At 54.2% G+C, this 57,242-nt stretch carries 57 protein-coding genes (1 of these 57 running past the window's edge); 22 read left to right on the top strand and 35 right to left on the bottom strand.

All coding sequences use genetic code 11. The annotated features are described in order from the left end of the window. Together serA and rpiA are read right to left on the bottom strand one after the other, a co-directional pair. Nucleotides 1–557, bottom strand: the beginning of a protein-coding gene (gene serA / locus VSR74_RS11870; protein WP_347794927.1) for a phosphoglycerate dehydrogenase. Its footprint begins 676 nt before the window's first position; the window shows 557 of its 1,233 coding nt (coding positions 1–557); the start codon lies at nt 555–557; its stop codon lies off the left edge, out of view. Between the two features lie 262 nt (nt 558–819). After that, nucleotides 820–1,479, bottom strand: coding sequence for a ribose-5-phosphate isomerase RpiA (gene rpiA, locus VSR74_RS11865; protein ID WP_347794926.1), 660 nt, complete (start codon nt 1,477–1,479; stop codon nt 820–822). A gap of 148 nt (nt 1,480–1,627) precedes the next feature. Between rpiA and argP the strand changes: the two genes are divergently transcribed. After that, a complete protein-coding gene (argP, locus tag VSR74_RS11860) occupies nt 1,628–2,521 on the top strand; it encodes a DNA-binding transcriptional regulator ArgP (RefSeq protein ID WP_347794925.1) in 894 nt (297 codons plus the stop codon). A gap of 44 nt (nt 2,522–2,565) precedes the next feature. Here the strand turns inward: argP and VSR74_RS11855 are convergent, their stop codons facing one another. The 8 genes from VSR74_RS11855 to VSR74_RS11820 form a co-directional block, all read right to left on the bottom strand. Beyond that, nucleotides 2,566–3,306 (bottom strand): oxidative stress defense protein, encoded by a 741-nt coding sequence (locus VSR74_RS11855; protein WP_347794924.1) that lies wholly within the window; start codon nt 3,304–3,306, stop codon nt 2,566–2,568. Between the two features lie 91 nt (nt 3,307–3,397). Continuing rightward, complete coding sequence (gene argO / locus VSR74_RS11850) at nt 3,398–4,033, bottom strand: arginine exporter ArgO (RefSeq protein ID WP_347794923.1); 636 nt, start codon at nt 4,031–4,033, stop codon at nt 3,398–3,400. 135 nt (nt 4,034–4,168) lie between these two features. Beyond that, a complete protein-coding gene (locus VSR74_RS11845) occupies nt 4,169–5,026 on the bottom strand; it encodes a small-conductance mechanosensitive channel MscS (RefSeq protein WP_347794922.1) in 858 nt (285 codons plus the stop codon). A 122-nt stretch (nt 5,027–5,148) separates the two neighbouring features. Then, entirely contained in the window at nt 5,149–6,081 is a 933-nt protein-coding gene (gene allS, locus VSR74_RS11840) for an HTH-type transcriptional activator AllS (RefSeq protein WP_347794921.1), read from the bottom strand. Next, entirely contained in the window at nt 6,038–6,877 is an 840-nt protein-coding gene (locus tag VSR74_RS11835; RefSeq protein ID WP_347794920.1) for an oxamate carbamoyltransferase subunit AllH family protein, read from the bottom strand. The genes allS and VSR74_RS11835 overlap by 44 nt, the downstream gene beginning before the upstream one ends. A gap of 40 nt (nt 6,878–6,917) precedes the next feature. Beyond that, entirely contained in the window at nt 6,918–8,180 is a 1,263-nt protein-coding gene (locus tag VSR74_RS11830; protein ID WP_347794919.1) for a YlbE family protein, read from the bottom strand. Between the two features lie 15 nt (nt 8,181–8,195). Continuing rightward, nucleotides 8,196–9,857, bottom strand: a complete 1,662-nt coding sequence (locus VSR74_RS11825) for an acyl-CoA synthetase FdrA (RefSeq protein WP_347794918.1) — start codon at nt 9,855–9,857, stop codon at nt 8,196–8,198. Between the two features lie 12 nt (nt 9,858–9,869). Next, nucleotides 9,870–11,093 (bottom strand): MFS transporter, encoded by a 1,224-nt coding sequence (locus tag VSR74_RS11820; RefSeq protein WP_347794917.1) that lies wholly within the window; start codon nt 11,091–11,093, stop codon nt 9,870–9,872. 322 nt (nt 11,094–11,415) lie between these two features. Between VSR74_RS11820 and VSR74_RS11815 the strand changes: the two genes are divergently transcribed. After that, nucleotides 11,416–12,318 carry a carbamate kinase gene (locus VSR74_RS11815; RefSeq protein WP_347794916.1) on the top strand — a complete coding sequence of 301 codons (903 nt, stop codon included), beginning with the start codon at nt 11,416–11,418 and terminating at the stop codon, nt 12,316–12,318. 63 nt (nt 12,319–12,381) lie between these two features. Here VSR74_RS11815 and fbaA read toward each other — a convergent pair whose 3' ends face one another. The 3 genes from fbaA to epd form a co-directional block, all read right to left on the bottom strand. After that, the gene (gene fbaA, locus VSR74_RS11810; RefSeq protein ID WP_149463278.1) at nt 12,382–13,461 is read right to left on the bottom strand and encodes a class II fructose-bisphosphate aldolase; all 1,080 of its coding nucleotides are present in this window, start codon (nt 13,459–13,461) and stop codon (nt 12,382–12,384) included. Nucleotides 13,462–13,558: 97 nt separating this feature from the next. Then, on the bottom strand, nt 13,559–14,722 hold the full coding sequence (gene pgk / locus VSR74_RS11805) for a phosphoglycerate kinase (protein ID WP_347794915.1): 1,164 nt from the start codon (nt 14,720–14,722) through the stop codon (nt 13,559–13,561). A 48-nt stretch (nt 14,723–14,770) separates the two neighbouring features. Then, nucleotides 14,771–15,790, bottom strand: coding sequence for an erythrose-4-phosphate dehydrogenase (gene epd, locus VSR74_RS11800; RefSeq protein ID WP_347794914.1), 1,020 nt, complete (start codon nt 15,788–15,790; stop codon nt 14,771–14,773). A gap of 834 nt (nt 15,791–16,624) precedes the next feature. Here epd and VSR74_RS11795 point away from each other — a divergent pair. After that, complete coding sequence (locus VSR74_RS11795) at nt 16,625–17,500, top strand: prohibitin family protein (protein WP_411914254.1); 876 nt, start codon at nt 16,625–16,627, stop codon at nt 17,498–17,500. A gap of 160 nt (nt 17,501–17,660) precedes the next feature. Here the strand turns inward: VSR74_RS11795 and tkt are convergent, their stop codons facing one another. Further along, a complete protein-coding gene (gene tkt, locus VSR74_RS11790) occupies nt 17,661–19,652 on the bottom strand; it encodes a transketolase (protein WP_347794913.1) in 1,992 nt (663 codons plus the stop codon). A gap of 281 nt (nt 19,653–19,933) precedes the next feature. On the opposite strand from tkt, the gene loiP reads away from it, so the two are divergent. Further along, nucleotides 19,934–20,692, top strand: coding sequence for a metalloprotease LoiP (gene loiP, locus VSR74_RS11785; RefSeq protein WP_347794912.1), 759 nt, complete (start codon nt 19,934–19,936; stop codon nt 20,690–20,692). 451 nt (nt 20,693–21,143) lie between these two features. Continuing rightward, nucleotides 21,144–22,412: an OprD family outer membrane porin gene (locus tag VSR74_RS11780; RefSeq protein ID WP_347794911.1), complete on the top strand. Its 1,269-nt coding sequence runs from the start codon at nt 21,144–21,146 to the stop codon at nt 22,410–22,412. A 113-nt stretch (nt 22,413–22,525) separates the two neighbouring features. Here VSR74_RS11780 and VSR74_RS11775 read toward each other — a convergent pair whose 3' ends face one another. From VSR74_RS11775 to VSR74_RS23315, 18 genes are all read right to left on the bottom strand, one after another. Continuing rightward, complete coding sequence (locus tag VSR74_RS11775) at nt 22,526–24,166, bottom strand: thiamine pyrophosphate-binding protein (protein ID WP_347794910.1); 1,641 nt, start codon at nt 24,164–24,166, stop codon at nt 22,526–22,528. Nucleotides 24,167–24,181: 15 nt separating this feature from the next. Further along, complete coding sequence (locus VSR74_RS11770) at nt 24,182–25,651, bottom strand: aldehyde dehydrogenase (RefSeq protein ID WP_347794909.1); 1,470 nt, start codon at nt 25,649–25,651, stop codon at nt 24,182–24,184. 9 nt (nt 25,652–25,660) lie between these two features. Continuing rightward, nucleotides 25,661–26,431, bottom strand: a complete 771-nt coding sequence (locus VSR74_RS11765; protein WP_347794908.1) for an aspartate dehydrogenase — start codon at nt 26,429–26,431, stop codon at nt 25,661–25,663. 9 nt (nt 26,432–26,440) lie between these two features. Continuing rightward, on the bottom strand, nt 26,441–27,235 hold the full coding sequence (locus VSR74_RS11760) for an SDR family oxidoreductase (RefSeq protein ID WP_347794907.1): 795 nt from the start codon (nt 27,233–27,235) through the stop codon (nt 26,441–26,443). Continuing rightward, nucleotides 27,219–27,989, bottom strand: coding sequence for an alpha/beta fold hydrolase (locus VSR74_RS11755; RefSeq protein WP_347794906.1), 771 nt, complete (start codon nt 27,987–27,989; stop codon nt 27,219–27,221). The genes VSR74_RS11760 and VSR74_RS11755 overlap by 17 nt, the downstream gene beginning before the upstream one ends. A gap of 9 nt (nt 27,990–27,998) precedes the next feature. Continuing rightward, a complete protein-coding gene (locus tag VSR74_RS11750; protein ID WP_347794905.1) occupies nt 27,999–28,529 on the bottom strand; it encodes a cupin domain-containing protein in 531 nt (176 codons plus the stop codon). Between the two features lie 10 nt (nt 28,530–28,539). Continuing rightward, nucleotides 28,540–29,796 carry an MFS transporter gene (locus VSR74_RS11745; protein WP_347794904.1) on the bottom strand — a complete coding sequence of 419 codons (1,257 nt, stop codon included), beginning with the start codon at nt 29,794–29,796 and terminating at the stop codon, nt 28,540–28,542. Between the two features lie 26 nt (nt 29,797–29,822). Then, nucleotides 29,823–31,019, bottom strand: a complete 1,197-nt coding sequence (locus VSR74_RS11740; protein ID WP_347794903.1) for an NAD(P)/FAD-dependent oxidoreductase — start codon at nt 31,017–31,019, stop codon at nt 29,823–29,825. Continuing rightward, complete coding sequence (locus tag VSR74_RS11735; RefSeq protein ID WP_347794902.1) at nt 31,016–31,942, bottom strand: VOC family protein; 927 nt, start codon at nt 31,940–31,942, stop codon at nt 31,016–31,018. The genes VSR74_RS11740 and VSR74_RS11735 overlap by 4 nt, the downstream gene beginning before the upstream one ends. A gap of 87 nt (nt 31,943–32,029) precedes the next feature. After that, nucleotides 32,030–32,818, bottom strand: coding sequence for an IclR family transcriptional regulator (locus VSR74_RS11730; protein WP_347794901.1), 789 nt, complete (start codon nt 32,816–32,818; stop codon nt 32,030–32,032). A 16-nt stretch (nt 32,819–32,834) separates the two neighbouring features. After that, nucleotides 32,835–33,584 carry an SDR family oxidoreductase gene (locus VSR74_RS11725; RefSeq protein WP_347794900.1) on the bottom strand — a complete coding sequence of 250 codons (750 nt, stop codon included), beginning with the start codon at nt 33,582–33,584 and terminating at the stop codon, nt 32,835–32,837. Then, entirely contained in the window at nt 33,584–34,606 is a 1,023-nt protein-coding gene (locus tag VSR74_RS11720) for an aromatic ring-hydroxylating dioxygenase subunit alpha (RefSeq protein WP_347794899.1), read from the bottom strand. Before VSR74_RS11720 ends, VSR74_RS11725 begins: the two co-directional genes overlap by 1 nt. Nucleotides 34,607–34,613: 7 nt before the next feature. After that, nucleotides 34,614–34,922 (bottom strand): recombinase-like helix-turn-helix domain-containing protein, encoded by a 309-nt coding sequence (locus tag VSR74_RS11715; protein ID WP_347794898.1) that lies wholly within the window; start codon nt 34,920–34,922, stop codon nt 34,614–34,616. Then, complete coding sequence (locus VSR74_RS11710; RefSeq protein WP_015963079.1) at nt 34,919–35,242, bottom strand: Rieske (2Fe-2S) protein; 324 nt, start codon at nt 35,240–35,242, stop codon at nt 34,919–34,921. The genes VSR74_RS11715 and VSR74_RS11710 overlap by 4 nt, the downstream gene beginning before the upstream one ends. Nucleotides 35,243–35,897: 655 nt before the next feature. Next, on the bottom strand, nt 35,898–36,818 hold the full coding sequence (gene speB, locus VSR74_RS11705; RefSeq protein ID WP_015963077.1) for an agmatinase: 921 nt from the start codon (nt 36,816–36,818) through the stop codon (nt 35,898–35,900). A gap of 204 nt (nt 36,819–37,022) precedes the next feature. Next, entirely contained in the window at nt 37,023–38,999 is a 1,977-nt protein-coding gene (gene speA / locus VSR74_RS11700; RefSeq protein ID WP_347794897.1) for a biosynthetic arginine decarboxylase, read from the bottom strand. A gap of 8 nt (nt 39,000–39,007) precedes the next feature. Next, nucleotides 39,008–39,139 carry an acid stress response protein YqgB gene (gene yqgB, locus VSR74_RS11695; protein ID WP_347795239.1) on the bottom strand — a complete coding sequence of 44 codons (132 nt, stop codon included), beginning with the start codon at nt 39,137–39,139 and terminating at the stop codon, nt 39,008–39,010. An 85-nt stretch (nt 39,140–39,224) separates the two neighbouring features. Further along, a complete protein-coding gene (locus VSR74_RS23315; protein WP_459349923.1) occupies nt 39,225–39,374 on the bottom strand; it encodes a hypothetical protein in 150 nt (49 codons plus the stop codon). Between the two features lie 403 nt (nt 39,375–39,777). Between VSR74_RS23315 and metK the strand changes: the two genes are divergently transcribed. The 8 genes from metK to ruvX all read left to right on the top strand — a co-directional run bounded on the left by metK (nt 39,778) and on the right by ruvX (nt 47,012). Beyond that, entirely contained in the window at nt 39,778–40,932 is a 1,155-nt protein-coding gene (metK, locus tag VSR74_RS11690; RefSeq protein WP_276223804.1) for a methionine adenosyltransferase, read from the top strand. A gap of 358 nt (nt 40,933–41,290) precedes the next feature. Further along, a complete protein-coding gene (gene galP, locus VSR74_RS11685; protein WP_347794896.1) occupies nt 41,291–42,685 on the top strand; it encodes a galactose/proton symporter in 1,395 nt (464 codons plus the stop codon). 79 nt (nt 42,686–42,764) lie between these two features. Further along, nucleotides 42,765–43,265, top strand: a complete 501-nt coding sequence (locus VSR74_RS11680) for a SprT family zinc-dependent metalloprotease (protein ID WP_347794895.1) — start codon at nt 42,765–42,767, stop codon at nt 43,263–43,265. A gap of 94 nt (nt 43,266–43,359) precedes the next feature. Next, nucleotides 43,360–44,067, top strand: a complete 708-nt coding sequence (gene endA, locus VSR74_RS11675) for a deoxyribonuclease I (RefSeq protein ID WP_347794894.1) — start codon at nt 43,360–43,362, stop codon at nt 44,065–44,067. A 122-nt stretch (nt 44,068–44,189) separates the two neighbouring features. Next, a complete protein-coding gene (gene rsmE / locus VSR74_RS11670; RefSeq protein ID WP_347795238.1) occupies nt 44,190–44,921 on the top strand; it encodes a 16S rRNA (uracil(1498)-N(3))-methyltransferase in 732 nt (243 codons plus the stop codon). Nucleotides 44,922–44,944: 23 nt separating this feature from the next. After that, complete coding sequence (gene gshB, locus VSR74_RS11665; protein ID WP_347794893.1) at nt 44,945–45,892, top strand: glutathione synthase; 948 nt, start codon at nt 44,945–44,947, stop codon at nt 45,890–45,892. A gap of 134 nt (nt 45,893–46,026) precedes the next feature. Beyond that, the gene (locus VSR74_RS11660) at nt 46,027–46,590 is read left to right on the top strand and encodes a YqgE/AlgH family protein (protein WP_347794892.1); all 564 of its coding nucleotides are present in this window, start codon (nt 46,027–46,029) and stop codon (nt 46,588–46,590) included. Further along, nucleotides 46,590–47,012 carry a Holliday junction resolvase RuvX gene (ruvX, locus tag VSR74_RS11655; RefSeq protein WP_347794891.1) on the top strand — a complete coding sequence of 141 codons (423 nt, stop codon included), beginning with the start codon at nt 46,590–46,592 and terminating at the stop codon, nt 47,010–47,012. The genes VSR74_RS11660 and ruvX overlap by 1 nt, the downstream gene beginning before the upstream one ends. An 87-nt stretch (nt 47,013–47,099) precedes the next feature. Here ruvX and VSR74_RS11650 read toward each other — a convergent pair whose 3' ends face one another. Further along, entirely contained in the window at nt 47,100–47,753 is a 654-nt protein-coding gene (locus tag VSR74_RS11650; RefSeq protein WP_347794890.1) for a LuxR C-terminal-related transcriptional regulator, read from the bottom strand. Nucleotides 47,754–48,238: 485 nt separating this feature from the next. Next, a complete protein-coding gene (locus VSR74_RS11645) occupies nt 48,239–49,219 on the bottom strand; it encodes a type IV pilus twitching motility protein PilT (protein ID WP_347794889.1) in 981 nt (326 codons plus the stop codon). A 17-nt stretch (nt 49,220–49,236) separates the two neighbouring features. Between VSR74_RS11645 and VSR74_RS11640 the strand changes: the two genes are divergently transcribed. The 8 genes from VSR74_RS11640 (at nt 49,237) to VSR74_RS11605 (ending at nt 55,637) form a co-directional block, all read left to right on the top strand. Further along, entirely contained in the window at nt 49,237–49,950 is a 714-nt protein-coding gene (locus VSR74_RS11640) for a YggS family pyridoxal phosphate-dependent enzyme (RefSeq protein ID WP_347794888.1), read from the top strand. An 8-nt stretch (nt 49,951–49,958) separates the two neighbouring features. Then, nucleotides 49,959–50,525 (top strand): YggT family protein, encoded by a 567-nt coding sequence (locus tag VSR74_RS11635; RefSeq protein WP_347794887.1) that lies wholly within the window; start codon nt 49,959–49,961, stop codon nt 50,523–50,525. Beyond that, nucleotides 50,522–50,812 (top strand): DUF167 family protein YggU, encoded by a 291-nt coding sequence (yggU, locus tag VSR74_RS11630; protein WP_347794886.1) that lies wholly within the window; start codon nt 50,522–50,524, stop codon nt 50,810–50,812. The genes VSR74_RS11635 and yggU overlap by 4 nt, the downstream gene beginning before the upstream one ends. Nucleotides 50,813–50,820: 8 nt before the next feature. Further along, a complete protein-coding gene (locus VSR74_RS11625; RefSeq protein ID WP_347794885.1) occupies nt 50,821–51,414 on the top strand; it encodes an XTP/dITP diphosphatase in 594 nt (197 codons plus the stop codon). Beyond that, nucleotides 51,407–52,543, top strand: a complete 1,137-nt coding sequence (gene hemW, locus VSR74_RS11620) for a radical SAM family heme chaperone HemW (RefSeq protein WP_347794884.1) — start codon at nt 51,407–51,409, stop codon at nt 52,541–52,543. Before VSR74_RS11625 ends, hemW begins: the two co-directional genes overlap by 8 nt. 253 nt (nt 52,544–52,796) lie before the next feature. Then, the gene (locus VSR74_RS11615) at nt 52,797–53,783 is read left to right on the top strand and encodes a TRAP transporter substrate-binding protein (protein WP_347794883.1); all 987 of its coding nucleotides are present in this window, start codon (nt 52,797–52,799) and stop codon (nt 53,781–53,783) included. Between the two features lie 49 nt (nt 53,784–53,832). Beyond that, nucleotides 53,833–54,336, top strand: a complete 504-nt coding sequence (locus VSR74_RS11610) for a TRAP transporter small permease (protein ID WP_347794882.1) — start codon at nt 53,833–53,835, stop codon at nt 54,334–54,336. Beyond that, a complete protein-coding gene (locus VSR74_RS11605) occupies nt 54,336–55,637 on the top strand; it encodes a TRAP transporter large permease (RefSeq protein ID WP_347794881.1) in 1,302 nt (433 codons plus the stop codon). The genes VSR74_RS11610 and VSR74_RS11605 overlap by 1 nt, the downstream gene beginning before the upstream one ends. Nucleotides 55,638–55,679: 42 nt before the next feature. Here the strand turns inward: VSR74_RS11605 and VSR74_RS11600 are convergent, their stop codons facing one another. Further along, complete coding sequence (locus tag VSR74_RS11600) at nt 55,680–56,684, bottom strand: DUF1202 family protein (protein ID WP_347794880.1); 1,005 nt, start codon at nt 56,682–56,684, stop codon at nt 55,680–55,682. A 150-nt stretch (nt 56,685–56,834) separates the two neighbouring features. On the opposite strand from VSR74_RS11600, the gene VSR74_RS11595 reads away from it, so the two are divergent. Then, a complete protein-coding gene (locus tag VSR74_RS11595; protein WP_347794879.1) occupies nt 56,835–57,197 on the top strand; it encodes an endonuclease domain-containing protein in 363 nt (120 codons plus the stop codon). The last annotated feature ends 45 nt before the right edge of the window (nt 57,198–57,242 follow it).

Below are 57,242 nucleotides of genomic sequence, written 5' to 3'. Positions count from 1 at the left end.
AATTTGTTTTCAATGTCATAGAAGAATACGTGCATCCCCAGCGATTCCGCCAGAATACCGAGCTGAGTACCGATATGGCCATAACCGATAATGCCCAGTTTTTTACCGCGCGCTTCAAACGAGCCCACCGCCAGTTTATTCCACACGCCGCGGTGTGCTTTAGCATTCGCCTCCGGCACGCCGCGCAGCAACAGCAGCAGTTCGCCAATCACCAACTCAGCCACGGAACGGGTGTTCGAGAACGGTGCGTTAAAAACCGGTACGCCGCGTTTAGCTGCCGCGTTGAGATCGACCTGATTGGTGCCGATGCAGAAACAGCCCACTGCCACCAGTTTTTCCGCCGCCGCGAAAATCTCTTCGGTCAGATGAGTGCGGGAGCGCAGGCCGATGAAATGGGCATCACGGATGGACTCTTTCAGTTGTTCGCTGTCCAGAGCGCCTTTGTGAAACTCAATGTTGGTGTAACCTGCCGCACGAAGACTATCCAGCGCCTTCTGATGTACGCCTTCTACCAGCAGAAATTTAATTTTCTCTTTTTCCAGTGATACCTTAGCCATTTCCCCGCCCTGTCTTTGTTTTACTGATGTTGTGATGAACGAAAGTTCACCTAAGCAACATATCAAAAAAAACTATCACGGCAATCTAAACGTTTGCGTGTGACTCATGCAGAAAATTCACGCAGGAGGAAATGTCAGCATAAAATGCTGTGCATAAGAAATAAGCTGGGATGTTAATAAAGTGGTTTTGAGAAATGTGACACAAGTCACCAAAATCAGCCGAGTAAAAAAAATTGGGGGAAATGGGCTTCCCCCGGTCAGATCATTTCACGATGGTTTTAACACCATCAGCCGTACCGATGAGTGCCACATCAGCACCGCGATTGGCGAATAATCCCACGGTCACGACGCCTGGAATCGCGTTGATCGCGTTTTCCAGCGCGATAGCGTCGAGGATTTCCAGGCCATGCACATCCAGGATGACGTTACCGTTATCGGTGATCACGCCCTGACGGTACTCCGGGCGACCGCCCAGCTTAACCAGTTGACGTGCCACGCAGCTACGCGCCATTGGGATCACTTCTACCGGCAGCGGGAAGTTCCCCAGGATATCAACCTGTTTAGAGGCATCCGCGATGCAGATGAACTTGTCCGCCACAGAGGCAATAATCTTTTCACGCGTTAACGCCGCACCGCCGCCTTTGATCATCTGCATATGACCGTTGATCTCATCGGCGCCATCAACGTAGATACCCAGACGGTCGACTTCATTGAGGTCAAAAACGGTGATCCCGAGGCTTTTCAGTTTCTCGGTGGAAGCATCAGAGCTGGATACCGCTCCTTCAATCTGCCCTTTCATGGTGCCCAGCGCGTCGATAAAATGCGCGGCTGTAGAGCCCGTACCCACACCGACGATAGTGCCCGGTTGTACATATTGAAGCGCCGCCCAGCCTACTGCTTTTTTCAGTTCATCCTGCGTCATGATTATTGCCCATGCTGTAATGATATTTGGCGCATTATAGAACATCTGAACGCATTGTCGCATTGCGCCAGGCACCAATTTCGTCTGTAACTACCCGCAATTTATGTCATAGTGCGAGATAACGATTTTAGAGGAGCACCTCAACGTAATGAAACGTCCTGACTACAGAACATTACAGGCGCTGGATGCGGTTATTCGGGAACGCGGTTTTGAGCGCGCGGCGCAAAAACTATGCATTACCCAATCAGCCGTATCGCAGAGAATCAAACAACTGGAAAACATGTTCGGGCAACCGTTGCTGGTGCGAACCGTTCCGCCACGCCCTACAGAGCAGGGGCAAAAACTGCTGGCGCTGCTGCGTCAGGTAGAACTACTGGAAGATGAGTGGCTGGGCGATGAGCAGACAGGTTCCACGCCGCTGCTGCTGTCGCTGGCTGTCAACGCCGACAGCCTTGCAACCTGGCTGCTGCCGGCGCTTGCCGACGTGCTGGTCAACTCTCCGATTCGCCTCAATTTGCAGGTTGAGGATGAAACCCGAACCCAGGAGCGTCTGCGCCGGGGCGAAGTTGTGGGGGCGGTGAGTATCCAGCCGCAAGCGTTGCCAAGCTGCCTGGTCGATCAACTGGGCGCGCTGGACTACCTTTTCGTCGGTTCAAAAGCCTTTGCTGAGCGCTACTTTCCCAATGGCGTAACGCGCTCGGCGCTGTTAAAAGCGCCAGCCGTTGCATTCGACCATCTGGACGATATGCATCAGGCTTTCCTGCAACAAAACTTCGACCTGCCGCCGGGGAGCGTGCCATGTCATATCGTGAACTCGTCGGAAGCCTTCGTGCAACTGGCGCGTCAGGGCACAACCTGTTGCATGATCCCGCATTTGCAGATTGAAAAGGAGTTAGCGTCTGGCGAGCTGATAGATTTGACGCCAGGGCTGTTTCAGCGTCGGATGCTGTACTGGCACCGCTTCGCGCCGGAAAGCCGCATGATGCGTAATGTAACGGACGCGCTGCTGGAGTATGGGCGTCGGGTATTAAGACAGGATTAATGGTGAAACGCCGGATGACGTGAAGCCATCCGGCAAAGCTATCATTACTGCGCTTTCGCGGGCGCTGCAGTCTGTGACTGAGCCGGTTGTAGCTCAAACACGACATCGACCTGATCGCCAAACTGAATCGTCGGCTGCTCATAGGTCTCTTGTGCAGATACAGGCGCGGCATCCGCCTTCATCATGCGCACCATCGGGCTTGGCTGATAATTCGACACATGGTAACGCACGCTATAAACCGGCCCCAGTTTGCTGTTAAATCCTGCCGCCAGCTCTTTCGCCTGATGAATAGCGTCATCAATCGCCGCTTTACGCGCTTTATCTTTGTAGGCATCCGGCTGAGCCACGCCCAGCGACACAGAACGAATTTCATTCAGGCCTGCTTTCAACGCGCCATCCAGCAGGGAATTAAGTTTATCCAGTTGGCGCAGGGTGACTTCAACAGTACGTACCGCGCGATAACCTTTCAGAATGCTTTTACCATTTTGATAGTCATAATCGGGCTGAGTACGCAGGTTAGCCGAGCTGATATCCTTTTTCGCTACACCATTTTGCTCAAGGAAGGAGAGGTACTGCGCCACGCGCTGATCCGCCTGTTTCTTGGCTGTTGCCGCATCTTTAGCCGCGATGTTAACTTCAATCGCCAGGGTGGCAATATCCGGGGTTGCATCGACGCTGGCCGTACCGGAGGTGACAATATGCGGGCCATTTGGTAACTCATTTGCCTGTACAGACATGGCGCTCAGCCCCATCAATGCTGTCAGCGCTATCACTTTAAACTTCACTGTCGTCTCTCCATGTTACGTTATCACCCGAAAATACAAGTTCTCGCATCCAAGCTTAGCGCCTCATCTGCGAAAGTCCATCGGAGAACACTTAGTTGAACAAGGCGTAAACATGTCCAATTCCCTCTTTCGCCAACTGGAAAGCTATAAACCACATCACCGCACCAACCAGGATATTGATAATACGTTGCGCTTTAGCGGTGCGCAGGCGCGGCGCCAGCCATGCCGCCAGCAGCGCCAGGCCGAAGAACCAGAGGAAGGAAGCGCTGACGGTGCCGAGCGCAAACCAACGCTTAGGCTCTACATCGAGCTGCCCACCGAGGCTCCCCAGCACCACAAAGGTATCGAGATAAACGTGGGGGTTCAGCCAGGTGACGGCAAGCATAGTGGCAATGATTTTCCAACGCCCCTGTTTAAGCACTTCAGCGCTGGCAAGCTCCAGATTGCTGCTCATCGCCGTCTTCAGCGCGCCAAATCCGTACCACAATAAAAAGGCCACGCCGCCCCAGGTGACTAACGCCAGTAACCACGGCGACTGCATCAGCAATGCGCTGCCGCCAAAAATCCCGGCGCAAATCAGTAGCAAATCGCTGACGGCGCAAAGTAGCGCAATCATGATGTGGTACTGACGGCGGATCCCCTGATTCATGACGAACGCGTTCTGCGGGCCGAGCGGAAGGATCATGGCTGCGCCAAGCGCAAGACCTTGAAAATAATAAGATATCATGAGTTTTATCCTGAGCGATGTCTGTTTAGCGCAGACTATAGCGCGGGATAATCATTAGCGGAAATGGATAATATTAATAGCTTATTAGAATGTCTAATAATGGCGGAGCACGGCTCCGCCATCAGGCAGGATAAATTACTCCGCGTCTTCTTTTACGCGTTTAAAATTGACGTCCATTTGCGGATACGGGAAGCTGATACCCGCCGCGTCAAACTCACGCTTAATGCGCTCCAGTACATCCCAGTATACGCTTTGCAGATCGCCGCTGTTGCTCCAGACGCGCACCACAAAGTTAATCGATGACGCCCCCAGTTCATTCAAACGCACGGTCATTTCGCGATCTTTCAGAATACGCTCGTCAGACTGGATAATAGTGCTCAGAATCGATTTCACCTGATCGATATCGGAGTCATACGCCACGCCAATAATAAATTCATTGCGGCGCACCGGTTCGCGGGAGTAGTTAATGATGTTACCGGCGATGATTTTTCCGTTCGGCACCACGACAATCTTGCCATCAACGGAACGCAGCGTGGTGGAGAAAATCTGCACCTGTAATACCGTCCCGGCGATCCCGCCCAGATCAACATATTCGCCTACGCGGAACGGGCGGAACATCACCAACAGCACCCCGGCGGCCAGGTTAGAGAGCGACCCCTGCAATGCGAGACCTACGGCCAGAACGGCACCACCCAGTACCGCGATCACCGATGCGGTTTGCACCCCCACTCGCCCCAGCGCGGCAATCAAAGTAAAGGCGATAATGCCATAGCGCACCAGCGCGGACAGGAAGTCAGCAACAGTAGCGTCGATATGACGCGCGACCATCAGACGGTTCACGGTATTGGACACCAGTCTCGCAACGATCATCCCGATGATGATGATAGCGATAGCCGCTACGATGTTAACGGCATAACTCAGTAACAGCTCCTGATTACGAACCAGCCAGGTGCCAGCACCATTAATGCTGTCAACCACGTTTAAATCTTCCATTCAATCTCCCCGAACATAAAAAAGTGTGAGTATGCTCTCACGAAAAATGACCATTTAAAGGTAAACAAAAAGCGCCAAATATGCCATTTTTCAATATGATTCGGGATATTTCCGGGGCTGAATCAGTTTCCGGCCAGGCGATCGACCATACGCAAAAAGCCGCTTACCAGCGCATTCTTCTGCTTAAAAACCTCCGCAATTTCGCTCACGACTTTGCCGCTACCGGCATTTTTCCAGGCGATAGATAGCGGTGAAGGCTGACGAGGATTAACGACATCACGCGCGACCAGCGCGCCAGACTCGACGTAAGGGCGGCACAAGCGCTCAGGCAGAAAACCTACGCCAAGGCCACTTAAATGACAGGCAAGCTTAGTGCCGAGATCCGGCACCTTAATCTCTTTCTGCCCGCTCAACAGCCATGCAACGCGTCGGGTTAGCGTCCGCGACGTATCCTCGATATTGATAGCCGGATAACGACGCAGCACATCATCAGAAAGCATCCCGGCGGGGTGTTTCGCCAGCGGGTGACTTTGCGCCACCACGAACTGCCAACTGATATCTCCGAGCGGCAATAAAGAGATATTATTGGAAAGCGATTCCGAACCGGTAACGCCAATCGCCAGTTGAAAATCGTCATACAACAGAGAGTCCCACACGCCCATATAAACCTGACGGGAAATCTGAAATCGGGTGAAAGGGAATTGTTGATGCAGCCAGGTTAGCAGGTCAGCCGTGGTTTGTGGTTGATAAAGCAGGTTATTGATAACGATATTTACCTGTCGCTCTACGCCTGCGTTAATTTGCTGTAGCTCATCCGGCATCGCATCCAGCCAGTTAAGCCACTGACGGCAGTGCTCCAGAAGATGCTGCCCGGCGCGGGTCAGGCTCACAGAGCGCGTGGTTCGTAAGAAGAGCTGTGTCCCCACCTGCTCTTCCAGCGTTTTAATACGGTAGCTTATCGCAGCAGGCGTCTTATGCAGCGAACTGGCCGCGCGGGAAAAACTTTCCGTCTCAGCAACCCGAATAAATGTACGTATCGTTTCCTGATCGAGCATGCGTTCTCCTTGATAACATTACTCGCAACCACTGCTGCGCAAGTGCTACCCCCAACAGCATATCAGCCCCGGAAGTATGTCCTATTGAAAGCACACGCCGAATTGCCTGACGAGGGTCGCGGTCAGACTGCAAACAGCGCATCAGTTGCAAAACGGGGGTCGAAAACTCCCCTTCGATGGCGCTATTCAGGTAACTACAGCTTACCGAAGTTGTCAGTAAAACGAGCCTATCTTTTGCCGGCAAAAAAGGACATGACCGAAGATTTCGGGAAAAACCGGCTGAGGTTAGCACCGCCATAACCCCCGTAAGAATATCATCACCGCTGGGCGTCAACCCCGGCCCCCGGCCAATAAGCCAGCTCCAGTCAGGTTCTTGTCCCGCAAACCAATTATCAAGTTCCGTAAACAGACGGTGATAAACCGGCAACGCCGTAAGAGGATGACTTAAAGGCAGACCTAATCCACTTTGTCGGGAACAGCCGCTGAGGCTAAGGGGAGCGAGCGCCCCGGGGAACAACTTCAGGCAAAGTGGACGGCGAGCCTTGAGCCTTCCGCCAGGCCACCATAACTGCTCGCCGCGTTTGACAAGAAACGGCGCGCAAGCCATCTGGCTAAAATCACGTCTGCTGAGCAAAATGCCCGTCGGCCCCATACCTTTACCGTAGCGAAAAAGCGTCAGCAGCGCGCCATCCGCCCGGCAATAATTCACCGCCTGCGAAAAGCGGCTATGTAGCCGCCACTCGCCGTCTGCCAGCCGGGATAACCCGGCGTGCGCAAGCGCAGTTACTCTTTTCATCTGCAGCACTCCGGGGCGGCGATGCCGCCCCTTTTAATACTCAGGCGGTGATGTGATGCAGTTCGGCCAGCGCTTCCAGCGCTTTCTCAAAACAGAGCAGCGGCGCACGCACGGTACCGGCGCCGACCTGGCCGATTCCGGCATCGCGATGCGCAATACCGGTATTAATCAGCGGCGTAATGCCCGTTTCCACCACCCGACGGATATCCAGCCCCAGACAGGCGCCTTTAAAATCCCACGAAGGGATCTGGAACAGAGGATTGTGATCGAGATAGATCTCAGCCATCTCTTCCGAAGTTTCCAGCGCCGCGCCCATTCCACCCGCGCCAACAAAGCGGGTGACTCCCGGTGCCGCGATCATCGCCGCGCCGCCAATACCGAGTGTTTCAGTGATAGCACTGTCACCAATATCAGGGTTAGCATCTGCCTGACTGTATCCGGTGAAGAAAAGGCCCTGCGGCGTGTTTACCGGCGCGGTGAACCAGCGATCGCCCGTGCCGCTGACGCGAATACCGAACTCGCGGCCATTGCGCGTCATCGCCGTGACGACGGAGCCTGCTTTGATCACTGCCGCCGCGTCCATTACCACCTTGCTGTAAGCCATCGCCAGGTTCAGGAAGAACTGATCGGTGACGCTGAGGAATTGTAATACCTCAATCACTTCCGCTTTGGGACGATCCAGCCCGGCGATCACCGGAGATAACGTGCGCAGCAGCAGTGAAGAGGCGGCAATATTACGCTGATGGAACTCATCCCCCATGGTGATGGCCTGCGCCATCAGGGCGGTGAGATCCACGCCGTTTTCGATTTTGCCAAGCGCATCCTGCAGGACAGGCGCCAGCGTATCGCGCATCCAGCACAGACGTTGCTGAACATCATCACCGTAGGCGCCAAAACGCATCACCTTGCCGATCCCTTCATTCAGATTGCAGCAAGCGTGATTACCGTGAACCACGTCTTTCACCACCAGAACCGGCATGTTTGCGGAAGTGATCCCTCCCATTGGGCCGACCGCGCCCACATGATGACAAGGGATAAACTCGACTTCACCCTGACTAAGCAGGCGCACAGCCTCTTCTTCCGTAGCGGCCCACCCTTCAAACAACGATGCCCCAATACAGGCACCGCGCATCGGCCCGGTCATCGCCTCCCACGCGATTGGCGGCCCGGCATGAAGCAGCTTACGGCCTGAGGCCAGAGTGATGACCACCTCTTTAGCGGGGCGAACGGCCACCCAGTGCGGACGGGCAGCTTTGATGCGCTCAATAATAGCTTCGTTAGCCTGTGCAATTGATGAATACATTTCCGTACCTCTAACTTAATGTAACTGTTTGAGAAGACTGGCAAGATGCGCGTTGCCGCCGGCAACAGGCGCCCATTGATAATGCACGACAGGCGTGCCGCTGCTTTGCAGATCCAACGCGAAGCTGCGTAAACCGGCATTGATAACCTGGACGCCGTCCAGCAACGCGTAGTGGTTCCCTGCCGGATGGCTTTCCTGATGATGAGTCAGGCTAATCGCGAGCAGAATCGCCTCTTCCAGCGTCTCAACAACGGCAACGCCAGCCTCCCGGAGTTTTTCGCTTTGCGCGGCGCGCCCCTGCGGATCGCCATCGGTTCCTGTCAGGGTGGCGATAGTCACCAGCGGCGCGGTTCTGCGTGCGCGTACCTGTCCCAGCGCCTCGACCACTGCGCCCGCAGGATCTTCACAGGCGCCGTAGCCAAGCACGACGTCCAGCAGCAGCACGCCAACCTCCTGCAGGGCGGCCAGTTTTTCGATTTCAATACTGCGGGTGGTGGGATCAATCATTGGATGAGGCCTGCCAAGGGTGTAGCTGTCGTCCCCCAGGTCAACAATGCGATGCCCGCCAGCGTCCAGCATCACGCCTTGCGCATGGTTTTCACTCACCGGCACGTTTAGCCCCCCGGAGAGCAGCATTGCGGCTTCCGCAGCCAGCGTTCCCCCGGCATAAAGCCCGTAAATACCTTTGCCCGCCACTTGCGGCTGGATCTGCCGTTGCTGCGCCACTCGCATCAACAGTACCGCCAGGCGCGCGGCTTCAGACAACGAGTTCGCCAGCCAGACGTTTCCTTCCCGTTTCTGTTCCGGCTTACTGCCAAGAAAGAGCGCCACGACGGGTTTCCCAACTTTTTGCATCGCGGCGATGATCCGCGTGCAAACCTGTGGAGACGGTGGTTTGGAAACGAAGGCAATCACCTGAGTCGCCTCATCCGATGCCAGCATCTCAAGCGCAGTTAAGGCGCTAATTCCGCCGACCTCGGCGCTTAAGTCGCGCCCACCTAAACCAATCGCATGGCGAATACCCTGCTGATGCAGGGCGATCTGCGAAGTAATCTCCTGAATCCCCGTACCTGATGCGCCAATCACCCCGATGCCCCCTTCCGGCAGCACGTTAGCGAACGCCAGCGGGCTGCCGGCAATCATCGCGGTGCCGCAGTCTGGCCCCATAACGATAAGCCCGCGTTCGCGCGCCAGCGTTTTCAGTTCCACCTCTTGCGCCAGCGGGACGTTATCGGAAAACATCATCACGTTTTTGCCGGCCAGCAAGCCCTCTTTGGCCACCGATGCCGCATACTCCCCCGCCACTGAGACCAGTAACAGATTGGCTTGCGGCAGTTTCTGACACGCGCTTTCCCAACGGCGCGCTTTCAACAACTGTTGTGAGCTTCCTGATGCGTTGGTAATGGCGCTAAGTTCTTTTTCCAGTTGCTCGCGGATTAAATCCATAATCGCCGGTTGTTCTGTTTCAGTTCGCACGGCTACGCAAATGTCGTTGGGGGTAGCATCCGCGAAATCGTCGTGCCAGAAACCCGTAGATTGCAGCATCGATTTATTCGCGGGGGTGCCCATCATTACCGACACCTGATCCACTTCCGGGCGTTCGCTCAATTTGCGGGAAATAATCATCAGGCTGACGGAGTCCTGAAAACTTCCCTTTTTAATAAAGGCGTAAATCATTACCGCTACCTCTTATGTACGTTTTTCTTTTAAAAACAACATGGCGACCAGACCGACAGCTAATAAAACGGCTGAAACATAAAAGCTGGAGGCCAGGCTTCCGGTCATATCTCGTGCCGCACCGGCAATAATCGGCGCAAGAATAGATGAACTCATTCCGATGAAATTAAATAAACCAAAGGCAGTACTGTAATTATTTTCATCCACGCTATCTGCCACCAGCGCTACCAACACTGGGTCAAGTGCCAGTTTGCCCACCAGGCCATAAACACACAGCGCAACAATGACGCCGGTCATATTCGGCATCCAGACGATGGACAGCATGCTAAGGATCGCAACCGGCACCAAAAACATGATTAATGGTTTACGTTTACCTAATTTATCTGACAAGCTGGAAAATAACAGTGCGCCAGGAATGGAGATCCATGCCACCAGCGATGAAATAAAGCCGGTTTCACTTCCGGCAATACCGCGCTCACTTTGTAAATAGTATGGAAGCCAGGTTAATATGACGAAGAAACCAAACAGACTACAGAACACCATGATATAGGTAAGAATTAAATTACGGTTCTTCAGCAGATCGCTAAATTTCCCTTTTTTAATCGGCTTACCGTCAACGTCTGCGGTGCGTTTCTTCTCTTTGACAAAGAACCAAATAGCCACGCCGACCAGAACGGATGGCACCGCCATCGCATAGAACGGCATCCGCCATGAATGGCCCTGATCGTAGACCAGCCAGCTTGAGGTCATCAGGCCAAGCGCAATACCAAACGCCATACCGCTGTTGATAATAGCGCTACCCAGCGAGCGAAATTTTTTCGGAATCTGCTCGGAGGACAAACCATATTGTGGGCCGTAATAGGTTCCTTCGCCTGCCCCCGTGACCACGCGGGCAAACAGTAATGTGTACCAGCTTTTTGCCCAGCCCGTTACCGCAGTAAAGACGCCGAACAAAATAAATCCGGGTACCAGAACCTTTTTCTTACCAATTTTATCACCGAGGATCCCCGCCGGTACCTGTAATAAAGCATAAGAAAAATAGAATACTGAATTAAGAATACCTAATTGTGTACCTGTTAAGCCAAACTCTTTTTCCAGCTCGCCCATAACCGGATTAAGAACAGTACGGTCGGCATACATAAAAATCCAGCCCAGCCAGAACAGGAATACGGTGACCCACCAGGCTGGTATTCCTTTTCTTTTTGTGACGTCAGTCACTTCACATGAATCAGACATAAGTGAACTCCCGGTAATCGTTACCGCTGAATGCCTCTGTCAGGAGGCTTGATGTTTAAACTGACCTAACCATATCGGGGTTAACCTACTTTTCATTTGAGCAAAGTCACACTAAAACCATTGTTATAAATTCCTGGTAACTCACCGCGTAATTATTAAAAAAAGTCTAATAATCACTTTTAAATTTCGTTATATAAAAACAGTTAAAATAACGATAATTGACAAGTTATTTTTCGCGATATTTAAATCATTATCGCCATCACAGTGACCAGAAATAGAAAAACTATATTGAGCACGACATCATCTATTTTGTGAGGCAATAATGAAGAAGAAACTGGTCATTGCCCTTGGCGGTAATGCGTTATTACAGCGTGGCGAGATCCTGAGCGCCGGGAATCAACAGAAAAGCATTCGACTCTTTTCCCAAATGGTGGCGCAACTGGCAAATGATTATCAACTGGTGATCGTCCACGGTAACGGCCCGCAGGTTGGACTGCTGGCCTTACAGAATGCCGCCTACCGGGATGCGCCTGCCTGGCCGCTGGATATACTGGTCGCTGAGAGTCAGGGGATGATTGGCTTTGCGATTGCGCAGGAGCTCACGGCCAACAGCAGCGCCCCGGTCACCACGCTGATGACACGCGTGGAAGTCGACCCCAATGACGATGCTTTTGCATCGCCAGGCAAATACATCGGGCCTGTTTATCCTCCGGAGCAGCAGGCCGAATTGCAGGCGCAATATGGCTGGCAGATGAAGGCTGACGGCCAATATATCCGCCGTGTGGTCGCCTCCCCTACCCCTTTGAAAATTATCGATAGCGAGGCGATCCGCACGTTAATGGATGATGGGCATCTGGTGATTTGCTGCGGGGGCGGGGGTATTCCGGTCATTGCAAAAGAGGGGGGTTATCAGGGTACCGAAGCCGTGATTGATAAAGATTTGACGGCAGCCGTACTGGCCCAGGCCATCAGCGCCGATCATCTGCTCATTCTGACCGATGCCGATGCGGTGTATGAAAATTGGGGTACGCCACAGGCGCGCGCTTTACGTCACGTTACCCCTGCAGAACTGGCACCGTTCGCTGCGCCGGATGGCGCGATGGGGCCAAAGGCTGCGGCAGTCATTCAGTTTGTCAAACAAACCGGGAATAGCGCATTTATTGGCGCGCTGAAAGATGCGCCGCAGATCCTTTCAGGGGAAAAAGGAACCTGTATCTCGCGCTAATCTCAAAACAAGCAGACAAAAAAGGCTTCCCGAAGGAAGCCTTTTATCAAACAGAGTATCAAATTACAGAACGTCTACCGCGTTCAGCTCTTTGAAAGCCTGCTCCAGACGAGCACTCATGCTGGTCTGGCCTGCGCGCAGCCATACGCGCGGATCGTAGTATTTCTTGTTCGGCTGGTCTTCGCCTTTCGGGTTACCCAACTGACCCTGCAGGTAAGCTTCGTTGGTTTTGTAGTAGTTCAGAATACCTTCCCAGGTCGCCCATTGGGTATCGGTATCGATGTTCATTTTTACTACGCCGTAGCTTACGGAGTCTTTGATTTCCTGAGCAGAAGAACCGGAACCGCCGTGGAAGACGAAGTTCAGGCTGTTGTGCGGCAGGTTATGTTTCTTAGAAACATAGTCCTGAGAATCACGCAGGATGGTCGGAGTCAGAACCACGTTACCTGGTTTGTACACGCCGTGTACGTTACCGAAGGAAGCGGCGATGGTGAAACGCGGGCTGATTTTGCTCAGTTCAGTGTACGCGTAATCAACGTCTTCCGGCTGGGTGTACAGTGCAGAAGCGTCCATGTGGCTGTTGTCCACGCCGTCTTCTTCACCACCGGTGCAACCCAGTTCGATTTCCAGGGTCATGCCCATTTTGGACATACGCGCCAGGTATTTGGAGCAGATTTCGATGTTTTCGTGCAGGGATTCTTCAGACAGGTCAATCATGTGAGAAGAGAACAGCGGTTTGCCAGTTGCAGCGAAGTGTTTCTCACCCGCGTCCAGCAGGCCGTCGATCCACGGCAGCAGTTTTTTAGCACAGTGGTCAGTGTGCAGGATAACCGGAACACCGTAGTGTTCAGCCATCTGGTGTACGTGATGCGCGCCAGAGATAGCACCCATGATTGCAGCGCCCTGAGGAACGTCAGTTTTCACGCCTTTACCCGCGATGAACGCAGCGCCGCCGTTGGAGAACTGAACGATAACCGGTGCTTTAACTTTAGCAGCGGTTTCCAGAACGGCGTTGATAGAGTCGGTACCGACGCAGTTTACTGCTGGCAGTGCAAAGTTATTTTCTTTTGCTACCTGGAACACTTTCTGAACGTCATCACCAGTGATAACACCAGGTTTTACGAAATCAAAAATTTTAGACATGTTTACGAGTCCTATCTGTATCTTCGGCCGTTAGAAAAAGAAGCGCGAGCTGTGTTGCGCGCTGAAAAACAGGCGGGTTTCCCCGCCTGCTCAAACATTACTTCTTAGCGCGCTCTTCGAGCATTGCAACTGCTGGCAGCACTTTGCCTTCCACAAATTCGAGGAATGCGCCGCCGCCAGTGGAGATGTAGGAGATTTTGTCAGAAATACCGAACAGGTCGATTGCTGCCAGAGTATCGCCGCCGCCTGCGATGGAGAACGCTTCGCTGTCGGCGATAGCGTTAGCCACGATTTCAGTACCTTTACGGAAGTTCGGGAACTCAAACACGCCAACCGGGCCATTCCACAGGATGGTTTTCGCGTTTTTCAGGATTTCAGCCAGTTTCTCTGCAGAAGCGTCGCCCAGATCCAGAATCTGCTCGTCATCTTTGATGTCGTTAACAGATTTCAGGGTAGCGGTCGCAGTTTCAGAAAATTCAGTCGCCACGCGAACATCCGTCGGAACCGGGATGTCGCAGGTGGTCAGCAGGCGTTTAGCTTCGTCAACCAGGTCAGCTTCATACAGGGATTTACCCACGTTGTGGCCTTGAGCGGCAACGAAGGTGTTGGCGATACCACCGCCAACGATCAGTTGGTCAGCGATTTTTGACAGAGAGTCCAGAACGGTCAGCTTGGTAGAAACTTTAGAACCACCAACGATAGCCACCATCGGACGAGCCGGTTCTTTCAGCGCTTTACCCAGCGCGTCCAGTTCAGCCGCCAGCAGCGGGCCTGCGCACGCAACGTCAGCAAATTTGCCGATGCCGTGAGTAGAAGCCTGTGCACGGTGAGCGGTACCGAATGCGTCCATTACAAATACGTCGCACAGAGCGGCATATTTTTTGGACAGCGCTTCGTCGTCTTTTTTCTCGCCTTTGTTGAAGCGAACGTTTTCCAGAACAACCAGTTCACCTGCAGCGACTTCAACGCCGTCCAGGTAATCTTTAACCAGGCGTACCGGGTTGGACAGTTTGTCTTTCAGGTAATTAACAACCGGCAGCAGAGAGAATTCTTCGTTGTACTCGCCTTCGGTCGGACGACCCAGGTGGGAGGTTACCATCACTTTCGCGCCTTGTTTCAGGGCCAGTTCGATGGTCGGCAGGGAAGCACGGATACGCGCGTCGCTGGTTACTTTCCCTTCTTTAACTGGTACGTTCAGATCCGCACGGATAAAAACACGTTTACCAGCAAGATCCAGATCGGTCATCTTAATTACAGACATGGTGAATCCTCTCGTTGATTCATAAAGTTTTGCAGACGCATTCGCGCCCTACCTGAAACCTTGTGCGGCCATCGCTAACGTGGTGTCGAGCATTCGGTTAGCAAAGCCCCATTCGTTATCGCACCAGACCAGCGTTTTGATCAGATGCGCACCGCTGACCCGCGTTTGCGTACCATCGACAATGGCACTGTGCGGATCGTGGTTAAAATCTATTGAGACCAACGGTAATTCCGTATAGTCAACTATACCATGAAATGCACCCCGTGCTGCTTTTTGCAGCAACTGGTTGACTTCATTAGCATTTACCGAGTTACTCACCGTCACGCTGAGGTCAATTGCCGTGACGTTAATCGTCGGTACGCGCACGGCAATGGCCTCAAAACGGTCATTAAACTGCGGAAAAATACGCGTAATCCCGGCGGCAAGTTTCGTATCCACCGGAATAATAGACTGACTTGCGGCGCGAGTACGGCGCAAGTCCGGGTGATACGCGTCAATGACCTGTTGATCGTGCATGGCCGAGTGAATTGTCGTCACCGTTCCCGATTCAATGCCCCAGGCATCATCCAATAATTTGATAATGGGGATTATGCAATTCGTGGTACAGGAGGCATTGGAGACAATGCGGTGTTCAGGGCGTAACGCGTCGTGGTTAACACCATAAACGACCGTTGCGTCGAGGTCGTTGCTGCCAGGATGTGAAAAGAGCACCTTCTTTGCGCCAGCGGCGATATGCGCGTCACCGTCTGCACGGCTGCCATAAACGCCGGTACAATCAAGCACCACATCAACGGACAGTTCGCGCCAGGGCAGCGCGTTAATCTCGCGCTCGTGCAGAAGACGAATGCTGTCGTCGCCGACAAACAACTGCTCCCGTTCCTGGCGAACATCCCAGGCAAAACGTCCATGGCTGGTGTCATATTTCAATAAATGCGCGATGCCTGCGGCATCCGCCAGTTCATTGATTGCCACCACGGTGATTTCCGCACGGCGTCCGGATTCATACAAAGCACGAACCACGTTACGCCCAATGCGACCGAAGCCATTAATCGCTACGCGTAGGGTCATAGGTCTCCTGCAAGGTCATCCCAAAGCAAAGTGGCTGACAGAGTAATGCAGCAATTCATTCCGGGAAACCTTACCTGCCACAAACAGTGACTGATTGGTCAATTGTCGAGCACTTCATCAACTGAAACGCTTCAGCCAGAATAAGCGAAACACGGAATAAAAGGAATGATTGTCCAGACAAACGCGCCAGGAATCTGACGTACATCACATTTCTACAGGAATAATTTGCAGCGTTATGCCAGAACGTGTCGGGCGATGGAATAAAGACCGGGTACGGATTCAGACTATCGCTGAATGAGTGATTAGGCGAAATGAAGGGTAAAATTTGCTCGTCGAGGCGTAAGCCATCGACAGGTGCAACGGCGCGGGGACTTTTTCCGTGCGGCTCCTTGCACTGGAAAAAGAAAACCCCCGTCGTTGCGGTATAAAACAGGCAAACTACGGGGGTGATCCATGACTCTGAACAGGTTTAGGATAGCCGCTGACGCTTGCCGCTTCAAGCAGGATTTGCGGTATGGATATTCTGAAATTCGCCGTACTGATGGTTGTACTTCATTTAATTGTATCTTCAATGATACATCACTATTTACAACCCTCTTTGGTTAATCGCGTTATAGATACGCAGAGCGAAGGAGGAATGCCACACCGCTATTCTTAAATTTGAAACTGGCTAACGTTGCCCCTTGATTAGCCCCGCTTCAGCGGGGCTTTTCTAAAATATCCACATTTACCGCAGGCCGTTCTTCCCTTTATAAATTCTGAAAGCACGCTGGCGGACTTTAACCCTCACACTTCTTATGCCATCGTCCGTTTTTTTACTCACGGATGAAAGTCATGAAAGCGCCCACGCTAAAAATACCTGTTCAGCCCCAAAAGATTGTATTCATCACCTTTTCGGGACTCCTTATTATTTTCCTGATGCTCCTCTCCTGGTACACCGTCAACGAAGGTGAGCGAGGTATTCTCTTGCGTTATGGAAAAATTGTGAAAGTTGCCGAGCCGGGTCTTGGATTTAAAATCCCGTTTATCGAAAGCGTGGAAAAGATTTCCACTCGCAATCAGGCGGTGGTTTATCAGGGGCTTCAGGCTTACAGTCGCGATCAACAGCCCGCGCAAATGACCGTATCCGTCAGCTTCCATATTCCGCCTTCAGAAGCCGGAGCGGTCTACACCACCTACAACACCATTGACGCGCTTAAAGACAGGCTGATTGTCCGCCAGCTTCCTACACAACTGGAAAACGTATTTGGCCAGTACACCGCCATCAGCGCAGTACAGGATCGTACTAAGCTGGTGCAGGATCTGCAAAACGCGATGCGTAAAGCCGTTATTGGCCCGGTAGTTATCGACGGGGTACAAATTGAAAATATCGACTTTTCCGATGCCTATGAAAAATCGATTGAAGACAGGATGAAGGCTGAGGTCGCCATTGCAACCCGTAAACAAAATCTGGAGACCGAAAAAATCCAGGCGCAGATTGCCATCACCCAGGCGCAGGCAGAAGCCGAAAGTAAACTGGCCGCAGCCAAAGCCGAAGCTGAGACCATTCGTTTGAAAGGTGCGGCAGAAGCAGAAGCCATTCGTCTGCGCGGCGAAGCGCTGCGCGATAACCCGAATCTCATCGCGTTGACGACCGCTGAACGCTGGAACGGTAAACTACCGGATACCATGATCCCCGGGGGAACAGTGCCGTTTATTTCGACGAAGTAAATATCCACCTTCATAGAAGGCGGCATTGATTACGCCCTGGAAGGGCGTACCAAAACCCTTAAAAAGAAGTCTCTGCCAGTCCTGTGAGATTTAAATCCAAAGACAATTGGCAATAAAAAAGGGCCGCTTTCGCGGCCCTTCTCACAAAGCATCTTACCGATTACAGCAGCGCTTTTGCTTTCGCAACCACGTTATCAACAGTGAAGCCAAACTCTTCAAACAGCAGCTCAGCCGGCGCAGACTCACCAAAGGTGGTCATACCGACGATTGCGCCGTTCAGGCCAACGTATTTGAACCAGTAGTCAGCGATACCCGCTTCTACCGCAACACGCGCAGAAACCGCTTTCGGCAGCACGGATTCACGGTAAGCCGCATCCTGTTTGTCGAACGCGTCGGTAGACGGCATGGAAACCACGCGCGCTTTCACGCCTTCAGCAGTCAGTTTTTCGTATGCCGCCACGGCCAGTTCAACTTCAGAACCGGTCGCGATGAAGATCAGTTCCGGCTGGCCGGCACAATCTTTCAGCACATAGCCACCGCGAGCGATGTTTGCCAGTTGCTCAGGAGTACGTTCCTGCTGCGCCAGGTTCTGACGGGAGAGGATCAGCGCGGTCGGGCCGTCCTGACGCTCAACACCGTATTTCCACGCAACGGCGGATTCAACCTGGTCACACGGACGCCATGTGGACATATTCGGGGTCACGCGCAGAGAAGCCACCTGCTCAACCGGCTGGTGAGTCGGGCCATCTTCGCCCAGACCGATGGAGTCGTGGGTGTAGACCATCACCTGACGCTGTTTCATCAGCGCAGCCATACGCACCGCGTTACGCGCGTATTCTACGAACATCAGGAAGGTGGAGGTGTACGGCAGGAAGCCACCGTGCAGGGAGATACCGTTAGCAATCGCGGTCATACCAAATTCACGTACACCGTAATGGATGTAGTTACCGGCGGTATCTTCGTTGATAGCTTTAGAACCAGACCACAGAGTCAGGTTAGACGGTGCCAGGTCAGCGGAGCCGCCCAGGAACTCTGGCAACAGCGGGCCAAAAGCTTCAATCGCGTTCTGAGACGCTTTACGGCTGGCGATCTTCGCCGGGTTAGCCTGCAGCTTCGCGATGAACTCTTTCGCTTTCGCGTCGAAGTCAGACGGCATTTCACCTTTCATACGGCGAGTAAATTCAGCAGCTTCCTGCGGGAAGGCTTTCGCGTAAGCAGCGAATTTCTCATTCCAGGCTGATTCTTTCGCCTGGCCTGCTTCTTTCGCATCCCACTGAGCATAAATTTCAGACGGGATTTCGAACGGAGGGTATTTCCAGCCCAGTTTTTCACGAGTCAGCGCGATTTCAGCGTCGCCCAGCGGCGCACCGTGGGAGTCGTGAGTACCGGCTTTGTTCGGGGAACCGAAACCGATGATGGTTTTGCACATCAGCAGGGACGGTTTGTCAGTCACTGCGCGCGCTTCTTCTACTGCGCGTTTGATGGAATCAGCATCGTGACCATCAACGCCACGCACCACGTGCCAGCCGTAGGCTTCGAAACGCTTAGCGGTATCGTCGGTGAACCAGCCTTCAACGTGGCCATCAATAGAGATGCCGTTATCGTCGTAGAACGCAACCAGTTTGCCCAGTTTCAGGGTGCCAGCAAGAGAACATACCTCGTGAGAGATACCTTCCATCATGCAGCCGTCGCCCATGAACGCATAGGTGAAGTGGTCAACGATGTCGTGGCCCGGACGGTTGAACTGCGCCGCCAGCGTTTTTTCTGCAATAGCCATACCGACTGCGTTGGCAATACCCTGACCCAGCGGGCCAGTAGTGGTTTCTACACCAGCGGTGTAACCCACTTCCGGGTGTCCCGGCGTTTTGGAGTGCAGTTGACGGAAGTTCTGCAGTTCAGACATCGGCAGATCATAACCGGTGAGGTGCAGCAGGCTATAAATCAGCATGGAGCCGTGGCCGTTAGACAGCACGAAGCGGTCACGGTCAGCCCAGGAAGGGTTCTGCGGGTTGTGGTTCATGAAATCACGCCACAGGACTTCGGCAATGTCAGCCATACCCATCGGGGCACCCGGGTGACCGGATTTGGCTTTCTGTACTGCGTCCATGCTCAGCGCACGAATAGCATTAGCAAGCTCTTTACGTGAGGACATTTTGACTCCAGTTCGGACTGTTGAAGGCTATGCCCCTTAACGACTTGACGACCGCGCGTTATGGGCTACGCCAGAAAAAAGTGCCAACAATGTAACCCAAGCGACAAGTCATGTACATGGAGCATCCTTTTGCCGCTTCAGAAATCTCCGGAACAGGGCACACTCTGTGCAAACCTCTCGCTCATCTTTAAGGATTTTCTTTATACTTAGGTTCTCTCCGGCTCCGTTGTTCTGGGGCACTTTTAAGAATTTATTTAGATAAACGAGTTCGGAATAAAACAATGAAAACACGTGCAATTGTGCTGGCTCTGGGTGCTTCACTGCTGCTGAGCGGCTGTCAGAATATGGATTCAAACGGCATGTTAAGCTCAGGCGCTGGCGCATTTCAGGCCTTTTCTCTGAGCGATGAACAGGTACAGGCGCTGAGTGATCAGGCCTGTAAGGACATGGACGCAAAAGCCACTATTGCGCCCGCGAATAGCGAGTACATGACGCGTCTTAACAAAATTGCCAGCGCGCTGGGCAATGACATTAACGGGCAGCCCGTTAACTACAAGGTCTATGTAGCAAAAGACGTTAACGCGTTCGCGATGGCAAATGGCTGTATCCGCGTTTACAGCGGCCTGATGGACATGATGAACGACAATGAAGTTGAAGCGGTGATTGGTCACGAAATGGGCCACGTCGCATTAGGCCACGTCAAAAAAGGGATGCAGGTGGCGATTGGCACCAATGCGCTGCGCGCTGCGGCCGCCTCCGCAGGCGGTATTGTCGGCAGCCTCTCCCAGTCTCAGTTGGGGGATTTAGGCGAGAAACTGGTTAATTCTCAGTTCACCCAGCGCCAGGAAGCGGAAGCCGACGACTACTCTTACGACTTGTTGCGTAAGCGCGGCATCAACCCAACCGGGCTTGCCACCAGCTTCGAGAAACTGGCCAAACTGGAAGAGGGTCGCCAGAGCTCCATGTTTGACGACCACCCGGCGTCACAGGAACGTGCGGCGCATATTCGCCAGCGTCTTGCTGCAGACGGGATTAAGTAACTTCCCTCCCGGTTTTCTCCCTCTCCCCGTGGGAGAGGGCCGGGGTGAGGGCATCAGCGCGCACCGCCCCTCCCCTTTAACCTCATTATGAATAATTGTGCAAAGCTAATACGATTATTTTATTCATCAGAAAATAGCATCATTCGCCAATTTAATAGCACGAATTGCTAACATAAGTTGAACTTCGCTCTATTAATAATTTCAAAATATCGCATTTCAAAAGATATTTATTTTGTCATTTACAAACTTCCTGTTCATTCTCTCCTTGAGAATAAACCAATGCCACATAATCCATAGTCTACCCCCTGTAAGCCTTGGCTGACGTGGCCTGACATACCCGGCAATAGTCGCGAAACATTTACACACATAATGATTGCAATCGCTATTCATTCAGGAGAATATCGCGAAGAACACAATACTTTTAATATAGACAGACAGAGACGTTCCCGCCGTGAAAAATAAATTATCATTAATTGCATTAGGCCTGATCGCCGCTACACCAGCATTTGCCAGTCAACAATCTGAGAGCCAGGGTTTTGTTGATGACAGCCATTTAGATGTATTTTTGCGCAATGCATATATCAACCGTGACTACCAGGATGGCCTGAAAGATAAAGCCGAATGGGGTCAGGGAATTATCGCGACCTTCGAATCCGGCTTTACCCAGGGCGTGGTTGGCTTCGGTGTTGACGGTATCGCGCAGTACGGCGTGCGCCTGGACGGCGGCCGCGGCCGCAGCGGCGCAGGCGGGATCGACTTCTTCGCCCAGGACAACGATGGCCGCGCGAAATCAGACCTCGCGAAGTTTGGCGCAACGGTAAAAGCGCGTTTCTCGAATACCGTTCTGAGCTACGGTACCCAGCGCCCGGCGCTGCCAATCCTGACAGCGGATGATTCACGTCTGTTGTACGAAACTTACACCGGTACCCTGTTGACCTCAAAAGAGATCGACGGCCTGGAAGTGAATGCGGGTTACTTCACCGACGAACAGCGCAAGAGTGACGACAGCCACAACTCCGGCCTCGAAAGTATCTCCTTCGGCGGCGCGAGCTACCAGTTTAACGACCAGTTCAGCGGCGCAGTTTACGCCTCTCACATCGAAGATGTCATGAATAAACAGTACCTGGGCCTGAACTACAAACAGCCGTTCAGCACCGGGCAGCAGTTGATTCTTGATTTCAATGGCTACAATTCTCGTCTGACCCCGGGCTATGCCGAATCGCTGGATACCGGCCGTAGCAACAGCATCTGGAGCCTGGCCGCCAGCTATATCTGGGATATTCATACCTTTAAAGTGGCTTATCAGCAGAGCAGCGGCAGCACCGGTTATAACTATGGCGGCTACCGTAATCAGGGCGGTGTGGGCGATGGCGGCAACACCATCTGGCTGGCGAACTCCTACTGGTCAGATTTTAACGGTGAAGACGAACGTTCATGGCAGGCATCTTATGGCCTGGACTTCGCGGGTCTCGGCCTGCCGGGTCTGAGCTGGACTACCGCTTACGTGCGTGGCGATAACATTAAAACTTCGCAGACCAGCAATGGTAAAGAACACGAATGGTTCAACCAGGTGCAATACCAGGTTCAGGACGGCGTGGCAAAAGACCTGAAATTCAAAGTACGTTACTCCGTACTGCGCGTCTCTAATAACGCCAGCGAGTACAACGTGAGCGGGAACGAAGTTCGCGTGTACGTTGAGTATCCGTTCAACGTATTCTGATATCCCCCTCACCCTGCCCTCTCCCAAGGGAGAGGGTGAAACCCGTCGCACAATGTCACATCTTGTGTTGTCGGTTCCCTCCCCTTTTGGGAGAGGGTGAGGGAGCCTGCACCTCAATACAACGTCTTCTGCGGCGGCCCGGCAAAACGCAGCGCGCCAATTTCACCCATTCTCACTTCCACTACCGATGGCCCGGGCATCGCCAGCGCTTCCGTCATCGCCGCCTGGAAATCTTCCGCACGACTTACCGTCCATGCCTGCAAACCTATCGCCTGCGCCAGTGCGGTGAAGTCCGGCGTATGCAGTTCGTTATAGTACTGGCGACCGCCGAAATATTTATCCTGAATACCGCGCATTACGCCGTACCCCCCATCGTTCATGATGAGTAATGTGACGTTGGCTTTCTCCTGCGCAAGCGTCGCCAGCTCGCCCAGATTCAGGCTCAGGCCGCCATCTCCCACCAGCCCCACCACTTTATGCTGCGGGTTGGCAATAGCGGCGCCAATCGCCATTGGCAGGCCCATACCAATCGCTCCGGCGAGGGAGTGAATGTTTTTCAGCGGCTGATGTGCGCGGAATAATCGACTGCCCCAGAGACTACCGGAAACGGTAATGTCCCGTACCAGAATGCCGTCATCCGGCAGCGCGTGTTCAATCGCATCGTTCAAACCGGCATACGCGCCGCACTGCTCGCGAAGCGCCTGTTCCGCCGCAACCACCGCCTGCTGCACCTGCTCATCCCAGGCGCTGTTGCCCCATTCACGCCCCTGCGCTTTCGCGGCCAGCGCGCTGAGCAACGTCGAACAGTCGGCGATAATGGTTTGATCCATCAGGTAATTACGGCTCGCCGCCGCCGGGTCGATATCAACCTGCACCCGCGGTTCCGGTAGCGTCAACGTCCAGGAGCGGGTTTCATTACTGCGCAGGCGCGACCCCGCCACCAGGGTGAAATCGCAGCGCGCCATAATCGCTTCCACAGAAGGCGAGTTATGGAATGCGCGCAGGCTGGCGCGATGGTTATCCGCCAGCACGCCACGGGCGTGCGTACTGGAAATGACCGTCACACCGGCATCCGCCAGTTTTTTGACCGCAGCCGCACTCTCTAACGCGCCGCCGCCTAACCATAATAGCGGCTGTTTCGCCTGCTTAAGCTGCGCCCACAGCGCATCGACGATTGCGGCATCCATAGCGGCAGGCGTCGCCGGACGCACTGCCGCCGTCACCAGCGAGGCCGGGATTTTCGCCCCCTGAATATCGATAGGGATCTCCACAGACACCGGGCCACACGGCGGTGTCTGCGCCTCCTGAATCGCTTTATTCAGGATCGCCATCGCCTGGTTGGCGTTGCTGATACGGTATGCACGCTTTGAGCTGGCTTTCAGGAAGGTCAATTGATCGCGGGTTTCGTGGATAAATCCGGTATCGGCGTCCAGCCAGGCTTTTTCCACCTGCCCCGTCAAATGCAGCAGCGGCGTGCAGGCGTTCATCGCTTCGACCAGCGCGCCAACGGCGTTGCCCGCCCCCGCCCCGGTACTGGTCAGCGCCACGCCCAGGCCGGAAAAGCGCCCGTGCGCATCGGCCATAGTCACTGAGCCTGCTTCGCCACGCGCCGGGACAAAGCGTATATTGCCACGCTGCCCGACGGCATCCGCTATCGGCAGGTTGTGGATCGAGATAACACCATAGATGGCCTCAACCTGGTACTGTTCCAGCGTTCTGGCGATGGCTTCGCCGACGGTAATCATTTCACTCATAACTCACCCTTTCTTTTAGTCGCACCAGCGGTTGACGCTATTGCCCGTCGCCAGATAAATGCTCTTTTGTTGCATCCAGGCTTTCAGCCCCTGAATGCCCTTTTCGCGGCCCAGACCGCTCTCTTTAAAGCCCCCGAACGGGGTCGAAATAGAGAAAACTTTGTAGGTGTTAATCCACACGGTGCCCACTTCCAGCCGCTCGCTCAGGCGCAGCGCTCGTCCGGTATCGCGCGTCCAGATGCCCGCCGCCAGCCCGTATACTGATGAATTGGCCTCGGCAATCAGCGCGTCTTCATCAGCAAAGGGCATCGCCACCAGCACCGGGCCAAAAATCTCTTCCTGGCAGACACGCGCCTGGTTGTTCAGCCCGTCGATAATCGTCGGCTGGAAATAGCTACCGTTCGCCAGCGTCGGGTCAGCAGGTATTTCGCCGCCGCACAACACCCGCCCGCCCTCTTGCTGCGCCAGCGCAACGTAATCCATCACGCTTTTGCGGTGTTTATCATTAATCAGCGGCCCGATATGCGTGCCTTCCTGGTGCGGATGGCCCACGCGCAGCGCGCGGGTCAGTTCCAGTAATCGCGCCATCAGCGGTTGATAGACAGCCTGATGGATAAACAGACGCGAACCGGCAATACACGCCTGCCCGGCGGAGCTGAAAATGCCATAACAAATGCCGCGCGCCGCCTGCTCGATATCGGCGTCCTCCAGCACGATGGTCGGCGATTTACCGCCCAGTTCGAGCGAGGCCGGGATCAGTTTTTCTGCGGCGACGTGCGCCAGATGCCGCCCGGTGGTCGTTCCGCCCGTGAAAGATATTTTGCGGATCAACGGATGACGCGCTAATGCGTCGCCAATCACCGAACCTTTACCCGGCAATACGCTCAGCAGCCCGGCGGGTAATCCCGCCTGTTCAAAGATCTGCGCCAGCTCCAGCGCCATCAACGGCGTGGCTTCCGCCGGTTTGAGGATGACCGCATTACCCGCGGCAATCGCCGGGGCGACTTTCTGCATTTCGCTGGCGATCGGCGAGTTCCATGGTGTAATCGCCGCCACCACGCCCAGCGGTTCATAACGACTGAGTGTCAGCACATCCGCCATACGCGGCGTCGGCAGTTCTCCTTCCAGTAGCTCGCAGGCGGCGGCGAAGTAACGTGCGGTGCCCGCGGCGCTCAGCACCAGACCGCGCGCTTCCGCCAGCGGTTTGCCGTTATCACGGCTCTGCATCTTCGCCAGTTCATCGCAGCGTAATTCGATAATATCAGCGACCTTATGCAGCACTTTCGCGCGCTGATGAGGCAGTGCGTTGCGCCACGCCGGGTCACGCCAGGCGCGCTCAGCGCACTTCACCGCGTCGTTCAGGTCATCAATGCTGGCGGCATTGATGGTGGCATTCAGCGAGCCATCAGCCGGGAAGGTGCTCGTCATCGCCTCGCCGTTACCGCGCCGCCAGACACCGCCGACAAAAATAGAGCGTTCTTGCATATCAGCCTCTTAGCACTGAGCCAGTTCACGGCAGGCGCGCACCGCGCTCAGTGCCGCCAGAGTGGAAGTTTTGGGATTGCTGGCGAGCGGCAGTCCGCTGAGTTCGAGGTGAAATTCGCCAAACAGCCCTTCAACGTGCAGGGTATGCGTGTTGCGCTTCGTTGCCGGATCAACCATCAACTGCACGCGGGTGTCATCCATCCCCACACCGCCCAGCGCCACGGTGGCTGCCACATTGGCGTTCGCCGGAAAGAGGCGAGCCGCTTCGCGTGCGCTACCCTCAAAAAAGATTTGCGCTTCCTTCACCGCGCCAAGGTCGATCAACTGCTCGGCATAGCTGCCGCGCCAGCTCGCCGGGCTTTTGCGCGACTGATAGGTGACGCGCTGCAAGCCGCCCTCCTTCGCCGCCGACAACCCGTCGATGCCCGCCACCGCCCCTGCCAGCAGCGTCAATTTTCCGCCCGCGTTAAGCAGACGCGTTTCCAGTTCGCTATCCGCCAGCGCGCCGGTTGAGACAACCGCCAGATGCCAGCCACGGCGGAGTACCGCTTCACCATACTGCGCCACCGCCTGCTGGCTGGCGCACTCCAGAACCAGATCCGGAACGCCTTCGCAAGCCAGCGGATCAACCAGCGGGGTCACGTCACCGTGAAAACGCGCCAGGATCGCCTGATGGTGGGATTCACGCGCCACGATCCAACCGATCGCCACATTGGCCGGCAAACGCTCGATCACCGCCTGCGCCATCGCGCCGTAGCCAATTAACATCACCTTTTTCATAAGCTCTCCTCAGAGATGACGACAGAACCCGCCGGAAACATCCAGCGCCGCCCCGGTGGTGAACGAGGCCAGCGGCGAGGCAAGAAACAGCAGCGCCTGCGCAGGCTCCTGCGGTTTGCCAAGCCGCCCCATCGGGATGCCGCGTTTACGGGCGATATCGCCAGCCCATTCAGGCCAGCTCTGGCTTTTATCGCTGCGCTGTTCATATCGGCGCTGCCACTGGCCGGACTCCACCATGCCCAACAGAATTGAATTGACTCGAATGCCTTTCGCCACCAGATCTTTCGACAGAGTAAGCGTCATATTAAGCAGCGCGGCGCGCGCGGCGGAGGTGGCAATCATGTGCTCTTCAGGCTGTAGCGCCAGCAGCGAGTTCACGCAGGTGATCGAGGCGATATCCGACGCTTCAAGCTGGCTTAAAAACGCCTGCACCGGGTTGATCACGCCAAACAGCTTTAGCTCCGCTTCATGCAACCACGCGCTGCGCGGGGTATCGGCAAAGTGGGCGACAAACCCCTGCCCGGCGTTATTGATCAGCATGTCGACATTGCCGAGACTCGCCTTGACGGCCGCGGCGAATGCCTGCACATCCTCTTCTTTCAGCACATCGCAGCAGGCGGAGAAAATCTCCCCCTGCGGAAATTCATTGAGTAATGCGGCATGCGCGCTGGCGAGCCTGTCCGGATCGCGCCCGCAAAACGCCACCTTTGCGCCTTCACCCAGTAACAGGCGTAAGGTTTCGAAACCAATTCCCGAAGATCCTCCGGTGACTACCGCTACACGCCCTTCAATTTGTGCATTCATCGCGCACCTCTTCCATTGCCTGCAAAAGCCATTGATTAAATGTTGTATCGTTATCGAGATAGCTGGCATGCCCGGCATGGGGAACGGTGATATAAGGCATGCCGTAGCGCGCCGCCAGCGCCTGCGCGGCTTCCGGTGGCGTGATGGCGTCCTGTTCACCACAGCAAACGCTAAACGCGCCGTCATAGTGTTCCAGCCAGCGATGGATATCGTCATGTGCCAGCATCCATGCCGCCGCCAGATACCCTTCCGGGCGCAGGCGGCGCATACCTGATGCCACCGTCGCCACATCCTCCTGGCGCGCCGCCGGGTGTAGCAGCGCAGCCGCACGGGTTTGCGCGAGGATCTCACCGCCCATGGCAATCTGTTGTTCACGGCTGCGCCATACCTGCTCGCGCTTCTCCGCCGGCGCATTGCCATACCCCTGCGCCGGATCGGCCAGCAGAAGCAGTGCAACACGTTCGGGATAACGCGCGGCAAACGCGCTGGCGACCATCGCCCCCAACGAGTGCCCCACCACGACCGCTTGCCAGACGCCCGCGCGGTCGAGCAACAGCGCCAGCGCGTCGGCATAATCGCCCGCGTTCGCCTGCGCGACTGCCAGCATCGGGCTTTCGCCATAGCCCGGCATATCCCAGGCCAGCACGCGGCAACCCGGTAGCGCCATCTGCTTATGCCAGGAGGCGGCGCCGGAACTGATGCCGTGCAACAGCATTACCGGTACACCATGGCCCTGTTCACGAAAACCCGTCATGAGCGCCCCTTAGTTGCGTTTAACTTTCGACAGCGGATGGTCGGCCGGATAGGTTGGGATCTCCGGTTTTTTGGTGCCAAGCATCACGCACATCAGCGCCTCTTCTTCGCCGTGGTTAAACAGACCGCGATAAATCCCCGCCGGAACGGAAATCAGGTCACGCTCGCGCAACACCGTCTCGGTGTAGTTATCACCATCCTGGATCATCAGCGTGATTTGCCCTTTCAGCATGAAGAAAACCTCTTCCACGTCATCGTGCAGATGCAGCGGGCCTTCGCATTTCGACGGCAGTACCATTGTCGAGAAGGTGAAATGCTCCGCGGCGACGGTATTGGTATCGCTGGCGACGCCGGTCGCCCCGGTGCCGATGTAACGCATCTGGGCGCGACGGTATTTCGGATCGAAATCGGCCTGGAACTTCAGCGCATTCCAGTCGTACTTACGCCCTTCAAAGCGGGCAATACGCGACTCCACCCACTCTTCCATGGTCAGGTTTTCTGGCTTGATGCCGTTTTTCGCGCTTACGGTTGAATCAGACATGAGACACTCCTCAGTAACGTTTAAGCAGCGGCAGTAACAGGACGCAACCGACGGTCGCCATCACTACCAGAAAGATCAGCCCGGAATCCATGCTATGGGTGAAGGCGATTAGCGCCCCCATCACCGCCGGGGATAACGCCCCGGCAAAGTTTCCAAGCCCGTTAAAAATCCCGCCTGCCGTGGCGCTGACCCGGGGATGGGTCGCTTTTGCCAGCAGCGCAAAGATGTTCGGCGCACCAACCCCCCACATAAAGGTGCTAAAGCTCATGGCGGCAATGATGGTTAGCGGCGTATCCAGGTGCAGCACCGCCGTCAGGCCAACCGCCGCCCCCGCCATCGAGATAAAACAGGCGGCGGCGCGTTTATCAACGCGGTCAGAAAGCCATGCGCCAATCACTTCACCCAGCAACATGGCGATGAACGGCATCGAAGAGAGCCAGCCCGCATGTTCCAGGTGAATGCCTTTACCTTTAATCAGGTAGCCCGGCAGCCAGCCGTTTATGCCCCACAGATAGGTGAGAAAAGCGATGTTGAAGACGCAAATCATCCAGAAATGGGCGCTGACAAACAGTTCCTGTCGCGCGGCGCGTCGCTCCTGCTGCGACTGCTGCGTGGGCTCCTGCTTCGCCTTCAGTTGTACGCCGCGCAGGCCAATGCGCACCAGAATCAGCACCGGGACGGTTAACAGCGCCATGGCAAAGAAGGTGCTCTGCCAGCCGAAGGTATTAAGCAACCAGATGGAAAGCGGGAAACCAATCGCCGCGCCTACAGGTGTCCCCAGCAGCCAGAGCATGGTGGCGCGCGCCTGTAAATGCTGCGGGAAGGTGTGGCGCACGATGGCGAAGGCCAGCGGGAAGAGCGGCCCTTCCGCGACGCCGAGCAGAATGCGCAGCGTCACCATCAGCGTGTAGTTGTGGGTAAAGCTCATCGCCACCATTAGTACGCACCACACCACCATCATTCCGGTGAGCAGACGCAACGGTGCAATCTTGTCGCCCAGCCCGCTCAGCAGTACGGAAGAGAACCCGTAGCTCAGCAGAAATGCGCTCATCAGAATGCCAAGACGCGTGGTATCAAAATCAATGCCCATCGCCTGCTGGAAATGGCCGTCGGAAAAGAGGGCTGCGATGCTGATTTTGTCGAAAAACGCCAGCAGGACGCAGGCCAGCAGCGACAGCGGAATAGCCCAGCGAACCGTGTTTTCGGGCGTGCAGACGCCCTCACCGCGCGCCTCAACGGGCGCGGTGTTGTTCTCTAATGTGCTCATGTTCCCCCCTGAGGGTTACGTCGCGGTTAGCGTAGTGACATCAGTGAAAATGCGGGATCGCCCAATGGCTCGGCGTTCAGATCGCGCCCGCTTGCCATCCAGCGTTTCGCAAGCTTAACGGTGCGCGGATCGTTAAACGCCACCAGTTGATTCAGCGTGCCGTTCGCGTTGAGCGAGAAAAAGAGCGATCCTTTCTCTTCACGCCGCACCACCGTTCGGCTACCCGGCTGCGGGATGCCGAGGATCTGAATGTTATGCTGGTATTGATCCGACCATAGCCAGGGCACGTCGTCGTAACCCGGCGCGGCGGGATCAAGCATCGCTTTTGCCGTCGCCACCGCCTGATTTTGCGCAAACGCCCAGGACTGTACGCAAAGGCCATAAGCCGCATGCTGTGCCACATCACCGACAGCGAAAATGGCCGGATCGGACGTGCGTCCCTGCGCATCGACCACGATGCCGCGCTCGGTTTTCAGCCCGGCATCGCGCCCCAGCTCCAGGTTGAGATCGACGCCGATCCCCACCACGACCGCATCGAAGATCTCCCGGCGACCTTCGCAGTGGATCACCGCGTTGGCATTTGATTCTTCCAGTTCGAGCGCCCCGCATCCAGTGCGCACATCAACGCCCTGCTGCTGGTGAATCGCCAGTAATTCTGCGGAAACGTCCGCACTCACCGAGCGCATACACAACGCCGGTTGTTGCTCAAAAAGCGTGACTGCGATACCGCTTTTACGCGCCGAGGCAGCGATTTCCAGGCCAATCCAGCCGCCGCCGATAATCGCCAGTTTTTGGCTTTCCGCCAGACGGCGCTTGAGTCGCTGCGCATCCTGCCAGTGACGCAGGGTATAGACCTGCGGATGAGCCTTCCACGCCTCCCCCGGCAGGCGCGCCCGCCCGCCGGTTGCGAGTAAAAGCATGTTGTAACTAAGCGACTCTCCGTTGCTCAGTAGTACCGTTTTCGCCTGTGGGTCAATCGCTTCAGCGCGTAATGGGCGATACCAGCGAAGATCCAGCGCCTGCTGGGTTTCTTCGCTGAACAGGCGCGGCAGCGTCGGAGCCGCCTCCAGCAGTGCTGCCTTAGAGAGCGGGGGGCGCTCGTAGAAATCCCACGCCTCTTCCGCCACCACGCAAATCTCGCCGTCAAAGCCTTCATCACGCAGGGTTTTCGCGGCCCAACCTCCCGCCTGGCCGCCGCCGATAATGACAATCTGCGCCGTCATACCGCCTCCGGTTTTTTCTGCTGGCGACGGGTGTCATGGTCGATTCCGCCTTCCACCGCCCATTCGGTAAAGGAGACCAGAGAGTGTTCCAGCTCACGCGGCTGCCACTTCTCAGTCAGGTAGTCGTCGTTGGTGTAGTACTCAAACGCGCCGCCGGTCGGGCTGTTCACATACCAGAAATAGGCGGACGAGACCGGGTGGCGGCCCGGGCCGATGAACGTACTCCAGTCGTGTTTATTCATCGCAATGCCGCCACCTATCACTTCATGAATATCGCGCACGGTAAAGGCCACGTGGTTCAGCCCGCGCTTGCGGTTCGGCAGTTGCAGCAGGAAGAGATTGTGATGGCCGCCACGCGCCTGGCAGCGCAGAAACACCGCGCGATTGATGTAACGGTCAGAGACCTGGAAGCCCAGCACTTCACGGTAAAATTTCTCGACGGCGGCCAGTTCTTCAACAAAGAACACCACATGGCCGATGTTGATAGGCTCCGCACGCTCGTAGACCGGGCTTGGGGTGTCGATACGGCGGGCATCGCCCCACTGGTTAATCGGCTCGACATTCAGTTCCACCGCCTGCTGTTGGCTCACCTGTACGCGCAGGGTCATGCCGTTTGGGTCGCGGCACTCCATCGCGCCGTCCACTTCACGAAAACCCGGCTGAGTTTCAAGCTTTGGACGCAGGGCATCCAGCTCAGCCTGAGAAGCCACGCCCCAACTCATCCGACGCAGGGTGTTACCCGCTTCAAATGCCTCTGGCAGCGCTGGCGCATCAAGTGGGTTAAGCTCCACGCTTGCCCCGCTCAGGGTGGTGAAACGGCGTCCGCTGGCGTCACTCTTCAGGCCAAAATCAGCCATAAATTTCGCGCTGTGGGCCAGGTCATCTACGCCAAACTCCAGCTTTTCAATTCCGATTACACTCATGGTTCGTTGCCTCTTTGCCGTTCACCGCCCAAATTTGGGCGTAGAGCATGCCCGACGCCTGTCAGCGCCTGCATCTAACTGTTTGATTTAGCTGGCTTGTGAAAGGTATCCTAAAAAGCCAGAGATTTTGTCCGCCGCCATGCGAACATCGTTTTGCAACCGACAGCGATCGGTTTGCGGCACCTGTTCCGAGGGCACCAGAATGCTGACCACCGCCGCCACGCGCCCGCTACGGTCATAGACCGGGTAGACGATGGAGGAGATCCCTTCGCGGAAGAACGATTCGCCGATCACATAACCCCGCGCTTTATCCTGCTGTACCATCTGCCACAGCGCTTCCCGGTCATGCGGCTGACCGAGGGTATTGCCTGGCAGGCGTTCACTGGGGAAAATCTGTTCGAACTCCGTGCGCGAGACATCCGTCAGTAACATACGACCCAGCGAGGTGCAGTGCACCGGCAGACGTGTACCGATACTGACGTGGTTGATGCGCGAGCCGGCAGCACTGACGCGGGCGATGTAGATAATGTCACGCCCGTCGCGGATAGCCAGATGGCTGCTGCACTGGCTGCTGTCACGCAGTTGCTCAATCACCGGCTGCCCCACCTGCGCCACATCAAGCGAGGCGATATATTCGAAACCGAGGCGCAGCACGTTCATCCCCAGAGAGAAGGTGTTAGTACGCGGGTTGCGCTCCAGAAATCCCATATATTCCAGCGTTTGAACCACGCGGTAAGCCGTTGCTTTCGGCATATCCACCAGGCGGTGAAGTTCGGCGAAAGTGAGGTCGCGGTGCTGTTCGCCAAAGGCCAGCAGCAACTGTAGGCCGCGCTCCAGACCGGGCACCAGGTACTTAATTTCCTGCTCGTTCGCCATGCTGTCTCCGTCCTGCTCAGTTAAAAATAAAACCGCCGTTAACCGGAATAAGCTGCCCGGTGACAAACCCGGATAGATCGCTCAGTAGCCACAGCACGCTGCCGGTGACATCTTCCGGCTGCTGCGCGCCAGCCAGCGCCCGGCCATTTTCATACAGTTGATGACGTTCAGCAGGCACATATTCCGTGGCCTCCACCCGCGTCAGACCAGGCGCAATGGCATTGATACGAATACGTTTTTCGCCGAGCTCACGCGCCATCGAACGGGTCATGGCAATCACCGCGCCTTTACTGGCGACATAAGCCATCAGGCGTGGCGCCCCCCACAGTGCGGTGTCGGAAGCCACGTTGACAATTCCGGCGCCTTCGCGCAGCAAAGGAACGGCAGCGCGCGTCACAAGCCAGGTGCCCTTCACGTTAACGCGCATCACCCGATCCCAGAGATCGGGATCGTAGTCGATCATGTTTTTGCCGCCGACGCCGGTCGCCATCGCCGCGTTATTCACCAGCCCGTCGATTGCGCCCTGTTCTCCGATTGCCGCAAATGCCGCGTCGATCGAATCGCTGTCAGCTAAATCAATCGCATAATCTTCGATGCGATAACCCTGCTCACGTAATTGATGCGCGCTCTCTGCCAGTTCGCCCGCCAGGATGTCGCACATCACAACCGCTGCGCCCTGCTCCGCGCAGGCCCTGGCGAAATGGAAGCCCAGACCGCGCGCCGCGCCCGTCACCACCACGCGTTTGCCGTTCAGTAAACCGTGCATCAGGCCGCACCCTGCTGTTCTTCACGGGCTGCCAACTGCTCTTTCGCCGCTTTCTGCATCATGCGGCGCAGACGGGACAGTCCAACATCATGCTGATAGAGGTATTCATGGTCACGGGCATTTGGCGCCAGGCTTTCAAGCACCACGCGATCCTGCTCCAGCACTTCCCAGTGCAGTTTTTCCAGGCGGTTACGGTACATGAAACGCCAGAGATCGCGCTGCCAGCCCTGCACACGACGGATACGCCAGAAGAAAACGCGGCAGTTGTCGTTGTCTTCCGGAACCACCATGCCGACAATCCAGAAGTGGCCGCCCGGCCCAAAGCGCTTTTTGTACGGAATGGACAGACGCATCCAGTAGGTGCCGCTGTTGCCCAGTTCCACCCAGTCGAAGTTGACGCCACTCTGCCCTTTTTTCTCGAAGATGAAGCCGGTTTTCGTCGGTTGCAGTACCATATCCGCTTTGCGATCGCCTTCCGCCATCGAATGGGAAGAGGAGTGCAGATAGGTGCCGTGCATGGGATCCATGACGTTTTCCAGCGCGTACTGGTAGTTACATTTCCATGCGGCGGAGCAGAGGAAATTGCTGTAGCTTTCGGTGTCAGCCAGCTCTTCCGGGAAGGTAAGCTCGTCAGGTTGTTGATCCGCCGTGACGCCAAACCAGAGGAAGATCGCGCCGTGCGCTTCCTGCACGTTGTAGCTGCGCACACACTGCTGGCCCACCAGTGGGCAACGATCCACCGCCGGAACATCTTTCACTTCACCATTGCCCGCCACTTCCACGCCGTGATACCAACAGGCGATGCGATCGCCCAGGTTCCAGCCCATCGACAGACGTGCGCCACGGTGTGGGCAGCGATCTTCCAGCGCCTGTACCTGACCATCTTTGTTGCGCCACACCACAATTTGCTCACCAAGGCGAGTAATGCCGACCGGGGCAGACTGCACTTCCCAGCTCGCCAGCACCGGATACCACAAACCACGTAACCCTTTATCGAGATAGTTTTGTACTGTTGTCATCACCCGCCCCTCAGTAACCGTTAACCTGCAAAAACGCCTGGAAGCTGGCATCGCTCCACGCCTGACCCTGCTGGTCATACATACGAATGGCGTTCAGCCCGTTGACCAGTTCCGGCAGCGTTTCCACGCCCTGCTCGAAGAGTTCTTCCAGCGCCGTGATCAGCAGCAGTTCCCAGTTTTCCGGTACGCGGCTGCGGGTTTGCCAGATGAGGTTCTGATAATCACCCGGCTTATGAATATTGCCATTACCGCCTTCAGCAGGCGGGGTAAACTGGCGGCTTTCCGGCAGTGCTGGGTTGAAATCCAGGGTTTCGCTCATGCCACGGTCTCCTCAATGAAAGTGATCTGAATTTGGTTTTCGAATACCCGAACCGGGTAACGATTCAGGTTGCGGCCGCCAGGCCCGTGCAGGCACTGCCCGGTCTTAACGTCAAACACCGCTTCATGCAGCGGGCATTCCACCTTGCCATCTTCGACAAACCCCTGGCTCAGCAGCGCATAAGCGTGAGGACACACGTCTTCCAGCGCGTAAAACTCGCCATCGACCAGATAAATACCGATCTCTTTACCTTCAATGTTGCCGCTATAAGGGAAATCTTCCTGTACCTGCTCCGCGTCACATACGCCTATCCAGCTCATCGCACTCCTCCAGGCTTTTGTTTCATATATGAAACTGTGTTTCTTATTTAATACGCTCAATATAAAAGCGATGAATGTTTCGTCAAGCGCAAATGTGACGTTTTTGTTAAGTGCTATGCAATTAATTAGCTAAGTGTGTAATCGATCACGAAAAACTGCATAGATATGAAATTGTGATTTTTAACAGGAGAAGTAATCGGTTTTATAAATAGACTTTATTTTGCATTCTTCGATATTGGCTTTTGAACCTGGATTTTTTGAAAGAATAGAAAAATACGCCAACACCGAGTTTCACAGGTGAAACAATAAAAAAAATAACTCTTTAATATCAAAAGGTTTCATTGGTGATACATTTTCACTCTGAAACTATAAAGATAAAATACGAAATATTATTTCGGGCAGAACAGAGGAGATGACTTTTGACGTTTCGGCAGGGGTAAACAGGCTTGATGTTGCTAATTGTAATTTATTTGATTGACCGGATAAATATTGAGGAAATACTTCATCCTGACGATTCAATCCTTCACATCGCGATAAATGAAAACAAAATGTTGCAATAACTGTTAATAAAATCTTGTCTTCTGGGTGATGGATTATCATCAGACAATAGTGCTGCTGCGCATCTGTCGCGCAGCAGCCGTCATCATTTTGACGCTTATTCGCCTTTTTTCGCTGCCTGGATGTAAAGCATTTCCAGCGCCAGAGTCGCTGCGGCGAGCGCAGTAATCTCAGACTGATCGTAAGCCGGAGCCACTTCCACGACATCCATCCCAACAATATTGAGATCTTTCAGGCCGCGTACCAGTTTAATGGCACGGTCAGACGTCAGGCCACCGATCACCGGCGTACCGGTACCCGGCGCGAAGGCGGGATCGAGGCAGTCGATATCGAAGGTCAGATATACCGGCATATCGCCGACTATCTGTTTCACCTGCGCGATGATGTCATCGGCGGTGCGATCGTTCACCTGGCAGGCATCGAGCACGGTGAAACCGTTATCTTTATCGAACTCGGTACGGATCCCGATCTGTACCGAGTGATTCGGGTCAATCAGCCCTTCATTCGGCGCAGTATAGAACATGGTGCCGTGGTCAAATTCGCAGCCGTTAGCGTAGGTGTCGGTGTGGGCGTCAAAGTGCACCAGCGCCATTTTACCGAAGTGTTTCGCGTGAGCGCGCAACAGCGGCAGTGTAACGAAGTGATCGCCGCCGAAAGAGAGCATACGCTTACCGGCAGCCAGCAGTTTTTCCGCATGCGCCTGCAGTTTTTCACTCATTTCGCGGGCATCGCCGAAGGCGTAAACCAGATCGCCGCAGTCGACGACGTTCAGGCGCTCGCGCATGTCGAAGTTCCACGGGAAACGATTGTGTTCCCAGGCAAGGTTGGTGGACACCTGGCGGATCGCCGCCGGGCCATGACGGCCGCCGGCACGACCAGAGGTCGCCATATCAAACGGTACGCCGGTGATCACCCAGTCGGCATCGCTGTCATACGGTTGGAAGTTCAGCGGCAAACGTAAAAAACCAAATGCGTTAGATACCAGGGAGTTATCGTACTGATTTCCTAAGGTACTCATGGGTATGACCTCTTCATAAAGTCGATAAAAAAAATCCCCTCCGCGTCGTTAGGCCCGACGAGGAAGGGATTGATTTGCGTTACAGCTTATTAGGGCGAATTATCGCCGTTATTTTGTACGGGTTCAAGTGAGTGTAGCAAATGTGCGGCCTGATGCCCTCACCCCGGCCCTCTCCCTCAGGGAGAGGGTTAGGGTGAGGGTGTATTACTCGTCTTCGAGATACGTATACCCGTACAGCCCCGCTTCAAACTCTTCCAGGAACTGCTGCTGCAGCGCGTCGTCCAGACCGGTGTTTTTCACCTGGTCGCGGAACTGGGTCAGCAACTTATTCGGGTCAAGCTGAACATATTGCAGCATATCCGCCACCGTATCGCCTTCATCAGACAACTCAACTTCCACGCTGCCGTCAGGGAAGACGAACACGTCAACCGCTTCGGTATCGCCGAACAGGTTGTGCATGTTGCCGAGGATCTCCTGATAGGCGCCAACCATGAAGAAACCAAGCATCGGCGGGTTGTCCACGTCGTACTGCGGCATCGGCATGGTGGTGGCGATCCCGTCGCCGTCGACGTAATGATCAATCGCGCCATCAGAGTCACAGGTGATGTCCAGCAGCACCGCACGGCGCTCTGGTACCTGGTTTAAGCCTTCTAGCGGCATCACAGGGAAGAGCTGATCGATCCCCCACGCATCCGGCATCGACTGGAACAGAGAGAAGTTGACGTAAATCTTATCCGCCATACGCTCCTGCAGTTCGTCAATAATCGGGCGATGCGCGCGGTTGCTCGGGTCGAGCTGTTTTTGCACTTCGTGGCACATGTTCAGATAGAGCTGCTCGGCCCATGCGCGCTCCTGCAGATTAAACGCCCCTGAGGAGTAACCGACGTGGATATCGTGCAAATCCATCTGGCTGTCGTGCAGCCATTCGCGCAGCGAACGGCGCGTGCCAGGTTCGTGCATCTCCTGCCAGGTTTCCCACATGCTTTGCAGCGCGCGCGCGGCATCTGCCGCAGGCGGCGTCGCTTCGGTGTATTCGTTGCGTTCGACACCAATGATGTTAGATACCAGTACGGTGTGGTGCGCCGTCACCGCGCGGCCCGATTCGGTGATCACCGTCGGATGCGGCAGGCCGTTCTCTTCACAGGCATCGCCAATCGCCCAGATGATGTTGTTAGCGTATTCGTTCAACCCGTAGTTAACGGAGCAGTCAGACTGGGAACGCGTTCCTTCGTAGTCCACACCCAGACCGCCGCCAACGTCGAAACACTGAATGTTCACGCCCAGTTTATGTAACTCAACGTAGAAACGTGCCGATTCACGTACACCGGTGGCGATGTCACGGATGTTGGCCATCTGCGAACCCAGGTGGAAGTGCAGCAGTTGCAGGCTGTCGAGGTGCCCGGCTTCGCGCAGGATATCGACCAGTTGCAACACCTGCGTCGCCGCGAGGCCGAATTTCGATTTCTCGCCGCCGGAGGACTGCCATTTACCGGAACCCTGCGACGCCAGACGCGCACGCACGCCAAGGCGCGGCACCACGTTCAGACGTTCGGCTTCTTCCAGCACGATGGCGATTTCCGACATCTTCTCAATCACCAGATAGACCTTGTGGCCCATCTTCTCGCCCACCAGCGCCAGGCGGATGTATTCACGGTCTTTATAGCCGTTACACACAATCACGCTGCGGGTCATGCCCGCGTGGGCCAGCACAGCCATCAGTTCTGCTTTGGAACCCGCCTCCAGCCCCAGCGGTTCGCCGGAGTGGATCAAGGATTCAATGACGCGGCGATGCTGGTTTACCTTGATCGGATAGACCAGGAAATAGTCGCCGTTATAACCATAAGACTCGCGCGCGCGCTTGAACGCGGCGTTGATAGAGCGCAGACGGTGCTGGAGGATCTGCGGGAAGCAGAACAGCGCAGGCAGACGTTGCCCCTGTGCTTCGCGCGCTTTGACCAGTTGCGCCAGGTCAACGCGGGCATCCGGAACGTCCGGGTCAGGGCATACGCTGATATGGCCTAACTCATTGACGTCATAGTAGTTATTGCCCCACCAGGCAATGTTGTATGTGCGTAGCATCTTGCTTGCTTCCTGGGAGCTCATCGCAACCTCCTGCATGGAACGTAGTACACCTTGTTCGCCCGCTGACGAAGGCAAACCCATAGACATGTCGTCAGACATAGCGAACCTCAATAATTTGTATCTAGTGTAAAACAGTTAACTACTATCGCAGCGTAATGATGCGATAACAACCCATATACAGCCTGATTTCCCAGCGCGTTATGCTGGTGCATCGACTGTGCGACCGGTTTCTTGTTCATATCATTGTAAAACACGCAACCGAACTTAAAGCGGATGTTCGGAGAAACCACGAGAAATCTCTTGCCGCGGCAAGAGCGCCCTTGTTCAGTCCCGATAAGCCTGGCCGGCCCTGGAGTCCTGAGAAGCGCCGAAATGGGTAAAATATCGGCAGGTATACAAAGCAGAGATACTGAGAACGGAAGTCGGATGCACACCAGGACGGTGTGACGGATTTTGCGCAATACAACGGTTCATTATTTGATATCACCCCCACGCCAGCCCCGCAGAGCCTGGCCAAAAAGCTAAAGTATTAGCCCGGCTGGAAGTGGTGTCACAAAGCGAACTTTGTGCACTTTTTGGTATGAGCCGCGCGCCGCGTTTTATACCGGGAAGGCGGGTAAAATGCAAAATAAAAATGCGTGGTTTGCCAGCAATGTCAGGAAAAATTTCCACCTCACGTTGCGCAAGAATGCGAGCCAAATCAAAAAACGCTGGAAATCGGCTTAAGAAGTAACCTAGAATAGACGTCCAGAAGTTAATCCGTCTATACTGATTTCTTGTGTGCCGACCTGCTGCCCGTTTTAGCGCTCATCGCACAGCGCGGGGCATCGCCACAAGAAGCTTATCGAAACTCTATTTTTTCCAGGGTGAAGAAATTATGGCAAAACACCTATTTACGTCCGAGTCTGTATCCGAAGGGCATCCTGACAAAATTGCGGACCAAATCTCCGACGCCGTGCTTGACGCAATCCTCGAGCAGGATCCGAAAGCGCGCGTAGCCTGCGAAACTTACGTAAAAACAGGCATGGTTTTGGTTGGCGGTGAAATCACCACCAGCGCATGGGTTGATATCGAAGAGATCACCCGTAACACCGTTCGCGAAATTGGCTATGTGCATTCGGATATGGGCTTTGACGCCAATTCCTGTGCCGTCCTGAGCGCCATTGGTAAACAGTCTCCGGATATCAACCAGGGCGTTGACCGTTCCGATCCGCTGGAACAGGGCGCGGGCGACCAGGGGCTGATGTTTGGTTACGCAACCAACGAAACCGATGTGCTGATGCCAGCGCCAATCACCTATGCGCACCGTCTGGTGCAGCGTCAGGCTGAAGTGCGTAAGAATGGCACCCTGTCATGGCTGCGCCCGGATGCGAAAAGCCAGGTCACTTTCCAGTATGACGATGGCAAAATTGTCGGCATTGATGCCGTGGTTCTGTCAACTCAACACGCTGAAAGCATCGACCAGAAATCTCTGCAGGAAGCGGTGATGGAAGAGATCATCAAGCCGGTTCTGCCGACTGAATGGTTAAATGCATCGACCAAATTCTTCATCAACCCAACCGGTCGTTTCGTGATCGGCGGCCCAATGGGCGACTGCGGCCTGACCGGACGTAAAATCATCGTTGATACCTACGGCGGCATGGCTCGTCACGGCGGCGGTGCGTTCTCCGGTAAAGATCCATCAAAAGTTGACCGTTCCGCAGCCTATGCGGCACGTTATGTCGCGAAAAACATCGTTGCTGCGGGCCTGGCTGACCGCTGTGAAATTCAGGTGTCCTACGCTATCGGCGTGGCTGAGCCGACGTCTATCATGGTGGAAACCTTCGGTACCGAGAAAGTGCCTTCTGAACAACTGACCCTGCTGGTGCGCGAGTTCTTCGACCTGCGTCCTTACGGCCTGATTCAGATGCTCGATCTGCTGCACCCGATCTACAAAGAGACGGCAGCGTATGGTCACTTTGGTCGCGAACATTTCCCGTGGGAAAAAACCGACAAAGCGGCGCTGCTGCGTGATGCTGCCGGCCTGAAATAATCGCCCCACTGATTTACCTGAAGGCCAGCCTCGCGCTGGCCTTTTTTATGGTTTACGCTCTCCTCCCCCTATAGTGTGAAAGCGATTACATGGCACGAATCACGCCAATGAATACAATCGTTTCACTTGTTACAAAGCAAATGCTCTGTTGTTACATTTATTTTTCAGGTCATTCCTAAGCAGATTTTCTCCCTTTCTGATTTCACAAGTAACCTTTTGATTAATATAATTTTTAATGTATATGCATGATGAATCTTAGTGTAAGCGATTACACTCCTGTGATTGCAATCACATATTTTTACGACAGACTCACTTACCCTTAACATCGACAAAGCTGATAATCCAACTGGAGGGCATAATGCCTGACAATAAAAAACAAGGGCGTTCAAACAAGACAATGACCTTTTTTGTCTGTTTTCTGGCAGCCCTGGCCGGACTCCTTTTCGGTCTTGATATCGGCGTAATTGCCGGTGCCCTACCCTTTATTACCGATGAGTTTCAGATTTCTCCACACACCCAGGAGTGGGTGGTCAGTTCCATGATGTTCGGTGCCGCGATTGGTGCGGTCGGTAGTGGCTGGCTCTCCTTCCGCCTCGGGCGTAAGAAAAGCCTGATGATTGGCGCCATCCTGTTTGTGCTCGGTTCGCTCTTCTCCGCCGCCGCGCCAAACCCGGAAGTGCTGATTATCTCCCGCGTCCTGCTGGGCCTGGCTGTGGGTGTCGCTTCCTATACGGCACCGCTGTATCTCTCTGAAATCGCGCCGGAAAAAATTCGCGGCAGTATGATTTCCATGTACCAGTTGATGATTACCATCGGTATTCTCGGCGCGTACCTGTCTGATACCGCCTTCAGCTACTCTGGCGCATGGCGCTGGATGCTGGGCGTAATTATCATCCCGGCGATTTTGCTGCTGATTGGCGTCTTCTTCCTGCCGGACAGCCCACGCTGGTTCGCGGCCAAACGTCGCTTCCACGATGCGGAACGCGTCCTGCTTCGTCTGCGTGATACCAGCGCGGAAGCGAAACGCGAGCTGGATGAAATCCGTGAAAGCCTGCAGGTTAAACAGAGTGGTTGGGCGCTGTTCAAAGAGAACAGCAACTTCCGCCGCGCAGTATTCCTGGGCGTACTGTTACAGGTGATGCAGCAGTTCACCGGCATGAACGTCATCATGTACTACGCACCGAAAATCTTTGAACTGGCGGGTTATACCAACACCCACGAACAGATGTGGGGGACGGTGATTGTCGGCCTGACTAACGTGCTGGCCACCTTCATCGCCATTGGCCTGGTTGACCGCTGGGGCCGTAAACCAACCCTGACGCTGGGCTTCCTGGTAATGGCTGTGGGCATGGGCGTACTGGGTACGATGATGCACGTCGGTATTCATTCGCCATCTGCGCAGTACTTCGCAATCGCTATGCTGCTGATGTTTATCGTTGGCTTCGCCATGAGCGCCGGCCCGCTGATTTGGGTACTGTGTTCTGAAATCCAGCCGCTGAAAGGCCGCGACTTTGGTATCACCTGTTCCACCGCGACCAACTGGATTGCCAATATGATCGTCGGCGCAACGTTCCTGACCATGCTCAACTCTCTGGGCAACGCCAATACCTTCTGGGTATACGCCGGTCTGAACCTGCTGTTTATCCTCCTGACTATCTGGCTGGTTCCGGAAACCAAACATGTGTCACTGGAACATATTGAACGTAACCTGATGAAAGGTCGCAAGCTGCGCGAAATCGGCGCTCACGACTAATCCGGCAGAAAGCTTCCTCCTGTATCGGGAGGAAGCTTCCTCTTGCACTCTCCCCGCATCCCGCTCTATCCTCTGCCCCATGAAAAGCCCCCGAATCCCTATCGCCCTTCAGCAAAGCGTGATGCGTTGCCTGCGGGAAAATCTGGCCAAAGCGAACCTTGCGCTTAACCGCAGCTACCCTGAACCGAAGCTGGTTTATCAGCAGCGCGGCACATCAGCGGGCACCGCGTGGTTGCAGGAGTATGAAATTCGCCTCAACCCGGTGCTGCTTGCGGAAAACCAGCAGGCGTTTATTGATGAAGTGGTGCCGCACGAACTTGCACACCTGCTGGTGTGGAAGCACTTTGGCCGTGTCGCGCCGCACGGCAAGGAGTGGAAGTGGATGATGGAAGCCGTACTTGGCGTCCCGGCGCGTCGCACCCATCAGTTTGAACTGAGTTCCATACGCACAAAAACCTTTCCCTATCGCTGTCGCTGTCAGCAGCATCAGTTGACAATACGCCGCCATAATCGCGTAGTACGCGGTGAAGCCACCTATCGCTGCGTCCACTGCGGCGAACCGTTGGTTGCAGAAGTGTAACTGATGGAATTTTCGGGAAGTTTTCTGATCTGACTGATTGCATCTCAGCTTCGCTTTCGCTACGTTGCGGGCTCGTTTTGAGACGGAGTTCGTGATGTTCCCAAAAGTAGCATTCGCAGTCGTGTTTTTAACGGCGGCACTCTCAGGCCAGGCACTGGCCGAAGGTATTAAAAGTTTTTCCCAGGCAAAAACCGCCGGGGTAAAGGTTAACAACGATGTGCCCGGTGATTTCTACTGCGGCTGTAAAATTGAATGGCAGGGAAAAAAAGGGGTGATTGACCTCGAATCCTGCGGCTATAAAGTACGTAAAAATGAAAACCGCGCCAGCCGCGTTGAATGGGAACATGTGATGCCCGCCTGGCAGTTCGGCCACCAGCGCCAGTGCTGGCAGGATGGCGGGCGGAAAAACTGCGCGAAAGATCCCGTTTATCGCAAAATTGAAAGCGACATGCATAACCTGCAACCGGCTGTCGGCGAAGTAAACGGCGATCGCGGCAACTTTATGTACAGCCAGTGGAACGGTGGCGAAGGCCAGTACGGCCAGTGCGCCATGAAGGTTGATTTCAAAGGAAAAGTGGCCGAACCGCCAGAACGTTCACGCGGGGCGATTGCTCGTACCTACTTCTATATGCGCGATACGTATCAAATCAACCTTTCCCGCCAGCAGACGCAGCTCTTTAACGCGTGGAATAAAATGTACCCGGTCAGTGCGTGGGAGTGTGAGCGCGACCAACGTATCGCCAAAATTCAGGGCAACCATAACCCCTATGTGTTGCAGGCTTGCCAGGCGCAAAAGAGCTAACCTACACTAGCGTCTAATTGTTTAATTTTCTGCCGGACATTTCCCCCTCACCCTGGCCCTCTCCCTCAGGGCGAGGGAACGGGCAGTGCCTGGTACCTAAGCTATTAATGGAACGTAACATCATGCGCATTCCCCGTATTTATCATCCTGAACGCATCACGCCAGGAACAGAAGTCGCCCTTGATAGCGACGCGGCAAACCATGTTGGCCGCGTATTGCGCATGGGCCCGGGCCAGGCGATTCAGCTATTCGACGGCAGTAACCAGGTCTTTGACGCTGAAATTACGCAGGCCGATAAAAAAAATGTGCGCGTGAAGATAGTCAGTGGTGAAGTCGATAATCGCGAATCACCGATTCACATCCACCTGGGTCAGGTAATGTCACGCGGCGATAAAATGGAATTTACCATCCAGAAATCGATAGAACTCGGTGTAAGCCTCATAACGCCACTGTTTTCTGAGCGCTGCGGCGTTAAACTGGATGCCGAGCGTTTGAACAAGAAAATCCAACAGTGGCAAAAAATCGCTATTGCCGCCTGTGAACAGTGTGGCCGCAACACCATTCCGGAAATTCGCCCGGCGATGAGTCTGGAACAGTGGTGCGCCGAAGAAGATAGCGGACTGAAGCTGAACCTGCATCCGCGCGCCAGCGCCAGCATTAATACGCTGCCGCTACCGGTGGAGCGAGTCCGTTTGCTGATTGGCCCGGAAGGCGGTTTGTCGGCCGATGAAATTGCCATGACCGCCCGCTACCAGTTTACTGATATCCTGTTGGGACCTCGCGTTCTGCGTACTGAGACTACCGCGCTCACCGCCATCACCGCACTGCAGGTGCGCTTTGGCGATCTGGGCTAATACCGGCTTCCAGGAGAACTAGAATGATTAAGCTCGGCATCGTGATGGATCCCATCGCAAACATCAATATCAAAAAAGACACCAGCTTCGCGATGTTGCTGGAGGCACAGCGCCGGGGCTATGAACTCCACTATATGGAGATGAATGACCTATACCTGACCAACGGCGAATCCCGCGCACGCACGCGCCTGGTGAACGTTGAGCAGAACTATGAGAAATGGTACGAGTTCGGCACTGAACAGGACATCGCCCTGGCCGATCTCGATGTGATCCTGATGCGTAAGGATCCGCCGTTTGATACCGAATTTATCTACGCGACTTACATTCTGGAGCGCGCAGAAGAGAAAGGCACGCTTATCGTCAACAAACCGCAGAGCCTGCGCGACTGTAACGAAAAGCTCTTTACTGCCTGGTTCTCTGAGCTGACACCGGAAACCCTGGTCACGCGTAATAAAGCGCAGTTGAAAGCCTTCTGGCAGAAACACAGCGACATCATCATGAAACCGCTGGACGGTATGGGCGGCGCGTCGATTTTCCGCGTGAAAGAAGGCGACCCGAACATTGGCGTTATCGCCGAAACCCTGACCGAACTGGGTAGCCGCTACTGCATGGCGCAAACCTATCTGCCGGCGATCAAAGACGGTGATAAGCGCGTGCTGGTTGTCGATGGTGAACCGGTACCGTACTGCCTGGCGCGTATTCCACAGGGCGGCGAAACCCGTGGCAACCTGGCCGCCGGTGGCCGCGGCGAGCCGCGCCCGCTGAGCGAAAGCGACTGGGAAATCGCCCGTAAAGTGGGCCCGACGCTGAAAGAGAAAGGTCTGATTTTTGTCGGCCTGGATATCATCGGCGATCGCCTGACCGAGATTAACGTCACCAGCCCAACCTGCGTGCGTGAAATCGAAGCGGAGTTCCCGATTTCCATCACCGGGATGCTGATGGACGCCATCGAGAAGCGTTTGGGCAAATAACTTACGCGGCGGGAGGGAACCCGCCACGATCGGGCAGGCTTTACTTGTCTTTATAGGCCTGCCTGGTGACAGCGCGGCGCTTTCCCCGCATACTGGACGCTGCTGCTTTTTGAACCAGGACAGAACTTCTGACAATGAATTTACAGCATCACTTTCTTATTGCCATGCCGGCTCTTCAGGATCCCATCTTCCGTCGTTCCGTTGTGTACATCTGCGAATACAATGATGATGGCGCTATGGGTATCATCATCAATAAGCCGCTGGAAAACCTTCAAATTGAGGGGATTCTGGAGAAGCTGAAGATCACTCCCGATCCTCGCGATCCCGCTATTCGTCTCGATAAACCGGTGATGCTAGGCGGCCCGCTGGCGGAAGATCGTGGGTTTATCCTGCATACGCCTCCGGCGTCGTTTTCCTCCAGTATCCGTATTTCGGACAATACTATCGTCACCACGTCCCGCGACGTCCTGGAAACTCTGGGCACGGCCGCGCAACCGACAGAAGTGTTAGTCGCGCTGGGCTATGCTTCCTGGGAGAAGGGGCAACTGGAGCAGGAGATCCTCGATAACGCCTGGCTTACAGCCCCCGCCGATCTCAACATTCTGTTTAAAACCCCGATTGCAGACCGCTGGCGCGATGCGGCAAAACTTATCGGTATCGATATTCACACCATGCCCGGTGTGGCAGGTCACGCCTAATGAGCGGAACCTTTCTCGCCTTCGATTTTGGCACCCGCAGTATTGGCGTGGCAGTGGGGCAGCGCATTACCGGTACCGCGCGTCCGCTCAATGCCCTGAAAGCGCAAAACGGTACGCCAGACTGGAACGCCGTCGAAAAGCTGCTTAAAGAGTGGCAACCCGAGTCGGTAATTGTCGGCCTGCCGCTGAATATGGATGGTACAGAACAACCCCTCACCGCCAGAGCACGTAACTTTGCTAACAAAATTCACGGTCGTTTCGGCGTGGCAATTACGCTGCATGATGAGCGTCTGAGCACCGTTGAGGCGCGAGCCGGTTTATTTGAGCATGGCGGGTTTCGCGCACTGGATAAAGGCAGCGTGGATTCCGCGTCGGCGGTGGTGATTCTGGAGAGCTATTTCGAGCAGGGCTATGGTCAGTAAGGCAGTAGCCATACTGCTTAATAAAGCAAACAGGAAAGCCGGATGGCGCTAGCGCTTATCCGGCCTACAACGTTTCCAGACTGATACTTAGTGACGTAAATTCTCATTCGCCCAGCTTACTGCCTGGGTTCTGTTTTTAACGCTTAACTTACGGAAAACATTGTATAAGTGTGTGCGAACGGTGTTTTCGCTGATAAACAATGCGCGAGCAATATCCATATTGGTCGCACCATGACGTAATTCATTCAGAATTTCGCATTCACGTTCAGTCAGCGGAATATTGTCTGATGATTCAGTTGGTTGCTCAACTGCATACATGGCCGGATGCATTACGCTCAATTCAGCAGTCTGTTCACCGTTCAGTACGGCTTTGACACCCTCAATTAAGCGCGATTCATCATCATCATGACGGAACACACCGTACAGCGCTGGCCACTGCGCCATTTCGTATAATTCATACTTCTGTGCGCTATTAATAATAAGCAAACGCGGAGAATCAAACTGTGAGCGAATAATATCGCGCCAGATACCGTTCAGTTTTTTGTTCGATACCGCGATATCAAACAGCACCACGGTGCCTTTGCTAAGGCGCTGCACCAGCGGTTTGTTGATATTGTGTACATCGACAGAAACTGAAAGTAAATCAGAAAGATAACCAGCGAATGCGTTGGCCTGAACTGACGGGTGGGTGATTAACAGGATTTTGCGGGATTTAGATACACTCTCTGATACATCAAGCATTTGAAACTCTCCTTAGTATTTTGCCACCATCATGGTGTTTTAATAAATCAAAGCAATCTTAATTATCATGCATAATAATAATCAAAATCGTATGAAGTGAAACATTATTTCATAAGAATAATCCTAATTCCATAATCAGGATAGAACGAACCGCGGCAGGAGTCAAAAGAATATCAACCTTTTTTTCTATGTCTACACAACATAATGTTATGCATCCGCATAAAAATCCATCATCGGTATTACTTAGGAATAATGAACCAGGTGTTATATGTTTCTCTGATGATAGTAATTATGGGGAATAATAACGAAACGACGGGTTCACAAATAAAACATTATTACAACAGAATAACGACCAGGTGCTACATCAAAAATATATTGAAACAATCTTTCTGATGCAGTTATCCAAAAAACTCTACCTTCATCACAGTAATAATATTTATCTATTAGAAACAGAATTAATAAGCGGAAGAAAAACTTCCGCTTACTTATAGCTTACCCTTCACTACCCATTGTTGGTAGCTTTGAGTAAAAGTTTGCATGCCCGCCTGCTGTCCAGTTTGCATGACACCGGGGAGCTGGTGCGTTTTCCCTTCGCGGATCAGATTCCCCACCGCCGGTGTGTTCACCAGCAATTCAAAGAGCGCGACCCGCCCACCTTGTTTATCCGCCAGCAGCTTCTGCGCCACAACGGCACACAGGCTGCTGGCCAGTTGGCTGCGCACGGGCTCTTTTTCCTGCGCCGGAAAAACATCGATCAAACGCTCAATCGCCTGCGCCGCCCCCCGCGTATGCAATGTCGCCAGCACCAGATGCCCTGTTTCAGCAGCGGTCAACGCCAGACGGATCGTCTCGCTATCGCGCAGTTCACCCAACAGGATGATATCGGGATCCTGACGCAGCGCACCGCGCAATGCCTCCGCAAATGAAGAGGCATGCAGCCCCATTTCCCGTTGCTGAATGAGGCAGCGTTTGCTGGTGTGGACAAACTCAACCGGATCTTCCAGCGTCAGAATATGCCCGTCCAGCGCATTGTTCAGATGATCGACCATTGCCGCAAGCGTGGTCGACTTACCGCTGCCGGTTGCGCCTGTAACCAGAATCAGCCCGCCCTCTTCACGCAGCAACTCCGGCAGCGCAGCAGGCACACTCAACTCAGTGAGCGTTGGGCAGCGCGTTGGTAACAAACGCAATGCCAGAGAAACACCCCGCGCGTGACGAAAGGCACTGGCGCGCAGACGCGGCCCCTCCCGCGGCTCAATAGCAAAATCGATCTGTCCCTGGGCCAACCAGCGGGCTTGTTGCGGTTCGCTCAACCACCCCGTCAGCAGAGTCTGGGGATCCGGCGATAAAAAAGGCGCCACTTCAAGCAAACCTCGCCGCCGCCATCGCGCCATTGCCCCACTACACAGGTGTAGATCCGACACATTATGCTTTACACTAAGCGCCACGATTTCTTGTATTTCCATAAGACCCACCAGCAAATATGAACGATATAGCGCATAACCTGGCACAGGTCCGGGACAAAATCTCAGCCGCTGCATCACGATGCGGCCGGCTTTCAGAAGAAGTTACTCTGCTTGCAGTCAGCAAAACAAAACCTGCGAGCGCCGTCGAAGAAGCGATGGCTGCCGGGCAGCGGGCATTCGGTGAAAACTATGTTCAGGAAGGGGTGGAAAAAATTCGCTTCTTTCAGGATAAAGGCGTGACGGATCTGCAATGGCACTTTATCGGCCCGTTGCAGTCCAACAAAAGTCGCCTGGTGGCAGAGCATTTCGACTGGTGCCATACGATCGACCGGCTGAAAATCGCTGCACGGCTGAGCGAACAGCGGCCTGCCCACCTGCCGCCGCTTAACGTGCTGATTCAGGTCAACATTAGCGATGAGCAGAGTAAATCAGGAATCCAACCCGAGGCGATTGATGCACTGGCGGCGGAAGTGTCTACTCTTCCCAACCTCTGCCTGCGCGGATTAATGGCCATCCCTGCGCCGGAGACCGGGTACGATAAGCAGTTTGCCGTCGCCCGGCAAATGGCTGTAGCATTCACGCGGCTGAAAACGCACTATCCAACGGTCGATACGCTCTCGCTGGGGATGTCGGACGATATGGAAGCCGCCATCGCGGCAGGTAGCACTATGGTACGCATCGGCACCGCGATTTTTGGTGCGCGTGATTACACAAAAAATAAGGAACTCTGAGGAACGCCATGAAGACGTTGACCTTCCTGCTCTCTACAGTGATTGAACTGTACACAATGGTGCTACTGCTGCGCGTCTGGATGCAGTGGGCGCGCTGTGATTTTTACAACCCGTTCTCCCAGTTTGTGGTGAAAGTGACCCAGCCTATCGTGGGGCCGCTGCGCCGCATCATCCCGGCGATGGGGCCGCTCGACAGTTCCTCGCTGCTGGTTGCCTTTATTCTGAGCGTTATCAAGGCGATTACCCTGTTTATGGTCATCACCTTCCAGCCGATAATCTGGATTGCGGCGGTGCTGATCCTGCTGAAAACCACCGGTCTGCTTATCTTCTGGGTACTGCTGCTGATGGCGATTATGAGCTGGGTAAGCCAGGGCCGTAGCCCGGTTGAATTTGTGCTGATGCAGCTCGCTGACCCGCTGCTGCGCCCGATTCGTAAGCTGCTGCCTTCAATGGGCGGTATCGACTTCTCGCCGATGATTCTGGTGCTGCTGCTTTATGTTCTCAACATGGGCATCGCCGAAGTGTTACAGGCAACGGGCAACATGCTGCTGCCGGGGCTGTGGATGGCGCTATGAGTGCCGTAACATCCTGCGACGACGGGCTGGTGCTGCGGCTGTATATTCAGCCGAAGGCCAGCCGTGACAGCATTGTGGGTGAACATGGCGACGAATTAAAAGTCGCCATAACCGCCCCGCCGGTCGATGGGCAGGCCAATGCCCATCTGGTGAAATTCCTCGCTAAACAGTTTAAGGTAGCCAAAAGCCAGGTCGTTATTGAGAAAGGCGAACTGGGCCGCCATAAACGGGTTAAAATCATTCATCCGCAGCAAATTCCAGCGGGCGTCGACGCCCTGATAAATTAGGATATCCCATGCAAAAAGTTGTCCTCGCTACCGGTAATGCCGGTAAAGTGCGCGAGCTCGCCTCGTTGCTCGGCGATTTTGGTCTTGATATCGTCGCGCAGACCGACCTTGGCGTCGATTCTGCCGAAGAGACCGGTTTGACCTTTATCGAGAACGCGATCCTTAAAGCGCGCCATGCGTCACAGATAACCGGACTGCCCGCGATTGCCGATGATTCCGGGCTGGCGGTGGATTATCTTGGCGGTGCGCCGGGTATCTATTCCGCACGTTATTCCGGTGAAGGCGCGACCGACGAGCGTAACCTGCAAAAGCTGCTGGAAACGCTGAAAGATGTACCGGACGACCAGCGTCAGGCGCAGTTCCACTGTGTACTGGTTTACCTGCGTCATGCGGAAGACCCAACACCGCTGGTGTGCCATGGTCGCTGGCCAGGCGTCATCACCCACGCGCCTGCGGGTAGCGGCGGCTTCGGCTATGACCCTATTTTCTTTGTCCCCTCTGTTGGGAAAACCGCCGCAGAACTGACGCGTGAAGAGAAGATAGCCATCTCGCACCGTGGTCAGGCGCTGAAACAGTTACTGGAAGCGTTACGTAATGGCTAATTTGCCGCCTCTGAGCCTTTATATTCACATCCCGTGGTGCGTGCAGAAATGCCCGTACTGCGACTTCAACTCGCACGCGCTGAAAGGCGAGGTGCCGCACGATGACTACGTTCAGCATCTGCTGAGTGATTTAGATGCTGACGTGGCTTACGCGCAGGGACGTGAAGTAAAGACCATTTTCATCGGTGGCGGTACGCCGAGCCTGCTTTCCGGCCCGGCGATGCAAACGTTGCTGGATGGCGTGCGTGCGCGTCTAACTCTGGCGGCGGATGCGGAAATCACCATGGAAGCGAACCCCGGCACGGTGGAGGCGGATCGCTTCGTCGATTACCAGCGCGCGGGCGTGAACCGTATCTCCATTGGTGTGCAGAGCTTTAGCGAAACCAAGTTAAAACGTCTTGGGCGCATTCACGGCCCGGAAGAAGCCAAACGCGCGGCGAATCTGGCAACGGGGTTAGGCCTTCGCAGCTTCAACCTTGACCTGATGCACGGCCTGCCGGATCAATCGCTGGCGGAAGCGCTGGACGATTTACGTCAGGCGATTGCGCTTAATCCCCCACATCTTTCCTGGTATCAGCTCACGATTGAACCGAACACCCTGTTTGGCTCCCGCCCGCCGGTACTTCCCGACGACGATGCGCTGTGGGATATCTTCGAGCAGGGCGATAAGCTGCTGACGGCAGCAGGTTATCAGCAGTATGAAACCTCGGCCTATGCAAAACCGGGCTATCAGTGCCAGCACAACCTCAACTACTGGCGCTTTGGCGACTACCTCGGTATTGGCTGCGGCGCACACGGCAAAGTCACCTTCCCTGACGGGCGCATTCTGCGTACCGCCAAAACGCGCCATCCGCGCGGGTATATGGAAGGGCGCTACCTGGAACGCCAGCACGATGTCGAAGCAGCCGATAAACCGTTTGAGTTCTTTATGAACCGCTTCCGCCTGCTGGAACCCGCCCCGCGCGCGGAGTTTAGCCGCTATACGGGGCTCAGTGAGCAAGCAATTCGCCCGCAAATTGACGAAGCGCTGGCGCAGGGGTATCTCACCGAATGCGCGGAATACTGGCAAATTACCGAGCACGGTAAGTTATTTTTAAATTCATTGCTTGAATTATTCCTCAGCGAATAACCGTTACTCACCCCGCCAGAGAAAAACTTGCGGGGTTATTTTTAAATATCCCCTCATATTCATTCACGCCATAAATTCCATCATCAAATAAATATTATTCGAGAATACCAAAAATACATTCACGGCCAGAAAATTAAAAAATGTGAGAATGCTAGCGTAAAGTTGTGTGACAACTATGGTAATGTATCACACAGAAATCCGGAATATTTCTATAGCTATAGACAATTACTATGATTATGCATGGAGCTTATTAATGAAACCTTTATTCTTTACCAGAACATTACTGTGCGCCTCTCTGTTAACACTGTTTTCAGTCGGTGCCTCTGCAGCAGAAAAAGTCACCCTGAAGCTTGCTCATAATCTTGAGCGTAGCCACGTCGTGCATCAGGCATTTGAAGAGCTGGCAAAAGAGGTTAAGCAACTCTCCGATGGTAAAATGACCATCCGTATCTATCCGAGTAGCCAAATGGGTAGTGCGCGAGAAACGCTGGAGTTATTGCAAAACGGGGCGCTGGATATGACCAAAGGTTCCGCCAGCGACCTGGAATCCTTTGATAATATTTATTCCATTTATAATTTACCGTTCTTATTTAAAGATCAGGCGCACTTTAATAAAGTGGTGTTTGGCGAAGTCGGTAAAGAAATTATGGAATCCACAAAAGATAAAGGTTTCTTTGCGCTTTCCGCCTACGTTGCCGGAACTCGCAGCTTTTATGCAAAAAAACCGATTACTAAACCGGAAGATTTAAAAGGGTTAAAAGTTCGCGTTCAGGCAAGCCCGACGACGATTAAAATGATTGAGTTAATGGGCGGCTCTCCTACGCCGATTTCGTTTGGTGAAGTTTATACCGCCATGCAGCAAGGCGTCGTCGACGGTGCGGAAAATAACGTGCCTTCATGGGTACAAACGCGTCATATCGAAATCGCTAAGGTCTTCTCCGAAGATGAACATGCTTCCATCCCCGATTTCCTGGTTATCTCCACCAAAACCTGGGACAAGCTGACACCGGAACAGCAACAGATCCTTATAAAAGCGGCAAAAGCCTCTGAGACCTATCAGCAGAAACTGTGGGATAAAATTGATACCGACACCCGCGCTCAGGCGAAAGCAATGGGTGCTGAGATAGTCAAAGTGGATAAAGCCCCGTTCCGCGCTGCCGTCCAGCCGCTGTTTGATGATTTCAAAAAAGATCCGAAACAGGCTGCGCTGCTGACGAAATTCGAAGCCGCCGCAGAATAACCTCTGTGCGGGTCAGCCTCTGGCCCGCATTCTTCAGGACAATCCAAAAATGATATTTACCCGCATTAAACAGGCGGTGGATCGCGTGATCGCGGCATTCTCCGTCGCGGTGATGATCGCACTGGTCATCTGCGTTGTCTGGCAGGTTTTCAGCCGTTATGTCTTAAACCAGCCGAGTACGCTTACCGACGAACTGGCTCGCTTTTTGATGATCTGGGTGGGCTTACTTGGCGCCGCCTACACCGTTGGCGCTCAGCGTCATCTGGCAATCGATCTGCTGGCAATGACGCTTAAACCGCAAAAACAGCGCGTGTTGAGCATTCTTATCAACCTGCTGATTTTTATTTTCTCCGGCGCGGTCATTGTTTCCGGTGGTGTAAAGCTAATTGAGAAAACACTGGCAACCTCTCAGGTATCCGCTGCCATGCAAATCCCGATGGGCTATGTCTACCTGATCCTGCCACTCTCGGGGATTATTATGATGTTTTACGCATTGTGCTTTATCGTCAATGGGTTAGGCGGTTTCAGACATAAACAGGAGGGAGCAAACTGATGGAAAGTTATATTGCTTTAACACTGTTTGGCGCGTTCTTCGTGCTGGTTTTCATGGGTGTGCCTATCTCATTTGCCATCGGTATTGCCACCGTCAGCTCAATGCTGCTGATGTTTCCCTGGGATATCGCCGTCATCACCGTTTCGCAGCGTTTGGCCAATGGGCTGGATAACTTTGCCCTGCTGGCAATACCGTTTTTTATTTTTGCGGGTACGCTGATGAACAGCGGTGGGATCGCGATACGGTTGATTAACCTCGCGCAGGTAATGGTGGGCCGCGTTCCGGGTTCATTAGGTCATGTGAACGTACTTGCCAATATGATGTTTGGCTCCATTTCCGGTTCAGCCGTTGCCGCTGCTGCTGCCGTGGGCGGTACGTTACATCCCATTCAGACGAAGAAAGGCTACGATCCGGCATTTTCGACCGCGGTAAACGTTTCATCGTGCATCACCGGGCTGCTGATTCCGCCTTCCAACGTGCTGATTGTCTTCTCTCTGACCGCAGGCGGCGTCTCGGTTGCATCGCTGTTTATGGCGGGCTATCTGCCAGGCATCCTGATGGGCCTGTCGATTATGCTGGTTTGCGCGATTATCGCCAAACGCCGCGGTTATCCGGTTTCTGAACGTCCAACCGTCGCCCAGGCGGCAAAAGCGTTTACTGATGCGCTGCCCAGCCTGCTGCTGGTGATTATTGTGATGGGCGGCATTCTGGGGGGGATTTTCACCGCTACGGAAGCCTCAGCAATCGCGGTGGTTTATACCTTTATCCTTTCGGTGCTTATCTATCGCGAAGTGAAGTGGCGTGATTTGCCAAAGCTGATTCTGGAGTCCGTGGTCACCACCTCCATTGTCCTGCTGCTGATTGGCTTTTCTGTCGGGATGTCGTGGGCAATGACCAACGCGGATATTCCGTACATGATAAGCGACGCGCTGATGGGCATTTCTGAAAACCCGCTGATTATTCTGCTGCTGATCAACATCGTGCTGCTGGTCGTCGGCATCTTTATGGATATGACGCCAGCGGTACTGATCTTCACGCCGATCTTCCTGCCCATCGCGCAGGATCTGGGGATGGATCCGGTTCATTTCGGCATTATGATGGTCGCCAACCTGTGCATCGGCCTGCTGACGCCGCCAGTCGGTAGTGCGCTGTTTGTCGGCTGTTCCATCTCCGGCGTGAAAATCCAGCAGTTGATTAAACCGCTACTGCCCTTCTATGCTGCGCTGCTGGCTGCCCTGATGATGATCGCTTACATCCCGCAGATTTCGCTATTTATTCCACAGCTTCTTGGGCTGATGTAACGTTTATTGCCGGGTGGCATCAGCTTGCCCGGCAATGCCCGATTACTTAAATACGCCTTTGCGGCGCATCTCTGCAACCCCTTCCTGCCAGAGCTTCGCATCGCGCTCTAATTCATAGTTTCCCGACTCCAGTACCACCATCTGACCACGCAGCGCTTCGCGTTTTTTCCATAGTGGTTTAACTTTTTCCTCAAGGACTGCGATCTCGGCTTTCACCTTCGCACTGATCGCATCATGCTGACGCGTGTACTCTTTTTTCTGTTCTTCATGCGCTTTATCACGGGCGGCATTTATCGGCGCGGTATCGCAATTCCCTTTCTTCTGACAGGCGACCAGGGCGGGTTCATACACGTTGATGTAATACTGATTGATAAACTTATTCATATCATTTTTGCGGTCAACGGCATATATCTCGGCATTTTTCGCCCGCAACACCTCGTCACGGCCAAGCGGCTTGCCATCGGCATCTCTTCCCCATGAATTTTTGATCTGTTCGTCCAGCTCCTTCACCTGTTTACTCAGCGCTTCATACTGCTTCTTCTGCTTGTCCACGGTCGTTTTGCTATTCGCAAATTGCGCATCAAGCCTCGCGAACTGCGTCATAAAGCCGCTATCGTTGACGATCAATGACTTGCTTAAATCCTCAGTATTACTGAACGGCCTGCCTATGCTCCTTGCCGCCACTTGCATGGAGTAAAACTCGGTACGCCAGCTTGAGGCCTTTGTGCCTACCGCTGTCATCATCGCTGAAAATTTTACCGGGTTGTCTTTGATCCAGGTTCTTTCGTAAAAGATATACTCCCCTGCCGCCCCGACGACAGCATAAAGATTATCAGTCGCGGCAATGTCCCCTTCTATCGTATAAGTGGCCTGATTACCCACCTTCTCAATCGGTTGCAGCGTAATATTTCCCATACGCAACAGGCCGTCAGACTGTTTTTCAAACTGTTGTTTTATAACGTCATCGGTCGGGGTGTTGTCATCAGCAAGTGCATAAGCAGAGCAGCAGCACAACAGGAGTGCCGCCGATTTCCAGGCGAGTTTCATCGGTTAAATCCTTTTAGTGAGTCAGGCCCTCATCATACGAAACTCACCCAGGAAGGAAGGATAAACAGAATCTGAAAGTACTCTGGAAGGCGGGTTCCAGTTTTGATTACGAGAACTGACGACGGTGGAGCGCAGTGGCAACATGAGCGAATGGAGAAACGACGGGAATATGCAAAGACGCTGCGGCGCCAGCAAACGAAGGAAGAATTGCGGCTATGGTATTTGTTGAGGGGGCGACGGTTTTCCCGCTACAAATTTAGACGTCAGCACGTGGTTGGCAACTACATACTTGATTTTGCCTGCTGTGAGGCAAGGCTGGCAATTGAACTCGATGGAGGACAACATCTACAGCAAGAAGCATATGATCAACAAAGAACGGAATGGCTGGCATTGAAAGGATGGATCGTTTTACGTTTCTGGAATAATGAGCTTAATCATGACGAAGAGGCAGTATTGAGAAATATATTCGATATCCTGCAAACGCTTTTACCCTCACCCCGGCCCTCTCCCTAAAAGGGCGAGGGAGAAAGTCAAAACCGCACCGTCTATCCCCTCGCT

This window comes from Pseudocitrobacter cyperus (assembly GCF_039889165.1).
GTDB lineage: Bacteria > Pseudomonadota > Gammaproteobacteria > Enterobacterales > Enterobacteriaceae > Pseudocitrobacter > Pseudocitrobacter cyperus.
Note: the sequence above shows the minus strand (reverse complement) of the source record. Positions and strands in the feature narration are given on the sequence as shown.

Bases quoted from the DNA above. Each gene is read 5' to 3' on its own strand.
- rpiA (WP_347794926.1), bottom strand. From the start codon at position 1,479: ATGACGCAGGATGAACTGAAAAAAGCAGTAGGCTGGGCGGCGCTTCAA.
- argP (WP_347794925.1), top strand. From the start codon at position 1,628: ATGAAACGTCCTGACTACAGAACATTACAGGCGCTGGATGCGGTTATT.
- argO (WP_347794923.1), bottom strand. From the start codon at position 4,033: ATGATATCTTATTATTTTCAAGGTCTTGCGCTTGGCGCAGCCATGATC.
- VSR74_RS11845 (WP_347794922.1), bottom strand. From the start codon at position 5,026: ATGGAAGATTTAAACGTGGTTGACAGCATTAATGGTGCTGGCACCTGG.
- allS (WP_347794921.1), bottom strand. From the start codon at position 6,081: ATGCTCGATCAGGAAACGATACGTACATTTATTCGGGTTGCTGAGACG.
- VSR74_RS11835 (WP_347794920.1), bottom strand. From the start codon at position 6,877: ATGAAAAGAGTAACTGCGCTTGCGCACGCCGGGTTATCCCGGCTGGCA.
- VSR74_RS11830 (WP_347794919.1), bottom strand. From the start codon at position 8,180: ATGTATTCATCAATTGCACAGGCTAACGAAGCTATTATTGAGCGCATC.
- VSR74_RS11825 (WP_347794918.1), bottom strand. From the start codon at position 9,857: ATGATTTACGCCTTTATTAAAAAGGGAAGTTTTCAGGACTCCGTCAGC.
- VSR74_RS11820 (WP_347794917.1), bottom strand. From the start codon at position 11,093: ATGTCTGATTCATGTGAAGTGACTGACGTCACAAAAAGAAAAGGAATA.
- VSR74_RS11815 (WP_347794916.1), top strand. From the start codon at position 11,416: ATGAAGAAGAAACTGGTCATTGCCCTTGGCGGTAATGCGTTATTACAG.
- fbaA (WP_149463278.1), bottom strand. From the start codon at position 13,461: ATGTCTAAAATTTTTGATTTCGTAAAACCTGGTGTTATCACTGGTGAT.
- pgk (WP_347794915.1), bottom strand. From the start codon at position 14,722: ATGTCTGTAATTAAGATGACCGATCTGGATCTTGCTGGTAAACGTGTT.
- epd (WP_347794914.1), bottom strand. From the start codon at position 15,790: ATGACCCTACGCGTAGCGATTAATGGCTTCGGTCGCATTGGGCGTAAC.
- VSR74_RS11795 (WP_411914254.1), top strand. From the start codon at position 16,625: ATGAAAGCGCCCACGCTAAAAATACCTGTTCAGCCCCAAAAGATTGTA.
- tkt (WP_347794913.1), bottom strand. From the start codon at position 19,652: ATGTCCTCACGTAAAGAGCTTGCTAATGCTATTCGTGCGCTGAGCATG.
- loiP (WP_347794912.1), top strand. From the start codon at position 19,934: ATGAAAACACGTGCAATTGTGCTGGCTCTGGGTGCTTCACTGCTGCTG.
- VSR74_RS11775 (WP_347794910.1), bottom strand. From the start codon at position 24,166: ATGAGTGAAATGATTACCGTCGGCGAAGCCATCGCCAGAACGCTGGAA.
- VSR74_RS11770 (WP_347794909.1), bottom strand. From the start codon at position 25,651: ATGCAAGAACGCTCTATTTTTGTCGGCGGTGTCTGGCGGCGCGGTAAC.
- VSR74_RS11765 (WP_347794908.1), bottom strand. From the start codon at position 26,431: ATGAAAAAGGTGATGTTAATTGGCTACGGCGCGATGGCGCAGGCGGTG.
- VSR74_RS11760 (WP_347794907.1), bottom strand. From the start codon at position 27,235: ATGAATGCACAAATTGAAGGGCGTGTAGCGGTAGTCACCGGAGGATCT.
- VSR74_RS11755 (WP_347794906.1), bottom strand. From the start codon at position 27,989: ATGACGGGTTTTCGTGAACAGGGCCATGGTGTACCGGTAATGCTGTTG.
- VSR74_RS11750 (WP_347794905.1), bottom strand. From the start codon at position 28,529: ATGTCTGATTCAACCGTAAGCGCGAAAAACGGCATCAAGCCAGAAAAC.
- VSR74_RS11745 (WP_347794904.1), bottom strand. From the start codon at position 29,796: ATGAGCACATTAGAGAACAACACCGCGCCCGTTGAGGCGCGCGGTGAG.
- VSR74_RS11740 (WP_347794903.1), bottom strand. From the start codon at position 31,019: ATGACGGCGCAGATTGTCATTATCGGCGGCGGCCAGGCGGGAGGTTGG.
- VSR74_RS11735 (WP_347794902.1), bottom strand. From the start codon at position 31,942: ATGAGTGTAATCGGAATTGAAAAGCTGGAGTTTGGCGTAGATGACCTG.
- VSR74_RS11730 (WP_347794901.1), bottom strand. From the start codon at position 32,818: ATGGCGAACGAGCAGGAAATTAAGTACCTGGTGCCCGGTCTGGAGCGC.
- VSR74_RS11725 (WP_347794900.1), bottom strand. From the start codon at position 33,584: ATGCACGGTTTACTGAACGGCAAACGCGTGGTGGTGACGGGCGCGGCG.
- VSR74_RS11715 (WP_347794898.1), bottom strand. From the start codon at position 34,922: ATGAGCGAAACCCTGGATTTCAACCCAGCACTGCCGGAAAGCCGCCAG.
- VSR74_RS11710 (WP_015963079.1), bottom strand. From the start codon at position 35,242: ATGAGCTGGATAGGCGTATGTGACGCGGAGCAGGTACAGGAAGATTTC.
- speB (WP_015963077.1), bottom strand. From the start codon at position 36,818: ATGAGTACCTTAGGAAATCAGTACGATAACTCCCTGGTATCTAACGCA.
- speA (WP_347794897.1), bottom strand. From the start codon at position 38,999: ATGTCTGACGACATGTCTATGGGTTTGCCTTCGTCAGCGGGCGAACAA.
- yqgB (WP_347795239.1), bottom strand. From the start codon at position 39,139: ATGAACAAGAAACCGGTCGCACAGTCGATGCACCAGCATAACGCGCTG.
- VSR74_RS23315 (WP_459349923.1), bottom strand. From the start codon at position 39,374: ATGAACCGTTGTATTGCGCAAAATCCGTCACACCGTCCTGGTGTGCAT.
- metK (WP_276223804.1), top strand. From the start codon at position 39,778: ATGGCAAAACACCTATTTACGTCCGAGTCTGTATCCGAAGGGCATCCT.
- galP (WP_347794896.1), top strand. From the start codon at position 41,291: ATGCCTGACAATAAAAAACAAGGGCGTTCAAACAAGACAATGACCTTT.
- VSR74_RS11680 (WP_347794895.1), top strand. From the start codon at position 42,765: ATGAAAAGCCCCCGAATCCCTATCGCCCTTCAGCAAAGCGTGATGCGT.
- endA (WP_347794894.1), top strand. From the start codon at position 43,360: ATGTTCCCAAAAGTAGCATTCGCAGTCGTGTTTTTAACGGCGGCACTC.
- rsmE (WP_347795238.1), top strand. From the start codon at position 44,190: ATGCGCATTCCCCGTATTTATCATCCTGAACGCATCACGCCAGGAACA.
- gshB (WP_347794893.1), top strand. From the start codon at position 44,945: ATGATTAAGCTCGGCATCGTGATGGATCCCATCGCAAACATCAATATC.
- VSR74_RS11660 (WP_347794892.1), top strand. From the start codon at position 46,027: ATGAATTTACAGCATCACTTTCTTATTGCCATGCCGGCTCTTCAGGAT.
- ruvX (WP_347794891.1), top strand. From the start codon at position 46,590: ATGAGCGGAACCTTTCTCGCCTTCGATTTTGGCACCCGCAGTATTGGC.
- VSR74_RS11650 (WP_347794890.1), bottom strand. From the start codon at position 47,753: ATGCTTGATGTATCAGAGAGTGTATCTAAATCCCGCAAAATCCTGTTA.
- VSR74_RS11645 (WP_347794889.1), bottom strand. From the start codon at position 49,219: ATGGAAATACAAGAAATCGTGGCGCTTAGTGTAAAGCATAATGTGTCG.
- VSR74_RS11640 (WP_347794888.1), top strand. From the start codon at position 49,237: ATGAACGATATAGCGCATAACCTGGCACAGGTCCGGGACAAAATCTCA.
- VSR74_RS11635 (WP_347794887.1), top strand. From the start codon at position 49,959: ATGAAGACGTTGACCTTCCTGCTCTCTACAGTGATTGAACTGTACACA.
- yggU (WP_347794886.1), top strand. From the start codon at position 50,522: ATGAGTGCCGTAACATCCTGCGACGACGGGCTGGTGCTGCGGCTGTAT.
- VSR74_RS11625 (WP_347794885.1), top strand. From the start codon at position 50,821: ATGCAAAAAGTTGTCCTCGCTACCGGTAATGCCGGTAAAGTGCGCGAG.
- hemW (WP_347794884.1), top strand. From the start codon at position 51,407: ATGGCTAATTTGCCGCCTCTGAGCCTTTATATTCACATCCCGTGGTGC.
- VSR74_RS11615 (WP_347794883.1), top strand. From the start codon at position 52,797: ATGAAACCTTTATTCTTTACCAGAACATTACTGTGCGCCTCTCTGTTA.
- VSR74_RS11610 (WP_347794882.1), top strand. From the start codon at position 53,833: ATGATATTTACCCGCATTAAACAGGCGGTGGATCGCGTGATCGCGGCA.
- VSR74_RS11605 (WP_347794881.1), top strand. From the start codon at position 54,336: ATGGAAAGTTATATTGCTTTAACACTGTTTGGCGCGTTCTTCGTGCTG.
- VSR74_RS11600 (WP_347794880.1), bottom strand. From the start codon at position 56,684: ATGAAACTCGCCTGGAAATCGGCGGCACTCCTGTTGTGCTGCTGCTCT.
- VSR74_RS11595 (WP_347794879.1), top strand. From the start codon at position 56,835: ATGGAGAAACGACGGGAATATGCAAAGACGCTGCGGCGCCAGCAAACG.